Origin of the sequence: Blautia hansenii (assembly GCF_013304445.1) — a bacterium.
GTDB lineage: Bacteria > Bacillota > Clostridia > Lachnospirales > Lachnospiraceae > Blautia.
Map to the genome: position 1 here is coordinate 171,997 of NZ_JAAITA010000002.1, position 57,671 is coordinate 229,667.

The 57,671-nt window shown below is 43.2% G+C and carries 51 protein-coding genes and 1 tRNA gene (1 of these 52 running past the window's edge); 7 read left to right on the forward strand and 45 right to left on the reverse strand.

The window, feature by feature from the left end:
- The first annotated feature begins 75 nt into the window (after positions 1 to 75).
- Entirely contained in the window at positions 76 to 690 is a 615-nt protein-coding gene (locus G5A70_RS02855; protein ID WP_173747821.1) for a DUF1836 domain-containing protein, read from the forward strand.
- A 43-nt stretch (positions 691 to 733) separates the two neighbouring features.
- Here the strand turns inward: G5A70_RS02855 and G5A70_RS02860 are convergent, their stop codons facing one another.
- The 7 genes from G5A70_RS02860 to G5A70_RS02890 form a co-directional block, all read right to left on the reverse strand.
- Positions 734 to 1,027, reverse strand: a complete 294-nt coding sequence (locus G5A70_RS02860) for a YerC/YecD family TrpR-related protein (RefSeq protein ID WP_173747823.1) — start codon at positions 1,025 to 1,027, stop codon at positions 734 to 736.
- 187 nt (positions 1,028 to 1,214) lie between these two features.
- Positions 1,215 to 1,937, reverse strand: coding sequence for a phosphatase (locus G5A70_RS02865; RefSeq protein WP_173747826.1), 723 nt, complete (start codon positions 1,935 to 1,937; stop codon positions 1,215 to 1,217).
- A gap of 95 nt (positions 1,938 to 2,032) precedes the next feature.
- Positions 2,033 to 3,502: a xylulokinase gene (xylB, locus tag G5A70_RS02870; protein ID WP_173747828.1), complete on the reverse strand. Its 1,470-nt coding sequence runs from the start codon at positions 3,500 to 3,502 to the stop codon at positions 2,033 to 2,035.
- Positions 3,503 to 3,514: 12 nt separating this feature from the next.
- On the reverse strand, positions 3,515 to 4,993 hold the full coding sequence (locus tag G5A70_RS02875) for an L-fucose/L-arabinose isomerase family protein (protein WP_173747830.1): 1,479 nt from the start codon (positions 4,991 to 4,993) through the stop codon (positions 3,515 to 3,517).
- Between the two features lie 34 nt (positions 4,994 to 5,027).
- On the reverse strand, positions 5,028 to 5,645 hold the full coding sequence (locus G5A70_RS02880) for a DUF4867 family protein (RefSeq protein WP_173748014.1): 618 nt from the start codon (positions 5,643 to 5,645) through the stop codon (positions 5,028 to 5,030).
- Between the two features lie 176 nt (positions 5,646 to 5,821).
- Positions 5,822 to 6,445, reverse strand: a complete 624-nt coding sequence (locus G5A70_RS02885) for a transporter substrate-binding domain-containing protein (RefSeq protein ID WP_226853474.1) — start codon at positions 6,443 to 6,445, stop codon at positions 5,822 to 5,824.
- A 42-nt stretch (positions 6,446 to 6,487) separates the two neighbouring features.
- Positions 6,488 to 7,069 carry a DUF4317 family protein gene (locus tag G5A70_RS02890; RefSeq protein WP_173747831.1) on the reverse strand — a complete coding sequence of 194 codons (582 nt, stop codon included), beginning with the start codon at positions 7,067 to 7,069 and terminating at the stop codon, positions 6,488 to 6,490.
- A gap of 137 nt (positions 7,070 to 7,206) precedes the next feature.
- Between G5A70_RS02890 and G5A70_RS02895 the strand changes: the two genes are divergently transcribed.
- Complete coding sequence (locus G5A70_RS02895; RefSeq protein ID WP_173747834.1) at positions 7,207 to 8,136, forward strand: TIGR01212 family radical SAM protein; 930 nt, start codon at positions 7,207 to 7,209, stop codon at positions 8,134 to 8,136.
- Between the two features lie 3 nt (positions 8,137 to 8,139).
- Positions 8,140 to 8,652: a DUF4364 family protein gene (locus tag G5A70_RS02900; protein ID WP_173747836.1), complete on the forward strand. Its 513-nt coding sequence runs from the start codon at positions 8,140 to 8,142 to the stop codon at positions 8,650 to 8,652.
- 84 nt (positions 8,653 to 8,736) lie between these two features.
- On the opposite strand, the gene G5A70_RS02905 is transcribed toward G5A70_RS02900, so the two are convergent.
- The 8 genes from G5A70_RS02905 to G5A70_RS02940 all read right to left on the reverse strand — a co-directional run bounded on the left by G5A70_RS02905 (position 8,737) and on the right by G5A70_RS02940 (position 16,181).
- A complete protein-coding gene (locus G5A70_RS02905) occupies positions 8,737 to 9,450 on the reverse strand; it encodes an ABC transporter ATP-binding protein (protein WP_173747838.1) in 714 nt (237 codons plus the stop codon).
- Positions 9,447 to 10,268 (reverse strand): ABC transporter ATP-binding protein, encoded by an 822-nt coding sequence (locus G5A70_RS02910; protein ID WP_173747840.1) that lies wholly within the window; start codon positions 10,266 to 10,268, stop codon positions 9,447 to 9,449. The genes G5A70_RS02905 and G5A70_RS02910 overlap by 4 nt, the downstream gene beginning before the upstream one ends.
- A gap of 1 nt (position 10,269) precedes the next feature.
- Entirely contained in the window at positions 10,270 to 11,076 is an 807-nt protein-coding gene (locus tag G5A70_RS02915; protein WP_173747842.1) for an ABC transporter permease, read from the reverse strand.
- A gap of 11 nt (positions 11,077 to 11,087) precedes the next feature.
- Complete coding sequence (locus G5A70_RS02920) at positions 11,088 to 12,032, reverse strand: ABC transporter permease (protein WP_173747844.1); 945 nt, start codon at positions 12,030 to 12,032, stop codon at positions 11,088 to 11,090.
- A gap of 38 nt (positions 12,033 to 12,070) precedes the next feature.
- Positions 12,071 to 13,645, reverse strand: coding sequence for an ABC transporter substrate-binding protein (locus G5A70_RS02925; protein WP_173747846.1), 1,575 nt, complete (start codon positions 13,643 to 13,645; stop codon positions 12,071 to 12,073).
- Between the two features lie 264 nt (positions 13,646 to 13,909).
- On the reverse strand, positions 13,910 to 14,359 hold the full coding sequence (nrdR, locus tag G5A70_RS02930; RefSeq protein ID WP_173747848.1) for a transcriptional regulator NrdR: 450 nt from the start codon (positions 14,357 to 14,359) through the stop codon (positions 13,910 to 13,912).
- A gap of 39 nt (positions 14,360 to 14,398) precedes the next feature.
- Complete coding sequence (locus G5A70_RS02935) at positions 14,399 to 15,562, reverse strand: FprA family A-type flavoprotein (RefSeq protein ID WP_173747850.1); 1,164 nt, start codon at positions 15,560 to 15,562, stop codon at positions 14,399 to 14,401.
- A 70-nt stretch (positions 15,563 to 15,632) separates the two neighbouring features.
- On the reverse strand, positions 15,633 to 16,181 hold the full coding sequence (locus G5A70_RS02940; RefSeq protein ID WP_173747852.1) for a GNAT family N-acetyltransferase: 549 nt from the start codon (positions 16,179 to 16,181) through the stop codon (positions 15,633 to 15,635).
- 137 nt (positions 16,182 to 16,318) lie between these two features.
- Between G5A70_RS02940 and G5A70_RS02945 the strand changes: the two genes are divergently transcribed.
- Both G5A70_RS02945 and arcC read left to right on the forward strand, forming a co-directional pair.
- Positions 16,319 to 17,350, forward strand: a complete 1,032-nt coding sequence (locus tag G5A70_RS02945) for a M42 family metallopeptidase (protein WP_173747855.1) — start codon at positions 16,319 to 16,321, stop codon at positions 17,348 to 17,350.
- 233 nt (positions 17,351 to 17,583) lie between these two features.
- Positions 17,584 to 18,516 (forward strand): carbamate kinase, encoded by a 933-nt coding sequence (gene arcC / locus G5A70_RS02950; RefSeq protein WP_173747857.1) that lies wholly within the window; start codon positions 17,584 to 17,586, stop codon positions 18,514 to 18,516.
- A 22-nt stretch (positions 18,517 to 18,538) separates the two neighbouring features.
- On the opposite strand, the gene G5A70_RS02955 is transcribed toward arcC, so the two are convergent.
- The 5 genes from G5A70_RS02955 to G5A70_RS02975 are packed head-to-tail and all read right to left on the reverse strand — an operon-like array spanning position 18,539 to position 24,987.
- On the reverse strand, positions 18,539 to 19,009 hold the full coding sequence (locus tag G5A70_RS02955) for a threonine/serine exporter family protein (RefSeq protein ID WP_173747859.1): 471 nt from the start codon (positions 19,007 to 19,009) through the stop codon (positions 18,539 to 18,541).
- Positions 19,006 to 19,791 (reverse strand): threonine/serine exporter family protein, encoded by a 786-nt coding sequence (locus G5A70_RS02960; protein ID WP_173747861.1) that lies wholly within the window; start codon positions 19,789 to 19,791, stop codon positions 19,006 to 19,008. Before G5A70_RS02960 ends, G5A70_RS02955 begins: the two co-directional genes overlap by 4 nt.
- Positions 19,792 to 19,832: 41 nt before the next feature.
- Positions 19,833 to 20,705 carry an undecaprenyl-diphosphate phosphatase gene (locus G5A70_RS02965; protein ID WP_173747863.1) on the reverse strand — a complete coding sequence of 291 codons (873 nt, stop codon included), beginning with the start codon at positions 20,703 to 20,705 and terminating at the stop codon, positions 19,833 to 19,835.
- Positions 20,706 to 20,716: 11 nt separating this feature from the next.
- A complete protein-coding gene (gene carB, locus G5A70_RS02970) occupies positions 20,717 to 23,914 on the reverse strand; it encodes a carbamoyl-phosphate synthase large subunit (RefSeq protein ID WP_173747865.1) in 3,198 nt (1,065 codons plus the stop codon).
- On the reverse strand, positions 23,914 to 24,987 hold the full coding sequence (locus G5A70_RS02975) for a carbamoyl phosphate synthase small subunit (RefSeq protein ID WP_173747867.1): 1,074 nt from the start codon (positions 24,985 to 24,987) through the stop codon (positions 23,914 to 23,916). The genes carB and G5A70_RS02975 overlap by 1 nt, the downstream gene beginning before the upstream one ends.
- Before the next feature lie 226 nt (positions 24,988 to 25,213).
- Between G5A70_RS02975 and G5A70_RS02980 the strand changes: the two genes are divergently transcribed.
- Positions 25,214 to 25,297, forward strand: a tRNA-Leu gene (locus tag G5A70_RS02980).
- 105 nt (positions 25,298 to 25,402) lie between these two features.
- On the opposite strand, the gene clpX is transcribed toward G5A70_RS02980, so the two are convergent.
- The 8 genes from clpX to G5A70_RS03020 form a co-directional block, all read right to left on the reverse strand.
- Positions 25,403 to 26,830: an ATP-dependent Clp protease ATP-binding subunit ClpX gene (gene clpX, locus G5A70_RS02985; RefSeq protein ID WP_173747869.1), complete on the reverse strand. Its 1,428-nt coding sequence runs from the start codon at positions 26,828 to 26,830 to the stop codon at positions 25,403 to 25,405.
- 181 nt (positions 26,831 to 27,011) lie between these two features.
- A complete protein-coding gene (locus G5A70_RS02990; RefSeq protein ID WP_173747871.1) occupies positions 27,012 to 28,748 on the reverse strand; it encodes a S1C family serine protease in 1,737 nt (578 codons plus the stop codon).
- A gap of 120 nt (positions 28,749 to 28,868) precedes the next feature.
- Positions 28,869 to 29,783, reverse strand: coding sequence for a glycosyltransferase (locus G5A70_RS02995; RefSeq protein WP_173747873.1), 915 nt, complete (start codon positions 29,781 to 29,783; stop codon positions 28,869 to 28,871).
- A gap of 86 nt (positions 29,784 to 29,869) precedes the next feature.
- Positions 29,870 to 31,138, reverse strand: coding sequence for an LCP family protein (locus G5A70_RS03000; protein WP_173747875.1), 1,269 nt, complete (start codon positions 31,136 to 31,138; stop codon positions 29,870 to 29,872).
- 22 nt (positions 31,139 to 31,160) lie between these two features.
- Positions 31,161 to 32,558: an undecaprenyl-phosphate glucose phosphotransferase gene (locus G5A70_RS03005; RefSeq protein ID WP_173747877.1), complete on the reverse strand. Its 1,398-nt coding sequence runs from the start codon at positions 32,556 to 32,558 to the stop codon at positions 31,161 to 31,163.
- Positions 32,559 to 32,650: 92 nt separating this feature from the next.
- Positions 32,651 to 34,126 (reverse strand): glucosyltransferase domain-containing protein, encoded by a 1,476-nt coding sequence (locus G5A70_RS03010; protein WP_173747879.1) that lies wholly within the window; start codon positions 34,124 to 34,126, stop codon positions 32,651 to 32,653.
- A gap of 36 nt (positions 34,127 to 34,162) precedes the next feature.
- Complete coding sequence (locus G5A70_RS03015; RefSeq protein WP_173747881.1) at positions 34,163 to 35,119, reverse strand: glycosyltransferase family 2 protein; 957 nt, start codon at positions 35,117 to 35,119, stop codon at positions 34,163 to 34,165.
- A gap of 13 nt (positions 35,120 to 35,132) precedes the next feature.
- Positions 35,133 to 36,962 carry a glycosyltransferase family 2 protein gene (locus G5A70_RS03020; RefSeq protein WP_173747883.1) on the reverse strand — a complete coding sequence of 610 codons (1,830 nt, stop codon included), beginning with the start codon at positions 36,960 to 36,962 and terminating at the stop codon, positions 35,133 to 35,135.
- A 142-nt stretch (positions 36,963 to 37,104) separates the two neighbouring features.
- Between G5A70_RS03020 and G5A70_RS03025 the strand changes: the two genes are divergently transcribed.
- Positions 37,105 to 38,373 (forward strand): D-alanyl-D-alanine carboxypeptidase family protein, encoded by a 1,269-nt coding sequence (locus G5A70_RS03025; protein WP_173747885.1) that lies wholly within the window; start codon positions 37,105 to 37,107, stop codon positions 38,371 to 38,373.
- An 85-nt stretch (positions 38,374 to 38,458) separates the two neighbouring features.
- On the opposite strand, the gene G5A70_RS03030 is transcribed toward G5A70_RS03025, so the two are convergent.
- The 17 genes from G5A70_RS03030 to uvrA form a co-directional block, all read right to left on the reverse strand.
- Positions 38,459 to 40,858 (reverse strand): glycosyltransferase family 2 protein, encoded by a 2,400-nt coding sequence (locus G5A70_RS03030; protein ID WP_173747887.1) that lies wholly within the window; start codon positions 40,856 to 40,858, stop codon positions 38,459 to 38,461.
- Between the two features lie 25 nt (positions 40,859 to 40,883).
- The gene (locus tag G5A70_RS03035; protein WP_173747889.1) at positions 40,884 to 43,370 is read right to left on the reverse strand and encodes a glycosyltransferase family 2 protein; all 2,487 of its coding nucleotides are present in this window, start codon (positions 43,368 to 43,370) and stop codon (positions 40,884 to 40,886) included.
- Positions 43,371 to 43,376: 6 nt separating this feature from the next.
- Positions 43,377 to 44,660: a hypothetical protein gene (locus G5A70_RS03040; RefSeq protein ID WP_173747891.1), complete on the reverse strand. Its 1,284-nt coding sequence runs from the start codon at positions 44,658 to 44,660 to the stop codon at positions 43,377 to 43,379.
- Between the two features lie 2 nt (positions 44,661 to 44,662).
- On the reverse strand, positions 44,663 to 45,577 hold the full coding sequence (locus G5A70_RS03045) for an SAM-dependent methyltransferase (protein WP_173747893.1): 915 nt from the start codon (positions 45,575 to 45,577) through the stop codon (positions 44,663 to 44,665).
- Positions 45,578 to 45,589: 12 nt separating this feature from the next.
- On the reverse strand, positions 45,590 to 46,858 hold the full coding sequence (locus tag G5A70_RS03050) for an ABC transporter ATP-binding protein (protein ID WP_173747895.1): 1,269 nt from the start codon (positions 46,856 to 46,858) through the stop codon (positions 45,590 to 45,592).
- Positions 46,859 to 46,882: 24 nt separating this feature from the next.
- Positions 46,883 to 47,698: an ABC transporter permease gene (locus tag G5A70_RS03055; protein ID WP_173747897.1), complete on the reverse strand. Its 816-nt coding sequence runs from the start codon at positions 47,696 to 47,698 to the stop codon at positions 46,883 to 46,885.
- A gap of 103 nt (positions 47,699 to 47,801) precedes the next feature.
- Positions 47,802 to 48,107, reverse strand: a complete 306-nt coding sequence (locus G5A70_RS03060) for an AzlD domain-containing protein (RefSeq protein ID WP_173747899.1) — start codon at positions 48,105 to 48,107, stop codon at positions 47,802 to 47,804.
- A complete protein-coding gene (locus G5A70_RS03065; RefSeq protein ID WP_173747901.1) occupies positions 48,104 to 48,808 on the reverse strand; it encodes an AzlC family ABC transporter permease in 705 nt (234 codons plus the stop codon). The genes G5A70_RS03060 and G5A70_RS03065 overlap by 4 nt, the downstream gene beginning before the upstream one ends.
- 83 nt (positions 48,809 to 48,891) lie before the next feature.
- Positions 48,892 to 49,155, reverse strand: coding sequence for an HPr family phosphocarrier protein (locus G5A70_RS03070; RefSeq protein WP_173747903.1), 264 nt, complete (start codon positions 49,153 to 49,155; stop codon positions 48,892 to 48,894).
- Between the two features lie 22 nt (positions 49,156 to 49,177).
- On the reverse strand, positions 49,178 to 50,461 hold the full coding sequence (locus tag G5A70_RS03075) for a YbbR-like domain-containing protein (RefSeq protein WP_173747905.1): 1,284 nt from the start codon (positions 50,459 to 50,461) through the stop codon (positions 49,178 to 49,180).
- Positions 50,439 to 51,338, reverse strand: a complete 900-nt coding sequence (cdaA, locus tag G5A70_RS03080) for a diadenylate cyclase CdaA (protein ID WP_173747907.1) — start codon at positions 51,336 to 51,338, stop codon at positions 50,439 to 50,441. The genes G5A70_RS03075 and cdaA overlap by 23 nt, the downstream gene beginning before the upstream one ends.
- A gap of 69 nt (positions 51,339 to 51,407) precedes the next feature.
- A complete protein-coding gene (locus G5A70_RS03085) occupies positions 51,408 to 52,442 on the reverse strand; it encodes a hypothetical protein (RefSeq protein WP_173747909.1) in 1,035 nt (344 codons plus the stop codon).
- Entirely contained in the window at positions 52,439 to 52,870 is a 432-nt protein-coding gene (locus G5A70_RS03090) for a hypothetical protein (RefSeq protein ID WP_173747911.1), read from the reverse strand. The genes G5A70_RS03085 and G5A70_RS03090 overlap by 4 nt, the downstream gene beginning before the upstream one ends.
- Positions 52,871 to 52,961: 91 nt before the next feature.
- A complete protein-coding gene (locus G5A70_RS03095; RefSeq protein WP_226853476.1) occupies positions 52,962 to 53,675 on the reverse strand; it encodes a ComF family protein in 714 nt (237 codons plus the stop codon).
- Positions 53,672 to 55,900 (reverse strand): ATP-dependent RecD-like DNA helicase, encoded by a 2,229-nt coding sequence (locus G5A70_RS03100; protein WP_173747912.1) that lies wholly within the window; start codon positions 55,898 to 55,900, stop codon positions 53,672 to 53,674. Before G5A70_RS03100 ends, G5A70_RS03095 begins: the two co-directional genes overlap by 4 nt.
- 34 nt (positions 55,901 to 55,934) lie before the next feature.
- The gene (locus G5A70_RS03105; RefSeq protein WP_173747914.1) at positions 55,935 to 56,930 is read right to left on the reverse strand and encodes a rod shape-determining protein; all 996 of its coding nucleotides are present in this window, start codon (positions 56,928 to 56,930) and stop codon (positions 55,935 to 55,937) included.
- An 88-nt stretch (positions 56,931 to 57,018) separates the two neighbouring features.
- Positions 57,019 to 57,671 carry the end of an excinuclease ABC subunit UvrA gene (uvrA, locus tag G5A70_RS03110; protein ID WP_173747916.1) on the reverse strand. Its footprint extends 2,188 nt past the window's final position, so only the last 653 of its 2,841 coding nucleotides appear in the window; the start codon falls outside the window, past its right edge; it ends in the stop codon at positions 57,019 to 57,021.

Sequence of the window (57,671 nt, forward strand, 5' to 3'; positions counted from 1 at the left end):
AATTGTTGAGCACCGGATTTCCCTCTTTACAAATAGTTTTAAAAACTATATAATGAGGAGCAGAGGTGATAACATATGACAATAGACACAAAAGACATTTTAAACAGTATTCTCGCCAGTATCTCCCGCATTGATTACATCAAGCTGGAAGAGATTCCCGGCATTCATTTATATATGGATCAGGTGACTACTTTCATGGAAGAACATCTCTCTTCCTCCAAACGTCATCCCGAGGACAAGGTTCTGACCAAGACCATGATTAACAATTATGCCAAGAACCATCTCCTGCCGCCGCCTGTGAAGAAAAAATATTCCAAAGAACACATTCTGATGCTGACATTTATTTATTATTTTAAAAATATTATGTCCATCAGTGATATTCAGGTGCTTCTTGGTCCTGTGGCAGAACAGTTTTTCCCCGGCGAGGGAAGTCTGAAGCTTACAGAAGTCTATGAAGAAATCATGAATCTGGAGCTGGAACAGATTGAACCTCTGGTAAAAGATATTACCAGAAAATTCCGGAAGGCCGGAACTTCCTTTCCGGATGCAGATACCACAGAACAGGAATTTTTACAGAAATTTGCATTTATCTGCATGTTAAGTTTTGATGTTTATGTAAAAAAGCAGGTCATCGAAAATCTCATTGACCAGATGACGCCTGCTTCTGATGAAAAGTCAAAAAAACGGTAACAGAAATTTCTGCTACCGTTTTTTGTACTGTACCACGAATATTTTATTTTCCGTCTTCAATTCGCTCAAATACCATATCATATCCGTCATTTCCATAGTTCAGGCTTCTGTTGACACGGCTGATGGTAGCTGTGGATGCACCTGTTTTCTCAGAAATTTCCAGATAAGTTCTCTTTTCCTTCAACATTTTTGCCACTTCGAAACGCTGGGATAAAGATAAAATTTCATTTACTGTACACACATCTTCAAAAAATAAATAACATTCTTCTTTGTTCTTTAAACTCAGAACAGCGTCAAACAAAGAATCAACTGCCTCTGTATGAATTTTCTTACTCATAATCCATGTTCTCCTTACATTTGTAGTATGCACCCCTGAAAGGCCTCTGCCAAGGGCTGTGCCATGCTTCCTTTTGTGCATTAGCACTTTACCAGTTATACCTTTCATCACTCACATATATATTAGCACAGTAAATTTTTAAAGTAAAGAATCCAAAGGCATATTTTTAGGAATTTTTCTAAAAATTTTATAAATTCCTGTATTTGTTAACATACTTCTTTAATTCTGCCCCGCTTCTGTTTACAATCAGTTCTTCCGGAAACTTCATATCCCGGAAAATTTCAAATGCATATTTATGAAAACCTACCAGAGTATCTGTATGGGCGTCACTGTTTGCTACCACGGGCACTTCATATTCCCGGCAGTATTTCAGCATAGTTCTGATGTTTTCCTCACCGCCCTGCCGGGTACATCTGGGGTCCAGAGAATTGTTATTGACTTCTAAAAGGACGCCATACTCCTTCGCTGCCTGCACCAGGGCCAGATAATCTATGGGATATCTGCCGTCATCGGGATGTCCTATGATATTGACATAGGGATTTTTCATGACTTCCAGGCAGGTCTGTGTGTTTTCTTCTCTGGTTCCCGGTTTGATACAGGGAATGTGAAGGCTGGCTATCACCATGTCCATTTTCTTCATGGTGCTGTCTTCCATGTCCACGCGGCCCTCATAATCCATAATGTTTACCTCTGCCCCCAACAGCAGTTCCACACCGTACATACTTCTCTCCACCATTTTCAGATTTTCAAAATAAAAGGCGCCGCAGGTTCCCGGCATGGACACTGCGTGTTCGGTAATCCCCAGAATTTCCAGTCCCTTCTCAGAAGCTGCCTTTGCCATTTCCCGCATGGTGTTGTACGCATGTCCGCTGGCAAGTGTATGGGTGTGTACATCTAAAATATCTCGCACTTTGTATCATTCCTTTCTGTTTTTTAGTTCAGTATAACACAAAAGAACCGCAGAAGCAGTACTTCCGCAGTCCTTTCCCTTGTGTCTCAGGTATATTAAATAATTTCTCCAAATAATTCTTTTACAGTCGGATAAATTTTTGCAAATTTCCGATATTTTTCTTCATATTTAGCAGCCAGTTCCGGCTCCGGTTCCACGGTGTCAATGACTTTTACAATCTTCTCTGCCGCTTCCTCCACGGAGGTATACTCTCCGTTTGCCACAGCCGCCAGCATAGCGCCCCCAAGAGCCGGGCCTTCCTCGGACTCAATGACATCCACTTTTACATTCAGAATGTTTGCAATCATCTTTTTCCACAACGGACTCTTTGCCCCGCCGCCGCAGATTTTAGTTCTCTCAATCTGAATTCCCAGCGATTTTGCCACTTCAAAGGAATCCCGGATAGCAAAAGCCACGCCCTCTAAAACGGCCTGTGTCATATCGGCTCTGGTACTGTCCATAGTAAGTCCGATAAAGGTTCCCCTGGCATTGGGATTGTTGTGAGGAGAACGCTCGCCCATAAGATACGGCAGGAAAAATACCTTGTTCTCTCCCAACTTTGTAATCTTTGCCTGTTCTCCTGCATAGTCCGCAGTACCGATAATTTCATCCATCCACCATTTATTGCAGGAAGCCGCGCTTAACATACAGCCCATGAGATGATAGTTCCCATCTGCGTGTGCAAAAGCATGAAGGGCATTGTATGGGTCTACGCCAAACTCCTTGCTGGAAATAAAGATCGTTCCGCTGGTTCCCAGAGAAATATTGCATCTTCCGTCTCCTACGGTTCCTGTTCCCACAGCAGCAGCGGCATTGTCTCCGGCCCCTGCCACGATTTTACAGGAAGCGGGAATTCCCAGTTCCTCTGCCAGTTCCGGTTTCAGAGTGCCTACGGTTTCATAGCTTTCAAAAAGCTCTGGCATCTGTTCTTCTGAAATACCGCAGATATCCAGCATTTCCTTAGACCAGCAGCGGTTCTTCACATCCAGAAGCAGCATGCCGGAGGCATCGGACATATCGCTGCAGTGTACCCCAGACAGTTTATACGCCAGATAATCCTTTGGCAGCATGATTTTTTTGATTTTCTGAAAGTTTTCAGGTTCATGCTCTTTTACCCAGAGAATTTTCGGTGCGGTAAAGCCTGCAAAGGCAATGTTTGCCGTATACTCGGACAGTTTTTCTTTCCCAATCACCTGATTCAAATAGTCGGTTTCTTTTCCGGTTCTTCCATCATTCCAGAGGATGGCAGGACGAATGACTTCGTCCTTTTCATCCAGAATCACCAGACCATGCATCTGGCCGCCAAAACTGATACCTGCCACCTGGCTCTTGTCGCACTCTGCTGTCAGTTCTTTGATTCCCTCAAGACTCTGCTTCCACCAGTCCTCCGGATTCTGTTCGGACCAGCCGGGGTGCGGGAAAGACAGCGGATATTCTCTGGAAACAATTTTCTGAATCTTGCCCTCTGCGTCCATCAAAAGCAGTTTGACTGCAGAGGTTCCTAAATCAACACCAATATATAACATGCTTTTCTCCTTTTATGCAAATGGGTTTTCTGTCGGATACAGTGTTCCCTTCGGCTGATTGTAATTGATTTCTTCCACCTCTACACCCAGGTATTTGAATACTTCATACAGGGCTTTTCCAAAGTGTCCGAAAGCAACGGCTCCGTGGTGCGGATAATTTTTCTCTACCAGTACATGACGGTAGAAACGTCCCATTTCCGGAATTGCAAAGATACCGATACCGCCAAAGCTCTGTGTTGCTACAGGCAGAACCTCACCCTGTGCAATGTAAGCGCGAAGTTTGCAGTCTGCAGTGCTCTGGAGACGATAGAAGGTAATGTCGCCCGGAATGATATCTCCTTCCAGAGTTCCCTGTGTTACTTCTTCCGGCAGAGTTCTGGCCATAATCATCTGATATTTCATAGAACATGCTGTCAGCTTGCTTGCTGCTGTATTTCCGCAGTGGAAGCCCATAAACGTATCTTTCTGTGTATAGTTGTATTTTCCTTTGATTTCATCATCGTAAATATATGCCGGAACGGTATTGTTAATATCCAGCAGAGTAACGGTATCCTGGCTGATAACTGTACCGATATATTCGCTTAAAGTTCCCCAGATATCTACTTCGCAGGAAACCGGAATGCCTCTGTCTGTCAGACGGCTATTTACATAACATGGAACAAAGCCAAACTGTGTCTGGAAAGCAGGCCAGCATTTGGTTGTCAGTGTCACATATTTTCTGCAGCCTTTGTGTGCTTCCACCCAGTCTAAAAGAGTGATTTCGTACTGTGCCAGTTTTGGCAGAATTTCCGGTTTCATGTTGCCTTCACCAAGCTCTGCTTCCATTTCTTTTACTACGTCAGGAATACGCGGGTCATCTGCATGTTTGTTGAATGCTTCAAATAAGTCTAACTCTGAGTTTTCTTCGATTTCCACACCTAAATCATATAATCTCTTAATAGGCGCATTGCAGGCCAGAAAGTTGGTCGGACGAGGACCAAAGCTGATGATTTTTAAGTTTCTTACCGCAACTAATGCTCTTGCAACCGGTGCAAATTCATGAATCATTTCTGCTACTTCTTCAGCAGTTCCAACCGGATATTCCGGAATGTATGCTTTTAAGTTACGCAGTTTTAAGTTGTAGCTTGCATTTAACATACCGCAGTAAGCGTCGCCTCTGCCCTGCACCAGGTTGCCTTCTTCTGCTGCTGCAACTACCATGGACGGACCGTGGAATGCTTTTACCAGCATGGTTTCTTCTGTTTCCGGTCCGAAGTTTCCAAGGTAAACTACCTGTGCGTTGCAGCCTGCCTCTCTTAAATCCTTAGAAGCCTTCATCATATCGGTTTCGCTTTCCACAACAACAGGACATTCGTAGATTTCTCCGCCAAAGTTTTTCTTATATGCTTCCACAACTGCTTTTCTTCTGTTTTCAGATAAAGACATTGGGAAACAGTCACGGCTTACTGCCACGATTCCTAATTTTAATTCTGGCATATTTGATAAATTCATAGTATTTTCCTCCTGATTCTTGTCATATTCTCTCTTATTTTATAGATAAATTTTCGCCCTTTAAGCCTTCAAAAGCATCCTCAATGTTTGCCTCTTTATGGGCAATGAGCCATTTGTTTCTTGCAAAAAGCAACTTATCCTCAGGTGTATTTCCCGTGGTTTTCGGTGCTTCTGTATTGGTTCCTTTTGGCAGCACAACGGCAGTGCAGAACTTGTTTTCATGGGCATTGCACGGCGCATAGTGCAGTGTTGTGGCATAGACTTCCACCACGGTTCCCGCAGGTATGAAAAAGGCCTCCATCTTAGAAGTGTCGTATGTAAAATCCTCTTCAATGTCCTGTTCTTTTCCCAGAATCAGAATCAAATCGGTAAGAGCCACATTCACTTCAGAGTCTCTGTGATACTCCACTGCATTCAGCAGATAATTGCTGCCGCTGCAGTATCCAATCTGTATGGGCATTCCTCCAAACAGACTATTGCCAATCTCTTCACAGCAGCCGCATGCTTCCAGCTTGCTGTCCGATGCCACATAAATCACATCATCCGGCTGTGGAACTTCCTTTAAAGCTGTGAGAAGTTCAGATACATCCATGCCCTCCACTACTTTGCCATACGCTTGAAAGGCCGGGTCTGTAACCTTCAAAATATTCATCACGCACTGAAACCTCCTTACTTAGTTTAGTCATTAAACTATATCTTCATGCTACCATTCCTCCTGCAAAAAATCAAGTTGTTTTTTGAAAAAATCCGTCGTAATTTTATACAAAAAAACAGGAGAATCATAGGGCATATTTCCATGATTCTCCTCTTGAAAAGATAAAATTTTCTCTATTCTTTTGTCTGTGCTGCCACAGTAATATCTTTCTCAAAATATTTCTGGGAAAGTTCTTTTAAGGTTCCGTCTTTCTTTAATTCCTGAAGATTTTCTTCCAGCTTCTTTGTCATAGGATTTCCTTTTTTTGTAAACACCGCAAGTTCTGTATATTCGGTATCCTGTCCTGTTTTTTCCTTCACGGAAGAAATGTCCGCATAGGGAGAGGTGTGGGAGTAATGGGCTTCATTCCAGTCTGAAAGTCCCACAGAGGAAATCACACAATCATACAAATCTGCGTCCAGTGATTTCAGCAGATTTTCCTCTGAGGTGTCTACAATTTCCAATTCCAATCCCATTTTTTCCGCCAGCTTGCCTGCCAGTTCCACATCAAATCCCTCCAGCTTATTCGTATCTTCCGACAGATAACACATAGAGGGAATTTCCAGATGCATGCCCACTTTGAGCATCCCCTTTTCCACCGGCTCTGCCTCACTTCCCGGAAGCTGACAGCCTGCCAGCATCTGTACAAAAAGCACGCAAAGCAGTCCGATGACAGTCCCTTTTTTCCATATATTTTTCTCTTTTGTTCTATTGTTCTGGTTTTTCATATCGTTCATTCCCGCTTTGTCCGTTTTCACATATTTGTTCCAGACCACCATACCACGGAAAGAAAGGATTTGTCAATCCGCACGGTAAATATCCATATATTCCAGCAGACATCCCCCGTCCTCAAAGGCCGGGAACAAAAATCCTCCTACCGGTTTCCCCGGCTCGTAATCGCCGGACACAGGGCAGACGGCGCAGATAAGATATTCAAAGATCTGCTCAGATTCTCCCAATCTTTCATGGTCCGCGGCCTTAGCCGGAATGTCATAGCAGTCATGAAAGAGGTAAATGGCATAGTCGTAAGGTAATTGGCACAGCTCTATGACACGCTCATAGAAAAGGTCCAGCAGAGCGTCGTTTTTCAGTCCGCAGTCCCGAATAGCCCAAAGAAGCTGCCATAATCCCTCTTTTCCCATTTCTTTCTCGGAAAATTTTTCTCTCTTTAGTTCTTCGTTGGTCTTTGCAAAAGGAATTGCCTTTGCAAGCGCCAGATTTTTCTCCTTGTCGCTTGGAGAAAGTTTCAAAAAATCTGTATTAAAAGTTCCGTCTATAAAGCCTTCGCTGTCAACATAACACCCGGCGATTCTGGTAATGGACGTGCGCTTTGGAGTCATGCGCCTGGTAAGCAAAAGCATGTCTTCTCGATTGATTTGCATAGTGTTTCTCCTGTTCTGTGTTTTATACATTTTAATATATCCCCTCAGTAAAAACAATCCTGAATTTTCTCACACTTGTAAAAGATTTTCCACAATGGTATGATAGATATAGAAAACGTAAGAAGAAAGGCTGGCAAATGAAAAACTGGAACGGAAAACCATACCACTCTTTTGATTCTATGCTAAAAGAACGCTTTCACGGCAAGGTATATAAGGCAGCCCTAAACGGCGGCATGACCTGCCCCAACCGGGACGGCACTCTGGGCAGCCGCGGCTGTATTTTCTGCAGTGCTGGCGGTTCCGGGGACTTTGCAGGGGACCGGAGAGATACCATTACCCAGCAGATAGAAAAGCAGACGAAAAGTATTCGGGCAAAGAGAAACGCAGACAGCTTTATCGCCTATTTTCAGGCATACACCAATACTTATGCCCCGGTGGAATACCTTCGGAGCGTCTATACAGAAGCCATTTCCCATCCAGACGTAGTGGCGCTCTCTATCGGAACGCGCCCGGATTGTCTGGGAGAAGATGTCCTGAACCTCTTAGAAGAACTGAACCGCATAAAACCTGTGTGGGTAGAGCTTGGACTGCAGACCATTCACGAGAAAACAGCCCGCTACATCCGGAGAGGCTACCCTTTATCCTGCTTTGATACAGCTGTAAAAAACTTAAGAGAACGAAACCTGGAAGTCATCGTACACACTATTTTAGGACTTCCCCATGAAACACAGAGCGATATCCTGGCTACCATGAACTATTTAAACCGCATGGACATCCAGGGAATTAAGCTGCAGCTTCTGCATGTGCTTAGGGGCACAGATTTGGCTGACGATTATCTGGCAGGGAAATTTCAGGTGTATTCCATGGAAGAGTATCTGGATTTGCTCATAGACTGTCTGGAACACCTCTCACCGGAAATTGTCATTCACCGGCTCACCGGAGACGGTCCCAAAGACCTGCTGCTGGCGCCTTTATGGAGCAGCGCAAAAAGGACTGTGCTGAACACCCTGCACCGGGAATGTAAAATCAGAAATTCCTATCAGGGAAAACAATATAAGGAGGATTAAAAAATGTCGGAACCTCTTACACTCTATAAACTGATTATTCTGTATATGCTGGAAAAGGTGGACTTTCCCCTGACCAATGCCCAGATTTCCGGCTTTGTGCTGGACAAAGGATACACCAATTATTTCCACTTACAGCAGGCTATTTCGGAACTCATTGACTCCAATCTCATAGAGGCGAAAACCATACGAAATTCCTCTTACTTCCAGATTACCGAGCAGGGAGAACAGACCCTCTCCTACTTCGGAGACCAGATTTCCGATGGTATCAAGGCCGATATTTCTGCTTTCTTTCAGGAAAACATTATACAGATGCGGGAAGAACTGTCTGCCATTGCCGATTATTACAAGGGCGAAGAAGGGGGCTGGCAGGTACGCTGCCGTTTGAAAAAAAGAGACTTCCCAATGGTAGACTTAACCATTGCCGTCCCCACGGAAGAAGCCGCTTCTGCCGTATGTCTCAACTGGAAAGAGAAAAGCCAGGATATCTACGAAAATCTCATAGAGCTTCTGCTGTAACCGTAAAAACAGAGACTGCCCCATGAAGTGCATACCAAGAATCTTTATCCATTCCTGCTTGCAATTTCATGGGGCAGCCTCGTTTTACTGGGGCAGTCCCTCCAACAACAGCTTCGTGTAGGAAGATTTCGGATGAGCAAATAAGTCTTCCGTATCCTGCTGTTCTTCTATTTTTCCGTCCTTCATGACCATCACCCGGTCACACATCTGATAAATCACGTTCAAATCATGGGATATAAACAGAATGGACAGCCCCATTTCCTCCTGCAGATGCACCATAAGTTCCATAATCTGCTTCTGTATTGTCACATCAAGAGCAGATACCGGCTCGTCTGCAATGATAAATTTTGCTCCCTGTATCAGCGCGGCAGCAATACTCACCCGCTGCCTCTGTCCTCCGCTTAACTCCCGTGGATAGCGCCTAAGCTGCTCTGTTGTAAGCCCTACCTTTTCTCCCATGGCAAGCACCTTCTGCTTCCGCCGTTCCTTTGGTATTTTCTGCATACGAAGAGGCTCTTCTAAAATCCATTCCACCCTTTTACTGGGATTCAGAGAAGAAAAAGGGTCCTGAAAAATCATCTGGGGACGTTCTGTATGATGTACAATCTCTCCCTCGTCTGTCTTTACAAATCCCAAAATTGCCTTAGACAGTGTGGATTTCCCACATCCGCTCTCTCCTACCAGTCCCAGAATTTCGTTTTCCCGTACTTCAAAGCTGATGTCCTTTAACACTTCTTTCCGGCTTTTTCCTTCCTTATAAGAAACAGACACCTGTTTGACTTCCAGTACCTTTTTCATTGTGTTTCACCGCCTTTTCTTCTTCGCAGAGATTCTCCCCGTGTGGGAACAGCGGCCAGCAGCTTTTTCGTATATTCCTGCTGAGGTTTTTGAAAAATCTCTTCCACAGTTCCCATTTCTACAATTTTTCCCTGATTCATGACAATCACCCGGTCACAGAGCCGCCGTATCACACCCAAATCATGGGATATAAACAAAATTCCTGTGTGATGTTTTTCATTGATTTTCTTTAGCAGTTTCAAAATCTGGCTCTGTATGGTCACATCCAATGCCGTAGTGGGTTCGTCTGCAATGAGAAGTTTGGGTTCTGTCACCAGGGCTGCTGCAATCATAATTCTCTGTCTCATTCCTCCGGAAAGCTGATGGGGATAACGGTTGTAAATATTCTCCACTTCGGCTAATTCTACCTCTCGCAGCATGTCCAGGGCTCGTTTTTTACATTCCTCTTTTGTATAGGAAGTATGCAGCCTGAGGCCCTCTTCCACCTGCTGCCCCACAGGCAGTACAGGATTTAAAGACGTCATGGGCTCCTGGAAAATCATGCTGATATCTTTTCCCCGGACAGCTTCCAGTTCCTTTTGAGAAAACTCTGCCAGATTTTTCCCCTCAAAGAGAATTTCGCCCGCAGAAATTTCCTCATGCTTTTTCAGCAGTCCCAGAACCGACAGGGCGGTCTGGGTTTTCCCGGAACCGGATTCTCCTACAATGCCCAGTATTTCTCCCTCCTTCATGGCAAAAGAAACATCTTTTACCACCTCCAGAGGGGGCTGTGTATCGTAAAATTTCAGCTGCAGATGTCTGATTTCCAACAAGCTCATATTATTTCCCGCCTTTCTTTAAAAGTCCATCACTTAAAAGAGAAAATCCAAGAGCCAGCAGCAAAATACAAAGCCCCGGAAAAATGGCGCACCATGGAGCGCTCATAAGATACGTCTGGGATTCTGACAACATTCTTCCAAGAGAGGCATCCGGAGGCTGTACACCGATTCCCAGATAACTCATACCCGCTTCTGCCAGCACCGCATTGTTAAAACCAATGGCAGCCATGGAAAGCACGGAAGGCAGTGTATTTGGAAAAATGTGCACAAACATAATCCGCAGATGAGAAACCCCCATAAGACGGGCGCTTTTCACATAATCCATTTCCTTCTGAGCCAGAAATTCACCTCTGGTAATTCTGGCAAAGCTGGGAATAAAGACAACAGAAAGTGCCAGTATCACATTGTATTTACCCGGTCCCAAAACTCCGATGAACACCAGAGCCAGCAGAATATGGGGAAAGGAAAAAACCACGTCGTTAAACCGCATGAGCACTTCATCTACCCAGCCGCCGAAATACCCGGTAAAAGCTCCCACCAGAATTCCGATTCCGCCGCCCAACACGACTGTGGACACTGCCACAAAAAAAGTTGTTCCTGTTCCTTTCATCACCCGGCTTAATATATCCCTTCCGAAGTGGTCGCACCCAAACAGGTGCTCTGTACCGGGAGCTGCAAACTTGGCCGCCCCATTCATGGCGTCCGGGTCGTAAGGCGTATAAAAAAGTCCCGCCAAAAGAAACAGCAGCATAAAAAGGGCAATGAAAATCCCCAGAATCAAATTGTAATTTTTCTGTTTTTTCTTCATCTTTCCACCCCTTACTCCCGGATTCTGATACGCGGGTCAATCCTGCTGTACAGCAAATCCACAATAAAGTTAATCACAACCACCAAAGCCGCAATCAGTACAATAATGCCCAGTACTACCGGATAGTCCCGGTTGGAAATGGAGGAAATCAGCAAACTTCCCATTCCCGGAATCGTGAAAACCTGCTCGATAATCATACTGTTTGCAATGATATCCGCAATGGTCATGCCCCAGAAGGTCAGCACCGGAATCAGGGCATTTTTTAAAACATGATGATACATCACTCTGTTTTTCGTATTTCCTCTGGCCAGAGCTGTCCGCACATAGTCCGCTTCCATCTGAGAAATGACAGAACTTCGCAGCATTTTCACACCCATGGCACACCTGGGCAGGGCTATGGCCACGCAGGGAGCTATGAGATACCCCAGAAACCCTGCAAAATCTTCCGAAGCCGCCACATAAGCCCCGGGTGTAAACCACTTCAACACCAGTCCGAAGACATAGGTGATAACAATTCCCAGCAAAAATCCCGGCACCGACATGGCCACCTGATTCAAAACCATCAGTATCCTGTCCAGCCAGCCGCCCTCGTGCTGTGCCGTAAAAATTCCCAAAGGCACAGACAGCGCCAGAATCATGAGAAACGCCATCAGAGTAATGGTTATAGTCACCGGAATTTTTTCCTTCAGCATCTGGTCCACGGGCATGGAATAGCTGTAGGACTCTCCCATGTCTCCTGTCACAAAATTTTTCAGCCAGATACCATACTGCACCACTATGGGTTTATCCAGCCCCATTTCCTTTTGCAGGGCCTCTACCTGTTCCTCTGTGGCTTCTGTCCCCAGCTTTGACCTTGCCGCGTCTCCCGGAATTACAGAGAAAGCAAAAAAAGACAAGAATGAGACAATCAACAACGTTATAATGAGAGTTCCTGTTTTTTTAATCACATATTTCATATTCTGTCTTTCTCCTTTTCTCCTGTTCTTTCTAATTCTTATTTGATTTTATAAATTTTTGCCATATCCAGCACATACAGCGGATAGAATACATAGCCGCCGTAGTCCTTTCGCAGTACCACTTCTGACGCCATGTCCTGAATATAGACATTGGCTGCATCATCGCTTAACAGTGTCTCCATTTTCTTATACAGCTCTATTTGTTCCTGCTCATTGGTACTCTTCTTCACCTGCTCATACAGCTTGTCGTACTCCGGATTACTGTAATTGATAAAATTGGTTCCTGCCTGTGAGGTAAAACGCTCTAAAAGAGCTCTGCCGCTTAAATAAGCTGCGTCAATTCCCACAACCGTAGACTGGAATTTTCGGTCTGCATACACATCACTGAGCCAGCTGTCCCATTCTATCAGCTGAATCTGCGCGTCAATGCCCACCTGCTTTAACTGCTCTGCCAGCACCTGAGCCGTGTCAATATGCTGCTGATAGTTGTTTGGTACTGTAATGGTCATCTCAAATCCGTCGGGATAACCCGCCTCTTTTAAAAGCTGCTTTGCCTTCTCAATATCCTGCGGATATTTATCTGCCAATTCCGGCATATAGTACTTTTCAAAAGCAGGAAACATACTGCTGCCGATAATGGTTCCTTTGCCGTCTGCCATCATGTCCAGCACTTCCTGACGGTTGACTGCATAGCACAGAGCCTGACGCACCTTCACATCATCAAAGGGTTTTTCCTTATTGTTCAAATACAGCGCCTGAATCAGGTTCATGCCTCCCTCATAAATGGTCAAATCTTCATCCTCTGCAAGCTGAGCCGACTGAGTGGAATTGATTCTGGGATACATATCTATGGAACCGCTCTTTAATCCAGTTACAATGGCATTGCTGTCTCCGGCAATTTTAAAGGTTACCTTGTCCAGATAAGCCTGGTGCTCGCTGTCCCAGTAATCTGTAAATTTCTCTATTACAATATTTTCCTGAGGAGAGCGTGATACATACCGGAACGGACCTGTTCCCACCGGATTTTTGTCCAAATCCGCTGCATGTTGCGGAACAATCGCCACTGTCAGATAAGCCAAAAATTCTGTATCCGGCTCTTTTAATGTAATGGCAACCGTCTGTGCATCCGGTATTTCTACCTTCTCCACATTAGAAAACGCCGCTACCAGCGGAGTTGTTCCCTCACTGATACCGGCGCAGCGTTCAATCGAATATTTTACATCTTCTGCGGTCACTGTAGTTCCGTCGTGAAATTTCACATTCTGTCTCAAAGCAAAGGTATACACCTTTCCGTCTTCTGAAATTTCATGGGACTGCGCAACTGCGTCTGTGTAATTTCCCTGTTCATCAGGTTTTACCAAACCTTCATAAATGTTGAATAGGACTTCTTTCGTTCCTGCCGCTACCGATTTGTGTGGGTCAAGACTATCCTCCAAATCCTGAGGAATCCCTACTACTATAGAACCGCCCATAGTCGGTTCTCCCTGTGTTTCCTGAGAACTGCTGTCTTTTTGAGATTCTTTGTTCCCATCCTTTTCGTCCTGGCAGCCGCCAAGTACAATAGTAAGGGTCATCACCAAAAGCAACATGAGTATTCTTTTTACTTTTTTCATGACTATCTCCTTTTTACATATCAGTTCTCTCATTATGTAATTGTCAAGGTTATTTTATACATGGTAAGGGGAAAATGCAAGTATCTTTTGGGGTACACAGAGAATTTGCTTCTATTCTATTCCTATTCATTTCCTATATTTATTGCATTCTGTAAAGACTTTTCTGCCAGACAAGCTGTTTCAAATTGGGAGAACAATAAGCAAAATGTTAAAAGTCCGCAAATGCTGGGACATCCCAGTATTTACGGACTTTTGCACAAACTTCTATTTCATCATTTTTTTCAGTTCATCCATAAAGGTGTCAATATCCTTAAACTCCCTGTACACAGACGCAAAGCGAACATAAGCCACCGCATCCAATTCTTTGAGTTTGTCCATAACAATTTCCCCAATCAGTGTGCTTGGAACTTCTTTTTCCTCTTTGTTGAAAATCTCTGTCTCAATTTCGTCCATAAGATTTTCAATGGTTTTGACGGAAATGGGTCTCTTATAGCAGGCCCGCATAATGCCGTCCTGTATTTTCATACGGTCATACTGCTCTCTGCTCTGGTCTTTCTTGATAACCGTAAGCGGAATGGTTTCAATCTTTTCATAAGTAGTGAAACGCTTTCCACATTCATCACACTGACGCCGTCTGCGGATGGAATTATTATCCGGCACAGGCCTGGAATCAATGACTCTTGTATTCTCCTGATTGCAAAACGGACACTTCATAACAAAGCCCTCCTGTCTTTTGTATATCCCCGGCAGTGACTAAGCAAGAAGTGCATCTGCCAGCGTTTCCATATTCTGAACATCTGCTTCCTTCATAACAGATTTCACCGAAACAACCGGCTCACAGATTTCCATATCCTTCATCTCTTCCAAATAAGCTCTCATCAGTTTACCAGCCATAGGCGCCCAGGAACCGTTTTCCACGATTCCCACTTTTCTCTTTCTGTAAGTTTTCACCTTCAGATGGTACAGGAAATCTTCCATGGCAGGGAAAAGTGCACCGTCATAAGTCGGTGCCATAACCACCAGCTTGTCATAACGGAATGCGCAGGAAACAGCTTCTGACATATCATCTCTTGATAAATCAAACAGTCTTACTGCCTTTTCCCCCTTATCGGTCAGGATTTCAGCCATTTTTTCTGCTGCCTTTGCCGTATTTCCGTGAATAGAAGCATACGCAATGACAACACCGTCTTCTTCCGGTTCATAGCTGCTCCAAGTCAGATATTTGTCAATATAAAATCCCAGATTTTCTTTTAAAATCGGTCCGTGCAGCGGGCAGATAGTCTGAATATCCAAAGTTGCCGCTTTCTTTAATAAGTTCTGTACCTGCACACCGTATTTTCCTACAATATTGATAAAATATCTTCTGGCTTCGTCTGTCCAGTCCTCTTCTTCGTCCAATGCGCCAAACTTTCCAAAGCCGTCTGCAGAGAAAAGAATCTTTTCGGACTGCTCATATTCCACCATAACTTCCGGCCAGTGTACCATAGGCGCCATAAAGAACTGCAGGGTATGGCTTCCCAGACTTAACGTATCGCCTTCTTTTACCACTACTTTTCTCTCAGAAAAATCAAAATCAAAGAACTGCGGCAGCATAGAGAAAATTTTTGCATTTCCTACCAGCTTCATTTCCGGATACTTTTCTGCCAGACGCTGAATGTTGGAAGCGTGATCCGGCTCCAGGTGGGAAATCACAAGATAGTCCACACTGCGTCCGTCCAAAGCCTTGTCCAGATTCTCCAGCCACGGGTCTGTAGCTCTTTTATCTACGGTATCCATAACTGCTACTTTTTCATCTAAAATTACATAAGAGTTATAAGAAACTCCTTTCGGAACCTTATACTGGCTTTCAAATAAATCAATGGTCTTGTCGTTTACGCCAATAAATACAACTGAATCAGAAATTTTCATATCATACATGGGTTTGAATTCCTCCTTGGCTATAATATATCCGTATCATATCTATTATATATGGGAAATCAAAATTTTTCTACCGCTTTTCTTGTTTTTTTTGCCATTCACCCTTTAAAATATCCATAAAAAGCATATCGTGATACATTCCATTGATATAATAAGCCTCCCGCAGTCTTCCGCAGTGGGAAAATCCTGCTTTTTCGTAACACTTTATGGCCCGGGTATTAAAGCTGTACACCCGAAGAGACAGACTGTGTAAATTCAGCACATCAAACGCATATTCCTGCAAAAGTTCCAGTACTTCACGTCCGTATCCTTTTCCGCGGCTCTCCTCTTCTCCCAGAAACAGCCCAATCTCCGCACATCTTCTCCTCCAGTTGATATTCTGAATCCCACAGTTTCCCAAAAGCCGGTTGGAACTCTGCTCTACAATAGCAAACTGATACTGGTCTCTCTCCTGGGAAATCCAGGCCCGCTCCCCTTCCAGCGTCATCATAAGGTCTGTATTGCCTACATTGTCTGTCACATCACGCCGGTTCAGCCACTCGGTATACTGTTCTGCATCATCTGCATTCATGGGGGATAAATATACTTTTTCACCTGCTATTTTTCTGTAGTATCGCATAGTCCACTCCTCCTCTTTCCTTAAATTGTTACTATATTACAAAACTTCTCTTAAAATGTCAATACAATTCTTCCTCTTCTTGACGCAGTAAAAGAAACCCTCTACAATAGACTTACAACATTGCAGGAGGTTTGAACATGAATACTTATACAGATATCATTCTGAAACACTTAAAAGCTCTGCTGTCCATTGACAGCCCTACGGGATACACCAGAGAAGTCACCGATTATCTCATAAAGGAATACCAGGCTTTGGGATACCAGCCTCAGAAAACCGTTAAAGGCGGCGTTTTGGTAGACCTTGGGGGCAGGGACGCCGAAAATGCCGTTTTTCTGGAAGCCCATGTAGATACCCTTGGCGCCATGGTTCGTGAAATTAAAGCAAACGGCCGTCTGTCTCTTACCCCGCTTGGCGGTATGAATGCCAACAATGCGGAGGCGGAAAACTGCCGTATTATCACCCGTTCCGGAAAGGTTTATGAAGGCACCTGTCAGCTCTGCGATGCCTCGGTCCATGTAAACGGAAAATACGACGAGACAGGACGAACCTTTGATACCGTAGAAGTGCTGCCGGACGAAAAGGTAACTACCAAAGAAGATACCCAGGCCCTTGGAATCATGACCGGCGACATTGTAGCCTTTGACCCCCGGACAACCATTACCAACAGCGGCTACATCAAAAGCCGTTTCCTGGACGATAAACTCAGTGCAGCGATTTTGCTTGGCTATGCTGCTTATCTGAAAGAAGAGAACATTGTCACAGAACGGAAACTCTATCAGCACTTCACGGTTTACGAAGAGGTCGGCCATGGCGGCGCCGCTTCTATTCCCCAAGGTGTCACAGAAGTGCTTTCCGTGGATATGGGCTGTGTAGGTGAAGGACTGGAATGTAAAGAATATCAGGTTTCTATCTGCGCCAAGGACAGCGGCGGCCCTTATACTTATGACTTAGTCAGCAGTCTCATAGAAGCCGCCAGAAAAGAAAATCTGGATTTCGCCGTTGACGTCTATCCCCACTACGGTTCTGACGCCGAAGCTGCTCTGCGGGCCGGATATGACGTCCGCCACGGACTCATCGGCGCCGGTGTTTACGCTTCCCACGGTTATGAGAGAAGCCACATCGACGGTGTAAAAAACACCTTTTTACTGTTAAAAGCCTATTTGGGATAGATACGTTTTAAAATTTATAAATAAAGTTTCCACTTTTTTTATAAAACAGACATATTTTACTAACATTTTCTCCTTATAATAGGTTTTGGATAGTTGATAAACCACTCACTATCTCCCCCCTCAAGTTGAAAAAGCCCGGTACTTCGGTATCGGGTTTTTTCTATTGCTTTTCCAGCGGGGAATGGATATAATCTTTCTATAAGTTTTTATTTGAAAGAAAGAGGGACCAGATTATGACCAGAAAAAAAGTAGTGGTCGCTTTAGGCCACAGAGCACTGGGTACCACCCTTCCGGAACAGAAGGAAGCGGTAAAAGCATCAGCAAAGGTTCTTGCAGACCTGGTAGAAGCCGGTGCGGATATTGTAATTACTCACAGCAATGCACCCCAAATCGGTATGATACATACAGCTATGAATGAATTTGGCAAGGTACATCCGGCTTATACGGCAGTGCCTATGTCCGTATGTTCTGCTATGAGCCAGGGCTACATTGGATATGACATTCAGAATGCCCTCAGGGCTGAACTGCTCAGAAGAGGTATCTACAAACCAGTGAGCACCATTTTGACCCAGGTAACCGTAGACCCTTACGATGATGCCTTCCACGAACCGATAAAAGTCATCGGAAGAACTCTGACAAAAGAAGAAGCGGAAAACGAAGAAAAGAAAGGCAACTATGTCACCAAGACAGAAAATGGCTACCGGCGTATTGTGGCAGCACCCCTGCCGGAAAAAATCATTGAAATAGATGCCATTAAGGCTCTGTCTGACGCAGGTCAGATTGTCATTGCTGCCGGCGGCGGCGGTATTCCTGTATTAGAGCAGGACGAAGAATTGACTGGAGCCAGCGCAGTCATTGAAAAAGACCTTATCAGCGGCAAACTTGCCTGCCTTTTGGACGCGGACGAGCTTCTGATTCTCACCAGTGTGGAAAATGCCTCTGTCAACTATCATTCTGAGACAGAAAAGCAGCTGGGCAGAGTTTCTGTCAGCGAACTGAAGGCTTACATGGAGGAAGGACACTTTGAAGACAACACCATGCTTCCTAAAATTCAGGCTTCCATCGAATTTGTAGAAGGAAAACCGGGACGCACAGCTGTCATTACCTCTATTGGAAAAGCAAAAGAAGGATATCTTGAAAAAACAGGCACTGTTATTACAGCATAAAAAGAAGCCTGCGGCATAAAGCTTAGGAGCTGCCGCAGGCTTTTCTGTTCTTTCCAAAAATTCTGTTAATTGTCTTCTGGGGAATTTCAAACACCAGAATAATGCCCAGCACCATGGCAATGGCAATTCCCAATGTCTCTCTTCCATAGTGCAGACTCAATTCCCGATTGTCCAGCATACTGTAATAAATAGTTCTGTAAATACCGATTCCCGGCACCTCAGGAAAAATTCCTGCAATGAGAAACAGAGTTACCGGACATTTCTTTACTGTGCTTCCGATTCTGGAAGCCAGGGTAATAAAAACTGTTGCTGCAAAATTGGCCTCCACGGCTCCTGTATGAAAAATATTTATCATCCCCCAGCAGATAAACCAGCCTGCACCGCCAATGAAGACGCACAGGGGATAATGCTCTCTCGGCACGGAAAACAAAACGGAAAACGCCATGGTTCCGAAGCCTGCGGCCAAAAACTGCAAAAGCCCTTCCCATATCATAAGATAATTCCTCCCGTCAAGCGATAGTATAAAATATACATCAGACCCACGCCCAGAGAAATTCCCAGAGCCACCATAAGGGCATCCAAAAAACGCACTCCGCCGCCAATATAGTTTCCTTCCGCAAAATCCCGGACTGCATTGACCAAAGAGACGCCGGGAACCAGAGGCATGACAGAGCCTACCAGAATTTTTCCAGGCGCATTTCCGAGTCCCAGGCGGTAAAAAAGCACTGCAAAAAGAGAAACACAAAAACCGCCAATACAGTTCACCACGATTTTTGAAGTTTTTTTCTCCCTTTTGTCTATAAGGGCCAGAATTGCATATAAAAGTACACCGGACAGAAAAGCGGCAAACATATCCGTAAATTTTCCTCCCAACAGGTAACAGAAGCTGCCGGAACCCAGCCCTGCCGAAAGAATCCGCACCAACGGGCGTTTTCCCGGCATATTTTTAATAATCTCCAGACGTTCTTCCGCCTCTTCTAAGGTATACTTTCCTTCCACAATTTCTCTGGAAAGCTGATTCACAGCCGCCACCCGATAGAGTTTGGCACCCTGAATGGGGATATGCTTTACGCTGGCATAAATCTCCCCCTCTTCATTCTCTGCCGTGAGAAAAATTCCCGTGCTCATAACAAAAGGGCTGCACTTCTCTATGCCAAAGGCCCTGGAAATTCTTTCAATCGTCTCTTCCACACGAAAAATCTCCGCACCTGCGTCCAGAAGAATACGACCTGCCTCCATGGACAGGTCTAATACTTTTTTATCATAACTTTTCATACAGATACCTCTGCTTCTGTACCGGATTTCCCGTATTACAGCTATTTAAAAATAGTAAAATACAGCATTACCACAACGCCCAGCACAATACGATACCAGCCGAATACACGGAAGTCATGTTTCTTAATATATCCCATCAGGAATTTGATAGCCAGAATGGAAACCACAAAAGATACCAGGGTTCCCACCCCTAAAATAATCAGTTCCTGAGCAGAAAAAGCCAGACCGAACTTCACAATCTTTAAAAGACTTGCCCCAAACATTACAGGGATGGCTAGGAAAAAGGTGTATTCTGCCGCCACGGTACGGGAAGCGCCCAAAAGGATTCCGCCGATAATCGTTGCACCGGAACGGGAGGTGCCCGGTATCAGGGCCAGTACCTGGAAGATACCGATATACAGCGCCATCTTCCAGGAAATATCCGCAATGGAATCTACCTTTACCGTTCTTTTTTCATTGTAGTCTTCCACCAGAAGGAACAGTACACCATACACCATCAGCATAACAGCCACAACAAACCAGTTGTTGAACTTTTCTTCAATAAAATCATCAAAAGGCAGTCCTATGATAATGGCAGGAAGACAGGAAACCAGAATTTTAAACCACATAACCATTTTGTCTATCTTGGTAAAACGGCATACAAAACCTGCTGCTTTCTCAATCTTGGTTACATTTTCATGTTTCGGCTTTTTATTCTGGAAGGGCCATATCTTATTCCAATACAGCACAACCACCGCCATAATGGCGCCAAGCTGAATGACCACCATAAACATTTCCCAGAAAGCCTTGCTGACGTCCAGCTTTACAAACTCTTCCACCAGAATCAGATGTCCCGTGCTGCTGATTGGCAGCCACTCGGTGATACCTTCTACGATTCCCAGGAAGATAACCTTTAATAATTCGATAAAATCCATGCCCTGCTCCTTTAAATTTCGGCAATATCAATGAGTTCCAGTTTCTCAATGTCTGTATTTTCCAGACTGGTTACAAGAGCCTCTGCCGTATCCAGAGCTGTCAAAACGTTGACTCCCGTTTCAATGGCATTTCTGCGGATAATAAATCCGTCTTTTGCTTTCTCCACACCCTGAGACGGTGTATCAATGACTAAGTCAATCTTATGTCCCAGAATCAAATCCATCAGGTTTGGAGAAGGCTGTTCAATTTTATTGGTTCGGATAGCTTTTACGCCGTTGTCATTTAACACTCTTGCCGTGCTGCGTGTAGCGTAAATCTTATACCCCAGCGCTTCAAAACGTCTGGCAATCGGAATAATATCTCCCTTATCCTCATCCCTTACTGTAATAATCATGTTTTTATGCTTCGGAAGGTGGATACCGGCACCTAAGAAGGCTTTATACAGAGCTTCATTAAAGCTTTCGGAAATACCCAGACACTCTCCTGTAGACTTCATTTCCGGTCCCAGGCTGATGTCTGCGCCCCGGATTTTCTCAAAGGAGAATACCGGCATTTTCACTGCATAGTGTCTGGCCTCCGGCTGTAAGCCCGGTGTATATCCCAAATCTTTCAGCTTATGTCCCAGAATTACCTTTGCTGCAAGAGGTACAATGGGAATACCCGTTACCTTGCTGATATAAGGCACAGTACGGCTGGACCTTGGATTTACCTCGATGACATAAACTTCCTCTTTGCACACAATAAACTGAATGTTAATCATCCCCAGCACATGAAGGGATTTGGCCAGTCTTCTGGTATATTCTTCAATGGTTTTCTTTGCGGTGTCGCTGATAGTACGGGCCGGATATACGGAAATACTGTCTCCGGAATGGATACCTGCCCGCTCAATGTGCTCCATAATACCGGGAATCAAAATATCCTCGCCATCGCATACTGCGTCTACTTCGATTTCTTTTCCCTGGAGATATTTGTCAACCAGGATAGGGTGTTCCTGTGCAATGCGGTTGATAATACCGATGTACTCCTCCACGTCCTTGTCATGAATGGCAATCTGCATCCCCTGTCCGCCCAGTACATAAGAAGGACGCACCAGTACCGGATATCCCAGTTCGTTGGCTGCCTTTTTCGCTTCTTCGGCTGTATATACGGTATGACCCTTTGGTCTTGGAATATGACACTCTTCCAAAATAGCGTCAAACAATTCTCTGTCCTCTGCCGCGTCTACGTTTTCTGCAGAGGTTCCCAGAATCTTCACACCCATTTTAATCAGGGCTTCTGTCAGCTTAATGGCTGTCTGTCCGCCAAACTGCACCACTGCACCGTCCGGTTTCTCAATATTCACCACATTTTCCACGTCTTCCGGTGTCAATGGCTCGAAATACAGCTTGTCTGCAATATCAAAGTCTGTACTTACGGTTTCCGGGTTATTGTTGATGATAATGGTCTCGTAGCCTTCCTTGGCAAAGGCCCAGGTACAGTGTACGGAACAGAAGTCAAACTCAATACCCTGACCGATACGGATAGGACCGGAACCCAGAATCAGAACTTTCTTCTTCTCTGTCTTTCCGTCTGCTTCGTTTTCCCCACCGTATACGGAATAATAATACGGCGTCACTGCTGCAAATTCTGCTGCACAGGTATCTACCATTTTGTATACGGCTGTGATATCCCATTTTTTACGCAGTTCTTTGATTTCTTCCTCTGTTTTCCCGGTAAGCTTTGCAATGACGTTGTCCGGGAATTCCATACGTTTTGCTTCTCTTAATAAGTCTTCGCTTAATTCCTCTTTCTTTAATGCCTGCTCCATTTCCACGAGAATGGCAATTTTATCAATAAACCAGATGTCAATCTTCGTCACTGCATGAATATCCTGGTAAGAAATGCCCCGGCGCACAGCCTCTGCAATTCTCCAGATACGCATATCGTCTACAATATGAAGCTGTTCTCTCAATTCCTCTTCTGTAAGTCCTGTAAAATCATAGGACATAAGGCTGTCTACATGCTGCTCCAAAGAACGGATTGCTTTCATCAAAGCGCCCTCAAAGTTATTGCAGATACTCATAACCTCTCCGGTAGCCTTCATCTGGGTGGTCAGTGTTCTCTTAGCGCTGATGAATTTATCGAAAGGCAGTCTCGGAATCTTTACCACACAGTAGTCCAGCATAGGTTCAAAGCTGGCATACGTCTTTCCTGTTACTGCATTTTTGATTTCGTCTAAAGTGTAACCCAGAGCAATCTTAGCCGCTACCTTGGCAATAGGGTAGCCTGTGGCCTTGGAAGCCAGGGCAGAAGAACGGGATACACGGGGATTTACCTCGATAACACAGTATTCAAAACTGTCTGGATTTAAGGCATACTGCACGTTACATCCACCGGTAATGCCCAGTTCTGTAATAATATTAAGCGCAGAGGTTCTAAGCATCTGGTATTCCTTATCCCCCAGTGTCTGGGAAGGAGCCACAACAATACTGTCGCCTGTGTGCACGCCTACCGGGTCCAGGTTTTCCATGTTGCATACGGTAATACAGTTTCCTGCGCCATCGCGCATAACTTCGTACTCGATTTCTTTCCAGCCTGCAATGCAGCGCTCCACCAGAACTTCTCCTACACGGGAAAGTCTGAGACCGTTTTCCAGAATCTCTACCAGCTCTTCTTCGTTGTTGGCAATACCGCCGCCGCTTCCTCCAAGCGTGTAAGCCGGACGCAACACCACCGGATAGCCGATTTTATTGCTGAAGGCAATACCGTCTTCCACGTTTCTTACCACTAAAGAAGCAGCGATTGGCTCACCGATTTTCTCCATGGTATCTTTAAATTCCTGACGGTCTTCTGCTTTCTTAATGGTTTCTGAGGTTGTTCCAATAAGGCGCACGTTATGTTCTTTCAGAAATCCGCGCTCTTCCAGTTCCATAGCCAGATTCAGACCTGCCTGTCCGCCCAGTGTAGGCAGAACGCTGTCCGGTTTTTCCTTGAGAATCAGCTGTTCTACTACTTCTACAGTCAAAGGTTCAATGTAGACCTTATCTGCAATGTCCTTATCTGTCATAATGGTTGCCGGGTTGGAGTTTAACAGTACAACTTCAACCCCCTCTTCTTTCAGAGAACGGCAGGCCTGTGTACCTGCATAGTCAAATTCTGCCGCCTGTCCAATGACAATAGGGCCTGAGCCCAGCATCAATACTTTTTTAATTTCCGGGTTCTTTGGCATTATCGGTTCACCTCCATCATTTTTAAGAATCTGTCAAACAAATAACCGGAGTCCTGTGGTCCCGGGCATGCTTCCGGATGAAACTGCACAGTGAATATATTTTTTCCGGTGTATTTCAGTCCTTCATTTGTCTTATCGTTGACATTTTCAAAGGCCGGAACTGCAATGTCCGGATTTAAGGTTTCTGTATCCACTACATAACCATGATTCTGGGAAGAAATATAAACTCTTCCGGTTTCCAAATCTTTTACCGGGTGATTGCCGCCTCTGTGTCCATATTTCATTTTCTTTGTATCCGCTCCTGTAGCCAGGGCCATCAGCTGGTGTCCCAGACAGATAGCAAAAATCGGCACCTCTGACGCATACAGTTTCTTTACCTCTTCTATAATAGAAGTACATTCCTTCGGATCCCCGGGACCATTTGACAGCATAATGCCGTCCGGATTGGAATTTAAAATGGTTTCTGCTGAAGTAAAGGCAGGATAAACCGTTACCTGACAGCCTCTTTCATTTAAAGACTGGGCAATGTTGTCCTTTGCACCAAAGTCCAGCAAAGCCACTTTTTTGCCGCTGCCCTCCAGTACATGGGATTCTGTGCAGGTTACCTTTTCCACAACCTTTCCTGTAGTATACGCTTTCAGGCGTGGAAGGATTTCTTCTAAATTATAGGCCGCATTTGTGGTAATCATACCGTTCATAGTTCCCTTTTCTCTCAGAATTCTGGTCAGGGCTCTGGTATCCACACCTGCGATTCCCGGTATATCATATTTCTTTAAAAAGTTCTGAATGGTATCTTCACTTCTGAAATTACTTGGAATACGGGATAACTCCCTTACAATGTAGCCGTCCGGCCAAGGTCTTAAAGATTCCTGGTCTTCATGGCAAATGCCATAATTTCCAATCAAAGGATACGTCATGCAGACTGCCTGTCCGGCATAAGAAGGGTCTGTCAAAACCTCCAGATAACCTGTCATAGAAGTATTAAAGACAATCTCACTGATGACTTCCTTTGTAGAGCCAATGCTGGTTCCTTCAAAGACGGTACCGTCTTCCAGTATCAAAAATGCTTTCATTCTCTCACCTGTCTTCCTTTCTGATGGCATAAAGCCTTAAAATTCCCCAAATTGTAAAAAGTGTATCACAACACCTGATAATTTTCAACCTTTTCTTGTTTGAAAATCCCCGAAAATATCTTTGAAAAATTTTTTTAATTTTTTTTAAATTTAGTGTTGACATTTCAGAAGTATTCGTGTATTATATGTCTTGTGCTTGAGAGAGCACAGAACAACATAAAGAAATGCAGGAGTGGCGGAATTGGCAGACGCGCAGGCTTCAGGTGCCTGTGGTAGCAATATCGTGTGGGTTCAAGTCCCATCTCCTGCATCTTTTTTTGTCTTCAGGCGAAAAAATACAGGCCTTTGGCTTAACAAAAAAATATCTGCGGCATAAAAATCAGATTTACGCCGCAGATATTTTTTATTTTCTGTTTTATTTCATTTCTATCTGAGCAGGCTCCTGTCCTCTCAGCAAAATTTTCGGACCGCCTGTGTGGGTGATGTAATCTTTTGTAATAATCACTTCCCCGATGTTATCGTCTTTGGGAATCTCATACATAATATCCAGCATGTATTCCTCCAGAATCGCCCGCAGCGCTCTGGCCCCTGTATGTTTCTCCATGGCCATATCTGCAATGGCTTCCAACGCACCGTCTTCAAACTCCAGTTTCACCTCATCCAGAGCCAGCAGCTTCTGATACTGCTTTAAAATGGCATTTTTCGGCTCTTTAAGGATTTCCACCAGCATATCTCTGTCCAGGCCGCTTAAAGTAAAGATAATCGGCATACGGCCCAGAAATTCAGGTATCATGCCAAACTTTTTCAAATCGTCTACGGTTACCTTTTCAAGAATCTTATTGTCATGGTCGTATTTATCCTTCAAATCCGCCTGAAAACCAATGGAAGCCGTCTTATTCAGACGTTCCTTGATGATTTCTTCCAAATCCGGAAACGCACCGCCGCAGATAAAGAGAATGTTTTTCGTATTTACCGTAGCCAAAGGCACCATGGCATTTTTGCTGTTGGCTCCCACCGGAACTTCTACCTCGCTGCCCTCCAGGAGTTTCAGCATTCCCTGCTGCACCGCTTCTCCGCTGACATCACGCTGATTGGTATTTTTCTTCTTGGCAATCTTATCAATCTCATCAATAAAAATAATACCGTGCTCTGCTCTCTCCACATCATTGTCTGCCGCAGCCAGAAGTTTGCTGACCACACTCTCAATATCATCGCCAATATAACCTGCTTCCGTAAGGGAAGTAGCATCTGTAATGGCCAGAGGCACATCCAAAAGTCTGGCCAGAGTTTTTACCATATACGTTTTACCGCTTCCAGTTGGTCCAATCATCAGCATATTGGATTTTTCGATTTCCACATCATCCGTAATATCCGCAAAGACACGTTTGTAATGATTGTAAACGCCTACAGACATGACTTTTTTGGCATATTCCTGTCCGATGACATATTCGTCCAGACTCGCTTTGATTCTGTGAGGCGCCGGAATGCTCTTGATATCAAAGACCTTTTGTGCTGTTTTTTCTTTTGGCTGCTCCTGTTTTTTCTTTACCTTTTGTCTCTGTGGAATCTGATTCTGCAGGGAATTCAAATCAATCATGCTGATGTTGGGCATATTTTTCATCAGTTCCTCATAATTGATATTGGTATTGTTCATGGTATCGAAACTTCTCTGCATACAATCTGTGCAGATATGGATATTGTTCGGCAGGTCAATCATTTTCCCAGCTTTGCTCTCCGGTCTTCTGCACATAAAACATACTTTTTCAAATTGGTCCTTCTGCTCCTTTTCCTTTGGAGTATCAGAACCTGTAGTTGTATCTAAATATTCTTTATCATCTGACATATCTGTTACCGCCTTTTCTGTTTTTCCGCTGTATCATCCGTTTGTGGGTATCTTATCACAAATCAGAGACGCTCACAAGTAAACTTTTTATAAACGGTTTTGAGTTTCAAAAAAGAAACCCAAAATATGGCAGTTCCTCCATTTTTAAGAGAAACTGCCATACATTTTTATAAACATATTATCAATTATTGCCTGTTCTACCGTTATTATCCGTGCTGGCCTGTGCGTCCTTCTTTGCTCCCAGTGTCACTGTAATGGTCTGGTCTTTGTACTCTCCGCCGTCTGCTCTGGAGATTTCAAATTCAATCTTTTCGCCAGCTTCGTAATATTCTAACTGGCTTACCAGATTGTCGTACGTTTCCACACTTGTTCCGTCAATTTTACGGATAATGTCACCAGCTTTTAATCCCGCCTCTTCAGCAGGGCCATTTTCTACAACGCTGTCTACAAAAACACCAACCGGCATGTTGTACATTTCAGAAGCCTCTGAAGTTACGTTTTTACATGTAATTCCCAGATAAGCTGCCTTGTTTTCATCTTCTACTTTTTCTCTTGTCTTTTTGCTCATCAGGTTATCCAGAATCGGTTCTGCCTTAGAAATTGGAATGGCAAATCCCATACCTTCTACTTCATCAGACGCAATCTTGGCTGAATTGATACCAATGAGTTCGCCTTTCATATTCAGCAGAGCGCCGCCGCTGTTACCAGGATTAATAGCTGCGTCTGTCTGAATAAAAGTACTATTGGCATTTTCAGAGCTTACCTTTTTATTCAGTGCGCTTACATAACCACTGGTTACAGACTGACCGTATCCTAAAGCATTACCAATAGCTACTACCTGTTCTCCTACCGTCAGAGAATCGGAATCCCCTAAAGTTGCCACTTTAATCTGGCTTAATACGTCTTCCGGGATATCGGAAAGTTTCACGGAAATAACAGCAAGGTCATTGTCTGAATCCGTACCTTTAATCTGTGCCGCTACGGCTGTACCATTTTCCAGTTCTGTGCTGCTGTCACTACTCTGGCTGTTACTCTCTGCACTGGTATTTTCCAAATCTTTTGCTGTCACTGCATTACCATCCTGGTCTGTAAAACATACGGTTAGATTATTGGCGTCTTTTACCACATGATTGTTTGTAGCAATCAGAAGTTCTGTATCATTCTGTCCTACGATAATGCCGGAACCGCTGCTCTGACCTTCATACTGCTGTGTGCCGAATCCGAAGTAATTTGGAATTTCCTGTACACTGACCCCAGTAATGGACACAATAGATGGCATTACATTTTTTGCCACCTCTGCTACGCTTTCGCCGCCCTGTGAAGTGCTGACACCTTTTGCAGTGGCCGAACTGCTCTGCGTAGTTGCCGTATTTTCAATTTTTGTAGTTTCTCCCGGAAACATTTTATCTCCAATATAGTTTACAGCCTGGAAAGTGCTGCCTGCCACAATTCCAAAAACTGCTGCTGCCGCAACCAACAGACCGAATTTTTTGCCCATTGCCATTGGTTTTTTCTGCTGTCTTTTACTCTTTGGCGCTGGAGGTACAGGACTGAAATGATAGGAACTGTAAGGCCCTTTCTGCGTTCCCGTATGCTGTGTACCTGTACTGTCTGTCCGGGTATTTTCATCTTCTGGGTTGCCGGATTCTGTCTGACTGTCTCCTGATGTTCCATAACTCTTATCGGTATACGGTGTGCTGTTGTTCTCTGCAGACGTTTTTTCTTTCTCTTCTTTGTTTTCTGCATCTCTTTTATAGGAGTATGCATAGTAGGGATTTTCTGCTGTAGGTGCTTTTCCCGGCTCCATGCCGGCTTCTGTGGAATTTTCCTTTTTTTCTTCCTGCACAGCTGTTGTCTCCTGTTCTTTTTCAGGGTCACTTCCCTGAGTATTTATATTAGTATTGTATTCTTCACTCATAATTACAACTCCCTTTCCTGTGTTTCACTTTTCTTTTTCCTTTTTACAAGACTAAGTCTACCAACCAATTGTGTTCAAATTGTGATAAAAAAGAAAAGAAACCGTGAAAAACCACTGTTTTTATCTATTTTCCCAGTAAGCCGGATTCATGGTCAGCCGATGTACCCAGGACAGCGGCAGATGTTTGTAGTTTCTTCCTGCTTTGTATCCCAGATACTTAAATCCGCTGCTGAGCAGCAAATCCGGTATCAGCCATGGTTTTCCCTGTTTTATAAGATAAGCTGCTGTACTCTTTACCAGACGAATCCCCTCGCTTTCTGAAGATATGGCGGCGAAAATTTCCGGATGGTCCTCCTGGGACACTGCCAAATCAAAGTTACGCCGAAGCTGCTGCATATACCCATAGTTATGAGAGTGCACAACTCTGGCTTCTGCAGCATAAGCCACCCCGTAGCCTGCCTGTATCATCTGCGCTGCCATAATCATATCTTCGTTAAAAATCGTTCTGGTAACAAATCCTCCCATTTCTTCGTAGACACCTCTGCGGTAAGCCGCACACACATTGGAGCAGAAATAGGTCTTGATCCCCAGTTCCGGAATATCTTTTTTGGTCTTTATCCGGCTTGTATCCGGATAGTTAAAGCTTCTGGTGTACCGCTCAATGATTTTACAGTCTTCTGCGGGAAGCTGCCTGGCATAAGCAGCTCCTACCTGTGGATTGTGAAAGGGCTTCAATAGATTTTCCAGCAGTTTTTCATCAGCAGGCACTGCATCCTGGGTAAAGTAAACCAAAATTTCAGTATCTGCAAGCTTTGCGCCTTCTCCTCTCGTTTTTCCGTGGTCAAACGCTGCACGGGAAAGATGATGTACCTCCCAGTTGTCCAGACCTTCCATAAAACTGTTTTTCCAGTACCTCTCCTCCGTATTCATAATGAGAATATGATCTGCCTTGCAGGTTTGTCTTTTCAGCATGTTCATCAGCTGAAAAAATTTTCCGTCCGGCTTATAGGTTGGCACAATCACCGTTACTGTCATTTTTCTGAATCTCCTTTCTCATAGAACAGCAAAGGCCGCCGCATTAAGTCCTATTCTCTTAATGCAACAGCCCTTTCTTCCAAATATTATTCATCGCCTACATCGTAACTGCCGTCATCGCTGTATCCGTCATCTTCGGAATAAGTCTGGGAGTTATTTGTATCGCCCTCTCCACTGTCTGCCTGCCCGGAAGAATCCGTATCTTCTTTTATAAGATACTGCCATTCCTTTGTCACCGAAGCATTTCCAAATCCTGTCTTCTCTGCCACAAACTCACTTCTTATCTTAATTGTATCAGAAGGTTCGTAGGATTCTGATGCAAACAGGAAGTCGTGCAGATATCTTACATTGACCTCCAGGGTAGTGGGAATCAGACAATCCAGCCCGGTTACCGGCTTCGTCACCTCTTCTCCCATAACATAGCTTACCGGAAATCCTGTGGTTTCTCCAAATTTATAAGCCAGAAGACTCGTTCCCAGCTTTATCAGTTCAGATTTGGAAAAGTTTGTCTGAATCAAAGGGAAGACTTCATCCAAAATTTTCGTAAGTGTAGTCAGGCTGGACTTCTTTACTTTCTCCGTCATCATGGATAACACTTTTCTCTGCCTTTCCGTACGGCCCATATCCATAGACGCTGTCTGACGAATACGGCAGTAAGCAGTTACCTGTACACCATTCAAATGATATGTGCCGCAGATTTCCGCCTGATTTTCCGGTATTTCTTCCGGTAACGGAATCGGCTCGTAGTCCATACCCGTCTGCTCTGAGGTTTCCACACAGTGATTGTTGGTGTGGATGATTTCTTCATAGCTTAAAGGAATATCCAGACCGCCCAGACAGTCAACCACTGTTGCCATAGCTTTAAAGTCCACTGCCACATAGTTCTCAATATCCAAGTCCAGATTGGTATTCATCATGGAAATCGCTTTCTCCGGTCCGCCGATATTAAAGGCTGCATTGCATTTATTATAAATTCCATTGCCTTCTGAATCTTCGTCTACCCGAAGGTAGGTGTCACGGTACAAAGACACCAGACGAACCTCCTTGGTCTTGTTGTTGATACTGGCAATCATTTCCGTATCACTGTTTCCGTATCCGCCGTCTGTATCCCTTTTGTCAATACCGAAAAGTGCAATATTGGTATAATTTTCAAGAACCTCATTTCCTGCTATGTTTTCGTTCATCTGCACCTGAATGTCTTCTCCGTCTTCGTCGTTCAGGTTGAGTTTATCCATTTTCTTATTAATCTGTGCATACACAAACAAAGCACCGACCAGCAGTACCAGTACCAGTATTTCCACTCCAAACAGAATCTTGCGCCCTATGTGTCTGTTCTTTTTTTTCATTTTAGACATTTTTGTTCCCCTTTTATCTTCGCTAGTAAGCATTCTTGTTAATAAAGCCTTTAAATATGGTCAAAAACAGTATCTTTACATCCAGCCCCAATGTCCAGTTTTCTATATAGTACAAATCATACTCGATTCTTTTTCTGATGGAAGTATTTCCCCGGTATCCATTGACCTGCGCCCATCCGGTCAGTCCCGGACGTACCTGATGCTTAATCATATACCTTGGAATCTCCTCTTTGAATTTCTCCACAAAAAACGGTCGTTCCGGTCTCGGCCCTACCAGACTCATCTCTCCCTTCAGCACATTAAAAAGCTGCGGCAGTTCATCAATACTGGTTTTCCGCATGAATTTTCCGAAATTCGTCACACGGGGATCGTCCTTTACGGTCCATTTTGTTTTTTCTTTTTCCGGAGGCTGCACATCCATGGAACGGAATTTATACATCATAAACGTATGATTGTGCAGCCCCACTCTCTCCTGCTTGAAAATCAGAGGACCCGGTGATGTGAGTTTAATCATAATCACAGAAAACATCATAATGGGAGAAAACAAAATAATGGCGCAAATCGCTCCTGCAATATCCATGACCCGCTTCATAGCCGCATAAAAAGTATTGGTCAGGGGTACATGTCGGATATTGATAACCGGCAAACCGAGAATGTCCTCCGTATAAGGTTTTGTGGGAATAATCTGGTTATAATCCGGAATAAACTTGGTGTGTACACCGGATTTCTCACATAGATTCACAATTTCTTCCAGTCTGGCATACTCATTCAGCCCCAGAGTAATGGCAATTTCATCTAACCGGTTTTCCGGAAGAATAATCATCAGGTTGTCTATCTTTCCCAAAACCTTAATACCTTTATACTCAGTTCCCGCTTCTATATGGTCATCCAGAATTCCTCTTATCTTATATCCCCACTGGGGATTTTCCAGAATCCGGTCAATATACTCTTCTGCCGCCCTGCTGTATCCTACCAGCACAATATGCTTCAGATTGTATCCCTTCCGCCGCATACTGCGGAGAAAATAACGGATAAGATTTCTGGCTATAGCCTCCAGGCAAATATTAATCACATAAAAAATAAAAAGCATTTCACGGGAGAAATGCATCATTTTAATGAGGTACAATACCCCCAGAAACAAAGCAATTCCCACTGTATTCGCTTTTACAATATTCCACAGTTCCAGCCGTCTGCCCTGTACCCGCTTGGGAGTATACAGACTGAACAAATAGTATAAGCCCAAATACACCAACACGGTAATGGGCAAAGCAATCATATATGTGCGAAGGGACAGCGCTCCGTCGTCACTGCTGATTATCTGAAACTTAATTACCCATGCTGCCACATAGGAAAATAACAGCACAAAAGCATCTATCAGCACCTGCAGGCGGTTAAAATGCTTCTGGTTTTCTTTTATCAAGGTTTTATCACCCTCTATAGCTAAGATTAGTTAACAAGTTCTTAATAATATATCACAATTTTTAAAAAAACGCAATTCCTATTCTTCTCTTCTCAATCAGACAGCTTAATGATACGCAGTCCGTTTTCGGTATATACCGCTTTCTTCTCCTTCCAGGAAGGTAATTTTTCCGCATATTGTCTGGCTTGCTCATATTCCTGCTGCGTGGGCAGCTGATATTTTATCCCCAGAGTTTCCATAAATCCATGAATTCTGTAATTACTGCCAAATGCTGTATCCGCATCCCATTCAAAGAAAGAATGACCCATGGTCTGACCTTTTATCATGTGATTCGGCGTATATTTTCCCACAAAAACCAGCTTTTCCTCTGGCTGAATATCTCCTGCCGCCGCCTCTACTTCTTTTGCAAAGGCCTTGTCCTTTTCATAGCACCTCCATGCACTGAGTTCCAGCGCCGGGACAGCGATAGTCTGCAACACCAGCATAAGAATTACGCAGATTCTTGCGTATCGAAAAATTTTCCCTTTCTCATTGCTTTTTACAAAAAAATATCCCAGCCAGGATAACAGAATGGGAATACAGAACTGTGCCCTTATAGGAACCGTATTTCCCATAACTGCCGGGAGAATAAATGGCACTATCATTAACCCCGCAAGACTGGCCAATTTAAGAAAACTCTGTCCTCCCTTTTTTTGCCACTTTTTATACAGTACAACAGCAAAGAAAAGATACAACACTGGCAAAAACGGATGAAACGAGGACATAAAACCCGTCATTATAAATCCTGTGTAAGCTATGACTCTGCACAAAGTATACAGCACCGGTTCCTGTCCCCAGAGAATCTGATTCGTCAGATATTTTCCGGATTCCAGACCCATACTTGCCTTAATCGCCGTTGCCGCCGCTTCATACAGCACAAAAGCTGCCAGAAGCACCAAAATGTATTTGAAAATTTCCTCCACCTGTTCTTTTCCCGAAGTTTCTTTCTCCTCCTGACGGATAAGGTACAACAGAAGGCAGGCAAACACATACAGAAAAACAAAGGCCTGATAGCAGGAAAAACAAAAGGCCAGTAAAAGAACTGCAGCTATGGCATGATAAATGCCCTTTTTCTCCACCCAGCGGGATACCAGAATAACCGCAATGGCCTCTGCGCCAAGTGCAAAAGCAATTTCCATACTCTGCAGAGTAAAATGAAACTGTTCAGCAAAAATAGGACTGCTGACAAAAATAAGCAAAAACACAAAAACAGCCTTGGTATTCTGCACCTTCTGCAGTGTTACCAAACTGTAATTCCAGGAAATTGCAGCAAAGATAAAAAACAAAACCGTCATAACATTGGTAAATGGAATGGATATGGGAATCAAATGGAAAACATGTTTAAACAGCCCCAGTCCAAAACGGTTAATCCCATACCAGGCATTTAACTGTCCTTCCGGGTTGTTTATCATCACTTCTGTATCAATAGATATCCGGTTTCCAAGCAGCATAACCGCATACAAGGCCACAGTAAACACTACTGTTATGAAAATGGATTTTCTATTTTCCTGTATATATCGCTTCAACATGTGTGACTGTTCTCCTTTCCTCCCCGTCAAAATTCTCTATTTTCGCAAAAATCTTATGATATTACAATATAATTCCCACTGAATCCGCAGGTATGTTCCAAAAGCAATATCTTTTACTTTTCTCGTCCGGTTCTGCCGGGAAATGGTAAACCCATTTTTCATTCCCGCCAAATACTCTTTTCCAAAACCTTTTTTTGCGAAAAACAGTGCCTTACAGCCAAATCCCAGCAACAACAAAGGGAAATTCCACACAATCTGCCATAGGGGCATATTTTTATAAATCATATAAATATTATTTCTGGAGGAGTAGCGCACCTTGAAAAGGTTGTATCTGGAACCGCTGGTGCCGCTTCCCACATGATAAACCAAAGCTTCCGGGCAATACCAGTTTTCATATCCATGAAGTCTGGCGCGATAACCGATGTCCAAATCTTCCAGGTACGCGAAATGCTCGTGGTCAAAAAGTCCAATTCTATCCAGCACTTTTTTTCGATAAATAGCCGCACCTGCGCAGGCAGAAAATATTTTCTTTTCCGTATTGTAATTCTCCTGATTTCTCCCCTTTCCGTCCGCAAAGGCCCAGCCGAAAGCGCAGTAGTAATTGCCCGCATCGTCCATTTTTCCATGGTCCTGCATCTGAATCATTTTCGCCTGACAGGAAAAAGCCCGCTGATGTCTCTTCATACTCTTTAAAAGGCTGCTCACAAAAGACGGCTCTGCAATGGTGTCATTATTTAACAGAATCACATAGCTGCCTGTGCTGACCTTAATGCCTGTATTGACCGCTGTGCAAAATCCCGTATTCTCCTTCAGGGCTATGACCTGCACTTCCGGGTAGACTTCCCGCACATAATCCGTACTTCCGTCCTCGGAACCATTGTCCACCAGAATCACTTCAAAATTTTCGCAGTCCTGCTTTCTCATGGAATCCAGGCAGTCCTTCAGGTATTTTTTTCCGTTAAAATTCGGAATGATTACTGAAACTTCATACATGTTTTTAAACCTTTCAGTCCTTTGGCTTCAGGGAATAATTCCATTTCACCAAGGACAGATTCTTATTGTAATAAGGGTCTCCCTTTTTCAGAAGAGTTTCCCACCGGCAGCGCATAAATTCGATTTCCGACTGAAATCTGCGGACTTTTTCTTTGCTGTCCTCTGCACCTCTGCTTTTCGATTCATAATGATATAGTTCCACATACGGGTCATATACCACTAAATACTGTTTTTCCCGTACGCGCAGACAGAAATCCACGTCATTAAATGCCACAGAAAGCTGTTCTTCAAAGCCTTGCACCTCATCAAACACCTGCCGCTTCACCATCATGCAGGCAGCTGTCACGGCGCTTAAATCCTGTATAATTGCCGCTTTGTGCATGTAGCCGGATCGTTCTCTGGGCATGTCTGTAAACATATGACCTGCAATACCGCCGATTCCAATAACCGTTCCGGCATGCTGAACGGTATTATTTCCAAAGTACAGTCTGGCTCCCACAATTCCCGTATCCGGACGCTGGCAAAAGCCCAGCATTTCCTCTATCCAGTCGGGACTTATCACTTCCGTATCATTGTTCAGAAACAGCAGATAATCCCCTTTGGCCTTCTTTGCCCCATAATTGTTAATAGCAGAATAATTAAATTCCCTCTTCCACCGCAGCAGACGAATTCTGGAATTTTCAGAAAGTTCTTTGTAATATGAAAAGATTTCTTCCCCTGTACTGTTATTCTCCACAATCAGAATTTCATAATTAGTATAGGAAGATTTTTCCAGTATAGACTGAATACATTTTTCCAAATCTTCTTTTGCATCTTTATTTGGAATGATAATGGATACCAGGGGTTCTCCCTGTACCGGATATTTTACTCTGTAAAATCCATAGTCCTTTGTATGGCTCACTTCTCCAATCAGCCCGTTCTGCCGCAGATTTTCTTCGATGGCCCTCTTTCCCGCTTCAAAAGCATAGAGTTTGCTTTCCGGATTGTCCGCAGTAGAGGACTGGTGCGTTCTCCAGTGATACAGAATTTCAGGAATGTGGTGTATCTTTCCTGCTGCCTGTGTACAGCGGAAAATAAAATCGTAATCCTGGGCGCCGTCGTATTCTCTGCGGAATCCTCCTGTTTTTTCAAGCAATGATTTCCGCACTACAAAAAAGTGACAGATGTAATTGTTGGAACGCAGTAAGTCTATATTAAAGTCCGGTTTCAGATGGGGCTGAAAATGTTCCAGCACCTCGTCGCCTCTGACTTTATCCTCGTCTGTGTAAAGTACATCAATATCCGGCTCTGTTTCCAGCGCTTTTGCAACCTCATACAGGGCATTGGGCGCCAACAAATCATCATGGTCCAAAAGTCCCGCAAACTCTCCTGTGGCCATAGCAAATGCCTCATTGGTATTCTCTGCAATGCCTTTGTTCTCCTCCAGCTTCTTCCATAGAATCCGGCTGTCCTTTTTTGCATATTCCTTCAGCACATATTCCATGGAAGCGTCCTCCGGACTGGCGTTGGCAATACAAAGTTCCCAGTTCGCGTATGTCTGTGCCAGAAGGCTGTCCATCAGCTGGCGCAGAAAAGCCTCCGGCGTTTTATATGCAGGAACTATAATACTGATTTTCGGACCATAGTTCCATTTTTTCTTTCTTTGCTTTTCCAGTTCTTCTCTGGTTGGTATGTACTGCTCATACCAGGGGCCATAAGGCACTTCTTCCGGCTCAAACCGCTCATGAAGACGCACCCAGAATTCTTTTACTCCGTAGTGCTTTAAATACCTCAGCCCTTTCTGTATCATATAAGGGGACATTTTGCCCATCAGCTTTCCCCATTCTATCTTTCCCTTCGGCATAAAATTTACCTGCCTTTACCTGGATTCCAGTGTATTTTTCACTGTTTGTTTCTAATTCCTGCCTTATTCTAACACATTTTCTGTTTAAAGAAAACCATGAATATGGTATACTGAAGTTAATTTGCGTAAAGGAGGAATACATTTGAAGAAAAAACATAGGATTCAAAAGTTATTGTGCCCTCTGCTGGCACTTTTATTAGCCATGACTTCTGCTGTCCCCGTTTTTGCAGAAACAAGCTCTGTTGCCGCCTGGCCTTCCGCTCCGGAAATTGCAGACGAATCAGGCGTTTTGATGGAAGTGTCTACGGGACAGGTGCTCTTTGACAAGGACATGAATGAGATTCGTTACCCGGCCAGCACCACCAAAGCCATGACTGCTCTTTTGATTTTAGAAAACATAGATGATTTAAACCAAAAGGTTACTTTTACCGATGTGATTCTGCCGGATTTGGCACCGGGAAACTCTACGATTAATGCCCAGGTAGGCGAAGAACTGACGGTGGAGCAGTGTCTGTATGCCATTATGCTGGCCTCTGCCAATGAAGTCTGCACCCAGATGGCCGTGGAGGTAGCCGGTTCCGTCAGTGCATTCACCGATATGATGAATGCCCGTGCTGCAGAATTGGGCTGCAAAAATACCCATTTTGTCAACGCCAATGGTCTGCCTGACCCCAATCATTACACAACCGCCTACGACTTGGCTCTGATTCTTGCCGAGGCTGTGAAAAATGAGAATTTCTGCAAAATCGCCGGTGCAGACAAATACACCATTCCGGCAACCAATAAGACCTCTACTCCCCGGAATCTGGAAAACCACAACGCCCTTCTCACAGAGGGGGATTATAAATATGAAGGCGCCATTGCCGGAAAGACCGGACATACAGAAGCGGCCAGAAACACTCTGATTACTGCAGCCACCAGAGACGATATGACGCTTGTCTGCGTAGTCATGCGCTCGGAAGGTAACGACCGCTTCACAGACACAATCAAACTTTTCGATTACGGATTTGATAATTCTGAAAAACTTCCGGTCTACTGGCTGAAAGCGCCGGATTCGGAAGAACCTGATGGATATGTCATTTTGCCAAAAGGTGCAAGCACTGCTTCCATGATGGTGACAGACCAGGATACCGAAGGGGTTTCCAGAACCAGAACCTATTCCTATCAGGGACGGGAAATCCTAAAACTCACTGCTGCCTTTCCTCTGCAGGTAGAAACACGGACAACCTCTGATATGTCTATGTTTAAAGTAGGCACAGTAAAAAAACAGTTGGTATCACCGCTGGTATTTCCTGCCATGCTTCTTATCTTCGCAGGGCTTTGCGCAGGACTTGTATCTGTACTTGTGCAGTATGTAAGAAAAAAGAAGGCAAAAAAGAACAGAAAACAACGGAAAAAAATCACTTCTTAAAAAGAGAAACCTGCCGCTGCAGACAGTCCGGGTATTCCGGCGCTGCCTACTGCGGCAGGTTTTCTATCCTGTGGTATTTCTTTTCCTATTCACTCAGCACACAATCACTTCTCTCCAGGCTGAAATTAGGATTGTAATAAGGGTCTCCCTTTCTGAGTATCTCCTTCCACCTGCTTTTAAACCGTCTGGTTTCATCTTTAAAACGCTTTCTATTTTCCGGTCTGTTTTCATATCCTCTTGTCAGAGATTCATGATGATACAGTTCCGCGTACGCCTGGAATACCACCAGTTTTCCAATCTCTCGCATCCTCAGGCAAAAATCAATATCATTAAAGGCCACCTGGAAGTCTTCATCCATCCCGCCAAGTTCCTCATACAACGATTTTTTCGTCATCATACAAGCGGCTGTTACTGCACTTAAATCCTGTGTAGTCTGGGTTCTTCCTGCATAAACAAACTGGTCACCTGGAAAATTATAGAAAATATGCCCGGCTGTGTGGGACGGTCCCATCCCAATAATCACACCTGCATGCTGAATTTTTTCGTTGGGATACAAAAGTTTTGCACCTACAATTCCTACATCCTCTCTCTGACAATAGCTGAGCATTTCTTCCATCCATTTTTCTGACTTTACTTCAATATCATTGTTCAGAAGCAACAGATACTCTCCCTTTGCTTCCTTTGCAGCATAGTTGTTAATTGCCGAATAGTTGAAAGCACCTTCCCAGCGAAGAACACGAATATTGTCATAATTCTCCTCTAATTCTTTGTAGTAACGGAAAATTTCTTTTCCTGTGCTGTTGTTTTCTACAATGAGAATTTCAAAATTATCATAAGAGGTCTTCTCATACAGAGAACGGAGACATCTTTCCAAATCTGCTTTGTGGTCTTTGTTGGGAATGATAACAGACACCAAAGGGGTTCCCTCTACAAACAGTTTTGTCCTGTATCTTCCCCACTGCTCAGTCATACTTACCTCTGCCCGGATTCCCAGTCTGTCATAATGCGCCTGTACAGCAGCTCTTCCTGCCTCGTAAGCATACATTTTACTCTCCGGATTTCCTGCTGTAGATGCCGGATGGTTTCTCCAATGGTACAGAATTTTTGCCACATGACCGATTCGATGTGCCTTTTCGCAGCAGCGGAGTACAAAGTCAAAATCCTGTGCGCCGTCATATTCTTTCCGCAGCAGCCCTACCTGGTCTACAATTTCCCGTTTCACTACAAAAATATGGCAGATATAGTTATTACACCGCAACATATCCAGATTGAAATTCGGTTTAAAATGCGGGTCATAGTAGCGTTTTCCATCCATGGTGACTTTATCCTCATCCGTATAAACCACGTCTGTTTCCGGATAGTCATTGAGTTCCTTCACAATTTCATAAAGCGCATTGGGTGCAAGGGTATCATCATGGTCAGAAAACATAATGAAATCCCCCTCTGCGATTTTGATGGCTTCATTTGTATTTCTGGAGATACCATCATTTTCCTCCAGACGATGGTATACAAACCGCTTTTCATTGCCGTAGTGTTCCCGAATATACGCTTCTACATCCCCGTTGTCACTGCCATCCGCCAGACAAAGCTGGAACTTTCCATAAGTCTGCGCCTGGACAGAATCCAACAGTTCCTTTAGATACTGCTGAGGAGTATTATACAGGGGAATTACGATACTGATAAGGGGGGCATAGGCAAAAGACTGCTCTCTTTGCTTTTCCAGTTCTGCCTGCGAAGGCATATGCTTTGGATACCATCTGGTATATGGATACGGACGATTTTTATATTCCTCTGCCTTTTTCATCAGTTTTTTTGCAAAGCCTGCTACTCCATGTGCCTTAAGATAATGGATTCCCTTCTGACAGTAATACTCTGCCTTTTCCCCTGCAATCTTTCTCTTTTGCAGACTAACATACCGGATTGTCCTCTGTTTTCCTGCCGAAAATACTACCCGGAATCCTTTTTCCTCCCGAAAAGGAATGTCCAGAAAGAAGCCGCTTTCCTTTCCCACATCCCATTCCTGGTACTGCTGCTGTACATCAGAACGATTGACGCGTTCCAGAGAAAACTCTGCACGCTCTCCCTTTTCATTTTCCACATAAATTTCAAGAGGTTCGGAATACACAGCCCAGCCACTTACCATACATCTGTGCTGTTCAAAATCCACATCTGCATAATCAATGAAATATTGGGGTTTCCTCTGTTTTCTCAAGATTTTTTTCATTTGCTCAGAAAACCACAGATATCTGGCTTCTCCTTTTACCCCATACACATATACTTTTTTATAAAGCTGTGCATGCTCCGGTATCTTTATGGAAAGTTCCATCTGTCCTTCCCGTTCAGCATAAGAAATATCTGTCACCTGCTCTTTATCCACATAGACTTTCGGCACATATCCCGTCTTCCAGGCTCCCTCAATTCGATAACAATTCTCCTCTTTTAAGCTGAAACGTTCCCGCTCCGCTTCTATTAACTCGCGACTCATACAGTTCTCCTTTACTCCTGTTGTCCTAATCCCAGTTCAGTGAACAGTCACTGTGTCTTAAAGTCAAATTGGGATTATAGTACGGGTCTCCTTTTTCCAGAATCTCCTTCCAACGGGTTCTGAACAGCTCTGCCTCTTTTTGGAATCTCACTTTCTTTTCCTTTGTATCTTCCAATCCTCTGGACTGTGACTCGTAATGATACAATTCTGCAAAGGCCTGGAACACCACCAGAAGTCCCAGTTCTCTTACCCGCAGACAGTAATCGACATCGTTAAAAGCAACTTCAAACTTCTCGTCAAAGCCCCCTATTTCTTCATGCACAGATTTTTTTACCATCATACAGGCAGCAGTCACAGCGCTGATATCCTGTGTAGAATTAGCTCTTCCTCCATAAGTAAAGCGTTTCCTTTCCACTCCGTAAAACACATGACCGGCAGCATGGTCTGCTCCCATACCAATAACCACTCCGGCGTGCTGTACCGTATCATTCGGGTAATATAATTTTGCTCCTGCAATTCCCACATCTTTTCGCTGGCAGTATCCCAGCATTTCTTCTATCCAGTCAGGTGTAATCACTTCCACATCATTATTTAAGAACAAAAGATACTCGCCCTTTGCCTGCTTCACACCAAAATTATTAATAGCTGCATAGTTAAACCGGTCTTTCCAGTACAGCACCCTCAGATTTTCTCTGGTCTGCTCTGCCTGAGCATAGTAATCAAAGGTTTCCTGCTGCGTACTGTTATTTTCCACAAGGATTACTTCAAAGTTTTGGTAAGTACTTTTCTCATAAATGGATTTCAGACATCTGTCCAAATCATCTATATGATCTTTATTTGGTATAACAATAGAAACCATAGGCATTCCCTGCACCAACAGTCTGGAACGATATCTTCCCCAGAAAGGTGTCATGGTAACTTCAGCCGGCTGGCCGATTCTTTCGTAATGTGCCTGAACAGCCCTTTTGCCATTCTCATAAGCATACATCTTGCTGGCCGGATTTCCTGCTGTAGAATTGGGATGAGAACGCCAATGATACAAGACCTTAGGAATATGATAAATACTGTCTGCTTTTTCGCAGCAGCGCAGAATAAAATCAAAATCCTGGGCTCCGTCGTATTCTTTCCGAAATTCTCCGATTTCATCTACAATTTTCTTATCTACCACAAAAATATGGCAAATATAATTATTGCTTCTCAGCAAATCCCAGTTGAAATCAGGCTTGAAATGGGGGTCAAAATATTCCTTTCCATCCATGGTCACCTTATCTTCATCTGTATAGACAATCTGAGGCTTGCTCTCACTATTCAGCGCCTTAACAATCTCATACAAAGCATTGACTTCCAATACATCATCATGGTCGCTGAGCATAATATACTCGCCCTTTGCCAGTTTTAATCCCTCATTGGTGTTCTCGGAAATTCCACCGTTCTTCTTCAGCCGCTCATAAATAATGCGAGATTCTTTTTTATACTTTCGCTTCACATATTCTTCCACTGCATGATCCGGGCTTCCGTCTGCAAGACAAAGCTGCCAGTTTTCATACGTCTGTCCTACCACGGACTGCAGCAGTTCTTCCAGATAGTTTAAAGGTGTTTTATAAAGAGGAATCACAATACTAATTAAAGGTTCAAAAGGAAACTTTTCCTGCCTCTCACGCCGCAATTCCCCTTTCTTCACCTTATGCAGTTTTGCCCAGTAACCATATCCCTGATTTGAGGGATTCATGTTTATATCAAGCTGCTTTTTAAACTCTCCCATTCCATGTGTCCGTATAAACTGTAGGTTTCGTTTCATCATTCTGGGACCAAGCTGCTGATAATATTTTCCAAACCGACTGTTCTCAAAGTTCAGTTTTCTGGCTGACAGCACATAATTGGCCTTAGAATCCGGCTCCTTGAAAAAGACTGTTATATTTCCTCTCTCCAAATATTTTTTGTGAAATTTCAAAGAAAACCCGCACTTTACCTCGGAAGATACGGAAAAAATCGCATTTACATCCGGCCGCATCTCCTGTTCCAGGACGCATTCCATTTCCTGCCCTTCTCTATCTCGGACATAAATCGGACAAATACCGTTTTTATAAAGAGCCCATCCCCTGACCAATACCATATCCTCTGCAAAAGAAACACCATCAATGCTGTATTTAATCAGACTTTTTATATAATTTTGCTTAATTTCCGAAAATTCTTTTTTATACACTTGTACTCGTTCTACTGAATCTGAAAAAAACACTTCCAGTTGTGTGCAGGAATCCCAAAGCCCTGATACACCGTTTATAGAAATACTGAAACCAAGTTCTGTCTCATCCTCTTTTAATTTAAGATATTTCTGAACATCCGGTCTCTTCACCCATGTAATTTTATAAGGTATCTCCTGATTTTTGTTTCCATACACCTGAACTTCCGGCTTTTTACTTTTCTTGCTCCAAATCCATCCCTTGATTTCAAATCTGTCTTTTCCTGAGTGATTCAAATCCGCCTTGTCGATACACCAGCGCATAGTACCCATATCTGTCTATTCCCCTTTTATCACCTTTTTATATTTCGTATACGTTTTCCAGACTTTTGTATTCTCCATAGCGGCAATCAATTTCTCCTTTTCTGCAAGCTGCTTTTTCAGAGCTTCCACTTCTTCTTTCTGTCGGTTCATTTCCGCTTTTTCCTTCAAAATCTGCTGTACATATCCGTCCTGCCCACTGTCTTTACTGATTTCCAGGCATAAAAATCCCGGATTTGCCGGAATACTCTCAATATAAATTTGAGGGTCTTCTTCCAGAAAAAGAAAAGTCTGGTCTGACTGTACAATCCCATTGGTTCTGACTTGGCATTTCTCTCCATTTTCCCATTCCAGACGTTTCAATCTTACTCTTCCTGCCTGTTCTCCGGGATCCAGACGAATCCGTCTGATTCTGCTTCCTATTTCGATACGAAGCTTTACTTTCCCGTCCGGCATAGCATAAGATTCCGATTCTTCTTCTCTTAAAATTCCATCCTGAGAAAGAAATATCTGAACTCTTTCCGGACTTCCTGTTCTTTTTAAAACCGTATGCAGACCTGTCTTCCCTGGCGAAATCTTGGGATAAAGTTTTCTCAGTGGTACATAATTTCCTATAACATATGCCTGAAAATGTTTCTCCATTTCCAGAAAGACTTCTCTGTCTTCAGGAGAAATTCCTGCCGCAGCGTATAAATCCCAGGCTGCAATCTGACTGCGGAAGGCATTGCTGCACTCATAATAATGTAAAATACGATAGAGCACAAACTGAATCGGTATCGGAAAAAGAAAAGTCCACTCATAATCAATCAGTGTCCACTCGCCCTTCTCGTCTATAAAGATATTACTCAGCACCATATCAATATCCGTTACCGGAGCAGAATAAAATCCCTCACGGAGTTTCACGTCTCCAAAAACTTTTCGAAACTCTTCCGTCATACAAAAGGGGTTCTCAGCCGTCTGCAATATCAGTTCCATATATTCTCTCAAAATTTTTTGAAACTTCTCTATTTTCCTTTTCTCTAATAATCTGTCCAGTTCTTCCTGTAAAGTCTGCCCTTTAAGATATTCCAAATAAATTCCATCTTCTTCCCATCTGCATTGGTTTATCAACAGTCTGGTAGACGAAAAACTGCAGCTTAACTGTTCATAAGCTTCATATATTTTCCGGATATGAGGTTTTCCCGCCTCATAGTATGCTTTTTTTCTCACCTGCCGAGAACCGTCTTTTTCTACTATATCCGTACGGATAGCAAATTGGGCAGTACGTTCATTTGAATATTTTGTATACAGAATCCTTTCCATAATCATTCTCCCTCTAATACAATTAAAAATGAATTTGCAAACAATGGAAACAATTCCTCATCTATCAGGCTGTCATAGACCTTCCCTTCATCAAACAATTCCAGTCTCTCCCTGTCAAAATTCATAATATTCAGATTCAATTCTCCCTTACCGGGCAGATAATGGTCGGAATATAGGGCCAGAGGAAATTTATAATCCGGATAAGGATAGTAAAATTCCGCTTTCAGCCCTGCTGCAGCAATCATCTGCTCCCATTCTTTTTTAGAAAAGGTTCTGACCCCTCTGGTATCTGTATATCCTTCTATCCCTTCAAAGTATCTTCCTGTATGGTCTTCTGTACAACCTGCCCAATATTTCATACCCAATCTGTTTTCTATGGCTATGACTATTTTTCCGTGAGGCACAAGGTGCTTTTTTATCACTTCCAGCATTTCCTGATAAGGCTCATCTCCACTGATATAACCATCGGCATATTCAAAAACACCTATGAGTGTAATGTAATCGTATGTCTCTGTCAGTTTTTTCTCTATCTCCTGAAAATTTCCCATGAGAATTTTCACATTGTCACAAGCTTTATTTCTGTAAGCATTAATGTAACTTCTTTTTTTAGAAAGTTCAATACAATGCACACTTTTTGCTTTACGGGCCAGCGCTCCTGTAATGGCTCCACATCCAGCTCCGATTTCCAGAACACAATCTCCTTTTCCAATAGGCAGCCATTCTACAATATTCTGCCGGATATTAGAAAAATGGTACATCACCGGCCAGCTGGAAGTCTCAGCAATAATACGGTTATAGTCTTCCTCCCCATAGTTTCTGGCGATTTCCAAAAGCTGGTCTTCCACTTCGCCATCGCTGTATAAATCCCTGCCAGGATAGCAGGTATCATCTAATTCTACCTTCCCTATTTTCTCCACCTTTACTCTCCTTTACTTTACAGATACCCTGGAATTCATATCATAAAATCCCACGGTGTTTTTTGTTGAAACTACAGTAATGCCGCAGACATCATACAAACGATGAAACACTTCGAACTCTCCATTCACATATCCGGTACACCCCAGAGATAACAGATATTCGCCGCCCTGCAGATTCATTTCCTGAGAAAAAGTAATTTCACAAACCTGTCCCTCTTTTTTGGAACTGATATCCGATTTTTCAAAAAGTGTGTTCGTTCCTGTAATTTCTGTTCCCTGTAAGTTCTTTATACTGTATGCAAAAATAGGTTCCTGTACCGTTTCATGAAAGCGCACTTTCATTTTGATTTCAAAATTACTTCCCTTTTCAATGGTATTACTTACCGTTCCCGTTTCGTCTGCCAAAATGAAATCTGTAATACTTGCCTTTCCATTTCCGTATTCTAATACGTTGGGATTCGTTTCAAAGGTACGGTTCCAACCTGGCTCCTTTCTTTTCACAGCCTTCTTCCGGTCTTTTTCCGGTTTCTCTTCCTCACTGTCATCAAGCCCTACTAAAACCTTTTTATACAAATTTACTATTTCTTTTGGATTGCCTTCCTGACGTTTCACACCTTTATCCAGCAAAACAACCCGATCACAGTATTTACTGATACTTCCCAAATCATGACTGACAAAAAGAATGGTTTTTCCCATCTTCTTAAAATCTTCAAATTTTTTATAACATTTTGCCTGAAAGAATACATCCCCCACAGACAACGCCTCATCTACTATCAGTATTTCCGGCTCAATATTAATGGCTACAGCAAAAGCCAGGCGCACAAACATACCACTGGAATAGGTTTTCACCGGCTGATGTATGAAATCTCCGATATCAGCAAAAGCCAGTATGTCATCCAGCTTTTTGTCAATCTCTTCCCTGGTAAAGCCAATCATAGTTCCATTCAAATATACATTTTCCAAACCGGAATATTCCATATTAAAACCTGCACCCAATTCCAAAAGCGCGGAAATTCTTCCATTTACCTGCACCTCTCCCTGAGTGGGATTTAAGACGCCTGTAATAATCTTTAAAATCGTAGATTTTCCAGAGCCATTAGTTCCTATTATACCTACTGTTTCTCCTCTTTTCACCTGAAAAGACACATCTCTTAAGGCATAGTGTTCTCTATATTTTTTTTGTTTTGTGAGCCCCAGAGACTCTTTCAGTCTGTCCACAGGCTTATCGTATAATTTATATACTTTACTTAGATGATTAATCGAAATTGCTATTTCTGACATTCCATTTTCTCCTTCATATACAGCTTATAATACATCTGCAAAATGTGGTTTCAGTCTCTTAAAGATAAGGGTTCCCAGTGCAAAAAGCACAATCGTCACACCCCAGAAATAAATTCCCCATTTCCAATGAGCCGTCAGCCAGGTTCTCCCCAACATAGAGTCACGGTAACCGGAAACAATATAATACATAGGGTTAAATTTAAAAAGTTTCATCAAAAGCGGATGTCCCTCCAGCATAGCTAAATCCCACATAATAGGTGTCAGCCAGACTCCTACCTGAAGAAAAATATTGATAATTTGCGTCAAGTCCCTGAAAAAAATCACAACAGCGCTGGTTGCATAGGACAATGCCAGAGCCAGCATAAACGTACAGAAAGAATAATATATCAGCTGTAATGTATGCAAAGTAGGTGTGTAACCGTAGCAAGAACTGATAATCAGCGCAAACGCTACGAAAAATCCATGTACAAACAAAGCTGAAATAACTTTTACCATTGGAAGAATACTTATTTTAAATACCACTTTCTTTACTAGATAATTATATTCCAACAGTGCATTCGTACCTCCGTTTAGTGCATCCTGAAAAAAGAACCAAGGTACAATTCCTGAAATCAGATACAACACAAAGGGATAATTGGATGCGTTCCCTGCCTTTAAACCCACACTGAATACAAACCAGTATACCAGAATCGTTACGATAGGCTGTACAAAAGCCCAGACAATCCCCAGATAAGACCCTGCATATTTGGTTTTAAAATCATTTTTTGCCAGACTGAATACCAGTTTTCTATTATGAAAAATTTCCGTCGGTAATTCTAACGCTTTTTTTATTTTACTCATCTTTCCTCCTGATTCTTTCCTATCTGAATCTCATTTCTGATTTTCTCTGAACGATATTCTAGTTTACACTATTTCCCCTCAGAAATCAACCAAAGCCACCTTCTCACACGATCTCCATTATCCGCTCTGCCACAAATACAGCCACGCAGGAAAACAAAGCCACAGTCACCAGACTTTGTTTCTTCAGCGCCAGCAACACGGCCACTGCAAATCCAGCTAAAGCTGACACCGGAGATTGCGTTGCATACAAAATGGCCGGAAATGTCATAGCCGTCAGACATGCATATGGAATATAGTATAAAAAAGAACGGATATAACTATTCGAAATCTTCTTCTGAATCAAAGTCAGCGGCAGCATACGAATCAGATAGGTGACCCCTGCCATGACAAATATATATGCGTAAATCATGATGCTTCCTCCTTAATGGGAAATAATACAGCCCCAATTCCCGCAGCCAGTACGGTGCAGATAATCATGGAAAAACCGGAAGAGATTTCTTTTAATCCCGGCAGATAGTAAAAGGCCGTGCTTAAAACCAGCGCAGCCACCGTCACAAGGGCCACTTCTCTGTGCTCTTTTGCCATAGGCACCACAATAGCAATAAACATACCGTAAAGGGCTACTCCCAAAGCGCTGATAATATCTGCTGGAAGCAGCGTTCCCGCCACAGCACCGGCCAGAGTGCCGCCTACCCAGCCGGTAACCGGAAGCAAAATCAGACCATACATATAAAGTTTTCCCACCGTCCCCGGCTTTGCACTGGCCACTGCAAAAATTTCATCGGTGTTTCCGTAAGCTATCAGCATACGGTTGCCTAAATTCACCGAAGAATCCAACTTCTGAGACAGCGAAAGGGACATCAGCGCGTAACGGATGTTTACAACCAGCTGTGTCAGCGCCATTTCCATAAGAGAAGCGCCGGACACAATCACGTTTAATCCGGCGAACTGCCCTGCAGAAGTCAGATTGAAAAGAGAAATCAACACCGCATGAAAGGGCGAAATTCCGCTCTTCACCGCCATCATACCAAACGTAAAACTCACTGAAAAATATCCCACACAAATGGGAACGCCATCTTTTAATCCATTTTGTATCTTATTATGTACCATCTTCCCTCTCCCGTACACCTTCCTGTCTGTTTTTCTCTATAAAGAAAAGGACTATCGCTCAAAACAACAGCCCTCTCCTCTTCTTATTCTCCCAGTCCACTTTCAATTGCATGCACTAATGTTTTTAAAGCAAGTTCTTCATCTTCGCCTTCACAAATTAATTCTATCTCATTTCCGCATTTTATACATGCACCAAGCACACTCAGCACACTTTTCGCATTTGCTGTATTTCCCCTAAAACGAAATGTAATCAAAGATTTAAATTTCATGGCCTCTTTGCACAAAAGCCCTGCCGGTCTCAGATGCAGTCCGGTTGGATTAATTATTGTTACCATTTGGCTAACCATAGCTTCACTCCCTGTTCTCTTTCTATTTTTCAGATGCCTCAATCAGCGCTACTTTAACCGTAATATCCTCTACCAGTTCATACCCTTCCGGCAAAGTAACTGTTACCGGCAAAGTATTTTCTCCTGCCTTTGCGTCCTTTAAATCAATTTTCATCTGAATATCATCGGTCTTCAGATTATCCAAATCTTCCTCTTTTGCTTTAATACGGGCTACAATCTTGTCCGGTTCAAATTTGTAATTCATATTTTCCGGTTTGTTCTCCACTTTAATCTGCGTTGGCGAAACCTCGTAATCCCTGCTATTATATGGCAATATCTTTACAGTTGCAATCACCGTGCTGTTAATATCTCTCGCCAGCTTCATATTTTCAGGAAGCAGTTCGCTGATATCCACTTTCACATCAAAGTCTGAATCCTTTCCGGAAACATCAATGTAACTTGCCGGTATAGTCAGTGTATTTCCCTCTACTGCCAGCTTCTGTAGCGCTTCATCTGTTCCGGCCAGACTAAGGGTTTCCGGTACAACACTAACGGAATCCACCTCATAACCATATTGGGGGGAACCGCTGTACTCTGACCCAATTTTTACATTCTTCTGCACTTTCCAGAACTGTGCCTGAATTTTTATCTTGTTGTCCTGAACACCTGCCAGATTCAAATAAGACAACTGTTTTTCTGAAAGCTCGTCCTGATTCTTATCATAAATTTTCAGTTCAGAATCCAACTCCACATTGCTTTCTTTCATACCTGTAACATCTATTTTTGCCACAACTTTATCAATTTTATTTATAATAGATTCCGGTCCTGAAATCGTCACTTTTTCAGGATTAGCCTGAAGGCTTCCCACTTCATAATCTTTATCCGGTGTTGTATCCCCTGTATTGACAGCAATGGTTTTTTCCACGCTGGTCTGGTTTTCAATGTCTACCTGAATATTTCTTGGTGTCACCGTAATATTGTCATCTGCAATTCCTTTGCAGGTAACTTCTACCGGCACCATTTTCGGCGTTGCATCCATGTATATCTGTGTCATATCTGCCTGAGCCACAATATCCTCTTTTTTCAGTTCCTTGATAACACTTTCCTCTGCTTTTATTCTTACCTTTACCGTATCATCACCGTCTATCAATAAAGGAATTTTCATATTGTTTGACAAATATGATTCATTTACCAAAGTTACCGGAATATCATAAAAAGTCTGCACAATCACAGGATCCTGAACATTTCTGACTATAAGCCAGATAAGAACAGCAATTGCCAGGGAAAGAATTTTCAGCGTAAATTTATTCATCAGACTTTTTTTCATTCTTCATCAGTCCCTTCCAAAACTTTCTTTTATGTTTTAGTTTTTCCTGCTTCACATTATTGTTCTGCTCTGTTTTCAGAATCTCCTTTAATTCCTCTTTTGTAACTCCTACCTGAAGTCTTCCGCGATTGGCCACAGAGACCCTTCCGGTTTCTTCTGATACAATAATGGTGAGAGAATCGCTGACTTCACTGATTCCCACACCAGCCCTATGTCTTGTACCCAAATTTTTATTCAGTTCCAGATTGTCTGACAGAGGTAAATAACAGGTAGCCGCCACGATTCGGTCTCCCCGCATAATGACGGCGCCATCGTGAAGAGGAGTATTATGTTCAAAAATATTAATCAATAGCTGACTGCTTATTAAAGAATCCAGATTGATTCCGGTTCTGATAAATTCATTTAAAATAGTATCCTCTTCAATTACAATAAGAGCACCTGTTTTTACCGCTCCCATTTCAAAACTGGCTCGCACAATCTCATTCACGGTTCTGTCGCTGAACCGACCCGGTTCTTCCTTTTTATTGCTTTCGAAAGGAATCAGGGTACTGACTATTTTCTTATGCCCCAGCTCTTCCAACGCCTTTCTGAGCTCCGGCTGAAAGATAACCAGAATCGCTGTAATCGCATACCCGCCTGCATTGTACACCAACCACAAAATGGTATTCATCTGCAAGAGATATGCCGCAAAAGTAAATATCAATACAATTAAAATTCCCTTTAAAAGAGAATAGGCTCTGGTATTTCTAATCCACAACATGAATTGATAGACAAATACGGCAATCAGCAGTATTTCTACAACATCAATCCATTTTATGGTAGAAAAGGACGAAAACGCCCCAAAATAATTTTTCAGAAAATCAAAAATTCTGCCCATTTTCTTCATCTCCCCTTTCTTCAGCAAGTTTTCATATCCTACTCTGTTTCAGAGGCAGATAACCGGGTTTTATAAGTCTTTCAGAGATTCCTCCAGCTGTTTTTCAAAGTCAAAGTTTTCCTCGTCAACTCTCTCTACTGGAATTGCATCATCATCCGGCTCTTTCTCCGGTTTTCTGTCATAATCAGATGATATGGTTTTTATGCTTTTTTCTTTCTGTGCCACATAAGATTTCGGGACAGCTTTTACATAATATACGTATTCATCATCTTCAAACTGTGTTTTTTCACTCCTAGAATAGTCCACACCCAAAACTGCAAATTCCAGTACAAATCCCACGATAAGGGACAACACTGCGGACAAAATCACACTTCCCATATGGACATTCACATTAAGGAACATGCCTCCTAATATCATAATCACAATATAAACTATAGCTCCTACTCCATCAGCCACTCTCCAGGAATAGTCAAAAGAACATCTGGAAATCGTATACACCAGCATCAGAACTACAGTAAAAGCCAGCACATTCAGCCACATTTCCTGATTTTTCATTAAACCATCCAGCAGAATCTGCAGCTTCTGAACAGCCTCTGTTTCTTTCCCCTGCAAAACTGTGCTCTTGTCCTTTACTATCTGCATAAAGAAATACAAAATCACACCGCACACGGAAGGAATCGCACAGGTCGGTCCTTTTAAAAGCCCTCCGCCAATGGGCACAGCCGCCGGAATATGAAAATGGAATGCCGCCGGAGTCAATACCAGCGCCAGACTATCCTCAGAGGTAAAACGCAGGAACAAAATCATCAAAAGTACAATCAAAAGTACTGCAAAGCCTGCCACCTCAATTCCTACGGAATAACAGTGCATAATAATCAATACACAGCCTATCACCGTCATTACGTTAATCGGCAGTACTGCACAGATAATTGCCAAAATCAACACCACAAAAATATTGTCCAGCTTTTCCATAAATCCAAGACTGGAATTAATACTGCTAAACAACAAAAATGCCAGTAAAAATTTAAATACAGAAAGAAGCAATACATCATGCTCACTGTAAAAGTCTTTTATTTTCTGCTTCAACTCCAATAATACTGTCATGCTTTTGTTCTCCTCCCTGTAATTCTTCCATTTCGCCTTTCTTCTCTGTCATAGGCTTTTTTCATCTGGGTAAGTCCCTTGTAATATTCCTGGATTCCCTTCTGGGCCTTTGCATATTTCACAGAACAATAAATATACGTCAAAATACTGTATCCCACTACCATAATAATATACAGTCCGATAATCTGTAACGCCATAAGCGCCAGATTCATTTTATGAATATTCTCCATCAAATACTCGCTTCTGTATCCAAAATAAATCAACAGCAGCAGACCATAGGCTATGGTTGTCAGAAAGAAGTTTTTAATCAAGGCCAATCCTATATAATCACTTCTATAATAATTACTTATGGCAAGGTGCTTTTTTCCTTCTCCTGACTCATAAAGTGCCAGTTTATGCATTTTTTTGATTTTTTGGTTATTCAGCATAAAATACCTCTTTCCAAATTTCTCTTTTTGAAAAACTTATAATCATACATACTGCATTATAGCATATTCCTGATAATCGAATCAAGACCTTTCAAGTATCTGCTCCCATAGCTATGGTGAGAAAAAACACGTTTTCTGCCCCATTTCTTTTCAAAAGTTCTGCTGCTGCTTCTATTGTGCTTCCTGTAGTGTATATGTCGTCTACCAGCAGAATTCTTCTGTATCTGTTTTCTCCTTTAAGAAAAAAGGCATTTTTCATATTCTGCTTTCTCTCTCTGTAATCCAGTTCTTTTTGTGGTCTGGTATTCACTTTTCGTTTCATGAGACGGCTGTCCACTGGAATACATAAGGTTTTCCCCAATGCTTCTGCTATAAGTTCTGCCTGATTATATCCTCTTTTTTCCATTCTCTTTCGGTGCAGCGGAATGGGAATGATAATCTCCACACCCCAATTTCTGATAATTTCACGGGAATAAACTGCTGCGATTTGTCCATAAAAGCTTCCATATTCCTGGCGCTTTCCGTATTTCAGTTTAAACAATGATTCCTGAAGAACTGAGCCATAAGGAAAAATTCCAATCCCCTGGTCAAAAAGACGTGTTTTTCTGCAGTCTTTACAATATTCCTGTTCCTCTCTCTTTAAAGGCTTGGAACACCGGAAACATCTCGGCCCGGTAATGGGCTTTAACTTTTCCCTGCAAACGTTGCAGATTCTACTTCCCCCTGGCACTGCGATATCATGACAGACCGGGCAGCGCCTTGGGTACAGCATATCTAAAAATAACTTTCCTGCTTTTCTAATCAATAACTCTCCTTTATACGCAAATCCAGCGTGGTATATCTGCTTTGTTCCATCTGGTTATTTTCCATCTCAATAAAGGTTTTCTCATCTCCCACCAGCGTCACACATTTTCTGGCACGGGTCACTGCCGTATAAAGCAGATTCCTGTTCATCAACATTCTGGGGCCATGCAGAAGAGGAATCACCACAGCCGGGTACTCACTTCCCTGAGCCTTATGTATGGTAATAGCATAGGCCAGTTCCAACTCGTCCAACTGCTTAAAAGAATATTCTACAAATTTTCGCTCGTCAAATTCCACGGTAACGGTTTCTGCAAAAGTATTAATTTCTCTCAGAATTCCTGTGTCTCCGTTGAAAACACCCACACCCTTTTCCACCGGAATCCCATAAAGACCTCTTACTTCCCATTCAATCTGATAATTGTTTTTAATCTGCATAACCTTATCCCCTTCACGGAAAAGGCCATTTCGGTGTTCCTTCTCTTTTTTCCCGGTCTCCGGCGGATTCAGATACTGCTGCAGAATAACGTTCAGTCGCTCAACCCCCAGCAGCCCCTTTCGCATGGGTGTCAGCACCTGGATATCATAAGGCTCTGCCTGGACAAACTTGGGAAGTTTTTTCTGTATGAGCGTAATCACAACACTGATAATTACATTTGCATCATATCTTTTCAGAAAAAAGAAGTCCATGCTTTTATTGTCCAGCGTTACCGGTACACCTTGGTTAATCTTATGTGCATTCACCACAATATCGCTCTGAGAAGCCTGACGGAAGATTTTTACCAGTTCTACCACTGCAAACTTCCCGGAGGCAATAATATCTTTCAAAACGCTTCCAGGCCCTACACTTGGCAGCTGATTGACATCTCCCACCAGAATCAGTCTGGTGCCTGCTACTACCGCCGAAAGCAACGCATGCATAAGGAATATATCTACCATTGACATTTCATCAATAATAATAACGTCTGCTTCCAGAGGATTCTGTGCATTTCTCTCAAAATGAACTCCTCCGGAAGATTCCTCCGGCATACCCGTCAGTTCCAGAAGTCGGTGAATCGTTTTAGCCTCATAACCGGTAGCTTCAGTCATACGCTTAGCCGCTCTTCCCGTAGGCGCTGCCAAAGCAATATCCAGTCCCTCCATTTCAAAATACCGGATAATCGCATTAATGGTTGTAGTTTTTCCTGTTCCTGGCCCTCCTGTGACAATCAAAAGACCATTCTTTACCGCTTCCACCACTGCCATCTGCTGCTTTTCATCTAATTCTATATTCTCACTTTTCTGAATTCTTCTGATTTTATCCTGAATCACCCGCTCGTCCGCCGTATCTTTCAGATTCAGTTCATGAAGCATCTGGGCTGTATGCAATTCCGTCTGATAATACTGGCTCGCATACACCATTTTCGCTTTTCCTCTGGCTGTTTCAATCTCTTTTATAACGATTTTTCTGTCAATGGAAAGGTCTGCAATATGTTTTTCCATATATTCGGCCTTTACACCCAGCAGCTGTTCTGCTCTCTCTAGAAGAAGTCGCTGTGGAAGGTATATATGTCCTTCTGCTGTGGACTGAAGTAATATGTACAGAAGACCGCTTCTGATACGATAGTCCGAATCTGTATGAATTCCAATACGGGCTGCAATTTCATCTGCCATTTTAAATCCCACACCCGTAATATCCTCTGCCATCTTATAAGGATTTTCTTTCAAAATACGATACATATCCTGTTTATACTGCTGATATATCTTTGCTCCCAAAGTCTGCGATATGCCGTAATGCTGCAAAAACATCATGGCTTTTCGCATATCCGATTTTTCTTCTACCTGCTGTGCAATTTCCCTGGCCTTCCTATCACTGATTCCTTTTACTTCTGAAAGCCGTTCCGGTTCTTCATCTATAATTCTGAGCGTATCATCTCCGAATTTTCTCACAATCCTGGCAGCCAAAGCCGCCCCCACACCTTTTATGGCTCCTGAGCCGAGATATCGTTCCATGGCCTGGGAATCCTGGGGAACCACCGCTTCATAAGCATACACAGAAAACTGCTGTCCATAAGAAGGATGTTCCGTATATTTCCCTTTTGCCCGAATATTCTCCCCCTCATTCAAATACTGAAATATACCTACACAGGTCAATTCTTCTCCGTCTACGATTAAGCAGGCAACTGTATATCCATTGTCCTGATTACGGTATATAATATGGTCTACATAGCCTTCTATAGTCTCTTCCACGTTTTTTCCCTCTGTTTTCCCGACTTTCTGCTTCTTACAGCCTGCCGTTCATTTTGCTCATCAACTCCATATACTGACCTGTACCAATTGCTACCACCAGCGCCGGCTCTTCAGCCACTACTGTGTTGATGCCTGTTTCCTCTTCTATCAGTTCTTCCAGACCGCCCAGAAGTGCACCGCCTCCGGTAAGCACAATCCCTCTCTCAGCCACGTCAGCTGCCAATTCCGGCGGTGTTTTTTCCAAAATACTGTGTATGGTTTCCATAATCTGTGCAGATGCATCTTTCAAAGCTTCTCTGATTTCTTCGGAAGTCAGCGTCACGCTTTTCGGAAGTCCGGTAATAGTATCTCTTCCTTTTACTTCCATATTTTTTGTCTGAGGTGAGGCATACACAGTTCCTATCCGAATTTTAATATCTTCTGCAGTGCGCTCACCAATCATAAGATTGTGTTTTTTCCGCACATATCTGGTAATTGCCTCATCAAAATCGTCTCCTGCCACTTTTATAGATGTAGAAACCACCGTGCCGCCCAAAGAAATCACCGCCACATCTGTGGTTCCTCCGCCAATATCCACAATCATATTGCCGAAAGGTCTGGTAATATCAATGCCGGCGCCAATCGCTGCCGCAATTGGCTCCTCAATAATGGACACTTCTCTGGCCCCTGCCTGATAAGTAGCCTCTTCCACTGCCTTTTTTTCCACCTCGGTAATACCGCTGGGTGCACAGATACTGATACGCGGTTTTCGAAATGCTCTCTTTCCGATGGCTTTGGAAATGAAATATTTCAGCATTTTTTCCGTAACCTCGTAATCCGATATCACACCTTGGCGCAGCGGACGAACCGCCACAATATTCCCCGGTGTCCTTCCTATCATCTGACGAGCTTCTTCTCCCACCGCTCTTATTTTATTATTCTCCTTATCATATGCAACCACGGAAGGTTCCTTTAAAACAATTCCTTTACCCTTGGCATAAACAAGGATACTGGCTGTTCCAAGGTCAATTCCAATATCTGATGCTGCCATTTTACTGCCCCTTTCCTAAACCATCTAACCGTCAAATCCCGGTTTCTTTTTCATTATATACAACTTCCCCTTTATTGAAAAGGGGCAATCATCTCAAATATTTTGACACATATTGACCCGTATAGGAAAACGGATTGGCTGCAACTTCTTCGGGAGTTCCCTTAGCAATCACAGTTCCTCCCTTATCTCCGCCTTCCGGCCCGATATCAATAATGTAATCCGCTGTCTTTATTACATCTAAATTGTGCTCTATGACAACAACCGTATTGCCGCCCTCAGAAAGACGCTGCAGAATCTCTATCAGCTTGTGAACATCTGCAAAATGCAGCCCTGTCGTCGGCTCATCCAAAATATAAATGGTCTTTCCTGTGCTTCTCTTGCTCAGTTCAGACGCCAGTTTAATTCTCTGCGCTTCTCCCCCGGAAAGCTCGGTAGAGGGCTGACCCAAACGAATATAAGAAAGCCCTACATCATAAAGTGTCTGTATTTTTCTCTTAATGGAAGGCACATGGTCAAAAAATTCCAGCGCTTCTTCCACTGTCATATTCAGTACATCATAAATGCTTTTTCCCTTATATTTTACTTCCAGAGTTTCCCGATTGTATCGTTTCCCATGGCATACCTCACAGGGTACATATACGTCCGGCAAAAAATGCATTTCTATTTTCAGAATACCATCACCACTGCAGGCCTCGCATCGTCCGCCTTTCACGTTAAAACTAAACCTTCCCTTTTTATATC

What these genes read in the sequence shown, in the direction of transcription:
- G5A70_RS02855 (WP_173747821.1), top strand. Translation starts at nt 76, where the DNA reads ATGACAATAGACACAAAAGACATTTTAAACAGTATTCTCGCCAGTATC.
- G5A70_RS02860 (WP_173747823.1), bottom strand. Translation starts at nt 1,027, where the DNA reads ATGAGTAAGAAAATTCATACAGAGGCAGTTGATTCTTTGTTTGACGCT.
- xylB (WP_173747828.1), bottom strand. Translation starts at nt 3,502, where the DNA reads ATGTTATATATTGGTGTTGATTTAGGAACCTCTGCAGTCAAACTGCTT.
- G5A70_RS02875 (WP_173747830.1), bottom strand. Translation starts at nt 4,993, where the DNA reads ATGAATTTATCAAATATGCCAGAATTAAAATTAGGAATCGTGGCAGTA.
- G5A70_RS02880 (WP_173748014.1), bottom strand. Translation starts at nt 5,645, where the DNA reads ATGAATATTTTGAAGGTTACAGACCCGGCCTTTCAAGCGTATGGCAAA.
- G5A70_RS02890 (WP_173747831.1), bottom strand. Translation starts at nt 7,069, where the DNA reads ATGCAAATCAATCGAGAAGACATGCTTTTGCTTACCAGGCGCATGACT.
- G5A70_RS02895 (WP_173747834.1), top strand. Translation starts at nt 7,207, where the DNA reads ATGAAAAACTGGAACGGAAAACCATACCACTCTTTTGATTCTATGCTA.
- G5A70_RS02900 (WP_173747836.1), top strand. Translation starts at nt 8,140, where the DNA reads ATGTCGGAACCTCTTACACTCTATAAACTGATTATTCTGTATATGCTG.
- G5A70_RS02905 (WP_173747838.1), bottom strand. Translation starts at nt 9,450, where the DNA reads ATGAAAAAGGTACTGGAAGTCAAACAGGTGTCTGTTTCTTATAAGGAA.
- G5A70_RS02910 (WP_173747840.1), bottom strand. Translation starts at nt 10,268, where the DNA reads ATGAGCTTGTTGGAAATCAGACATCTGCAGCTGAAATTTTACGATACA.
- G5A70_RS02915 (WP_173747842.1), bottom strand. Translation starts at nt 11,076, where the DNA reads ATGAAGAAAAAACAGAAAAATTACAATTTGATTCTGGGGATTTTCATT.
- G5A70_RS02920 (WP_173747844.1), bottom strand. Translation starts at nt 12,032, where the DNA reads ATGAAATATGTGATTAAAAAAACAGGAACTCTCATTATAACGTTGTTG.
- G5A70_RS02925 (WP_173747846.1), bottom strand. Translation starts at nt 13,645, where the DNA reads ATGAAAAAAGTAAAAAGAATACTCATGTTGCTTTTGGTGATGACCCTT.
- nrdR (WP_173747848.1), bottom strand. Translation starts at nt 14,359, where the DNA reads ATGAAGTGTCCGTTTTGCAATCAGGAGAATACAAGAGTCATTGATTCC.
- G5A70_RS02935 (WP_173747850.1), bottom strand. Translation starts at nt 15,562, where the DNA reads ATGTATGATATGAAAATTTCTGATTCAGTTGTATTTATTGGCGTAAAC.
- G5A70_RS02940 (WP_173747852.1), bottom strand. Translation starts at nt 16,181, where the DNA reads ATGCGATACTACAGAAAAATAGCAGGTGAAAAAGTATATTTATCCCCC.
- G5A70_RS02945 (WP_173747855.1), top strand. Translation starts at nt 16,319, where the DNA reads ATGAATACTTATACAGATATCATTCTGAAACACTTAAAAGCTCTGCTG.
- arcC (WP_173747857.1), top strand. Translation starts at nt 17,584, where the DNA reads ATGACCAGAAAAAAAGTAGTGGTCGCTTTAGGCCACAGAGCACTGGGT.
- G5A70_RS02955 (WP_173747859.1), bottom strand. Translation starts at nt 19,009, where the DNA reads ATGATATGGGAAGGGCTTTTGCAGTTTTTGGCCGCAGGCTTCGGAACC.
- G5A70_RS02960 (WP_173747861.1), bottom strand. Translation starts at nt 19,791, where the DNA reads ATGAAAAGTTATGATAAAAAAGTATTAGACCTGTCCATGGAGGCAGGT.
- G5A70_RS02965 (WP_173747863.1), bottom strand. Translation starts at nt 20,705, where the DNA reads ATGGATTTTATCGAATTATTAAAGGTTATCTTCCTGGGAATCGTAGAA.
- carB (WP_173747865.1), bottom strand. Translation starts at nt 23,914, where the DNA reads ATGCCAAAGAACCCGGAAATTAAAAAAGTATTGATGCTGGGCTCAGGC.
- G5A70_RS02975 (WP_173747867.1), bottom strand. Translation starts at nt 24,987, where the DNA reads ATGAAAGCATTTTTGATACTGGAAGACGGTACCGTCTTTGAAGGAACC.
- clpX (WP_173747869.1), bottom strand. Translation starts at nt 26,830, where the DNA reads ATGTCAGATGATAAAGAATATTTAGATACAACTACAGGTTCTGATACT.
- G5A70_RS02990 (WP_173747871.1), bottom strand. Translation starts at nt 28,748, where the DNA reads ATGAGTGAAGAATACAATACTAATATAAATACTCAGGGAAGTGACCCT.
- G5A70_RS02995 (WP_173747873.1), bottom strand. Translation starts at nt 29,783, where the DNA reads ATGACAGTAACGGTGATTGTGCCAACCTATAAGCCGGACGGAAAATTT.
- G5A70_RS03000 (WP_173747875.1), bottom strand. Translation starts at nt 31,138, where the DNA reads ATGTCTAAAATGAAAAAAAAGAACAGACACATAGGGCGCAAGATTCTG.
- G5A70_RS03010 (WP_173747879.1), bottom strand. Translation starts at nt 34,126, where the DNA reads ATGTTGAAGCGATATATACAGGAAAATAGAAAATCCATTTTCATAACA.
- G5A70_RS03015 (WP_173747881.1), bottom strand. Translation starts at nt 35,119, where the DNA reads ATGTATGAAGTTTCAGTAATCATTCCGAATTTTAACGGAAAAAAATAC.
- G5A70_RS03020 (WP_173747883.1), bottom strand. Translation starts at nt 36,962, where the DNA reads ATGCCGAAGGGAAAGATAGAATGGGGAAAGCTGATGGGCAAAATGTCC.
- G5A70_RS03030 (WP_173747887.1), bottom strand. Translation starts at nt 40,858, where the DNA reads ATGAGTCGCGAGTTAATAGAAGCGGAGCGGGAACGTTTCAGCTTAAAA.
- G5A70_RS03035 (WP_173747889.1), bottom strand. Translation starts at nt 43,370, where the DNA reads ATGGGTACTATGCGCTGGTGTATCGACAAGGCGGATTTGAATCACTCA.
- G5A70_RS03040 (WP_173747891.1), bottom strand. Translation starts at nt 44,660, where the DNA reads ATGGAAAGGATTCTGTATACAAAATATTCAAATGAACGTACTGCCCAA.
- G5A70_RS03050 (WP_173747895.1), bottom strand. Translation starts at nt 46,858, where the DNA reads ATGTCAGAAATAGCAATTTCGATTAATCATCTAAGTAAAGTATATAAA.
- G5A70_RS03055 (WP_173747897.1), bottom strand. Translation starts at nt 47,698, where the DNA reads ATGAGTAAAATAAAAAAAGCGTTAGAATTACCGACGGAAATTTTTCAT.
- G5A70_RS03060 (WP_173747899.1), bottom strand. Translation starts at nt 48,107, where the DNA reads ATGATTTACGCATATATATTTGTCATGGCAGGGGTCACCTATCTGATT.
- G5A70_RS03065 (WP_173747901.1), bottom strand. Translation starts at nt 48,808, where the DNA reads ATGGTACATAATAAGATACAAAATGGATTAAAAGATGGCGTTCCCATT.
- G5A70_RS03070 (WP_173747903.1), bottom strand. Translation starts at nt 49,155, where the DNA reads ATGGTTAGCCAAATGGTAACAATAATTAATCCAACCGGACTGCATCTG.
- G5A70_RS03075 (WP_173747905.1), bottom strand. Translation starts at nt 50,461, where the DNA reads ATGAAAAAAAGTCTGATGAATAAATTTACGCTGAAAATTCTTTCCCTG.
- cdaA (WP_173747907.1), bottom strand. Translation starts at nt 51,338, where the DNA reads ATGGGCAGAATTTTTGATTTTCTGAAAAATTATTTTGGGGCGTTTTCG.
- G5A70_RS03085 (WP_173747909.1), bottom strand. Translation starts at nt 52,442, where the DNA reads ATGACAGTATTATTGGAGTTGAAGCAGAAAATAAAAGACTTTTACAGT.
- G5A70_RS03090 (WP_173747911.1), bottom strand. Translation starts at nt 52,870, where the DNA reads ATGCTGAATAACCAAAAAATCAAAAAAATGCATAAACTGGCACTTTAT.
- G5A70_RS03105 (WP_173747914.1), bottom strand. Translation starts at nt 56,930, where the DNA reads ATGGCAGCATCAGATATTGGAATTGACCTTGGAACAGCCAGTATCCTT.